44 protein-coding genes, 1 other RNA gene and 1 pseudogene are annotated in these 50,098 nt (G+C 63.9%); 13 read left to right on the top strand and 33 right to left on the bottom strand.

The genetic code is table 11. From position 1 onward, the window contains the following. Nucleotides 1-228 precede the first annotated feature (228 nt). The 12 genes from A6V37_RS28705 to A6V37_RS28650 all read right to left on the bottom strand — a co-directional run bounded on the left by A6V37_RS28705 (nucleotide 229) and on the right by A6V37_RS28650 (nucleotide 14,926). Nucleotides 229-1,413, bottom strand: coding sequence for a cystathionine beta-lyase (locus A6V37_RS28705; protein WP_064269943.1), 1,185 nt, complete (start codon nucleotides 1,411-1,413; stop codon nucleotides 229-231). Between the two features lie 142 nt (nucleotides 1,414-1,555). After that, nucleotides 1,556-2,185 carry a hypothetical protein gene (locus A6V37_RS28700; RefSeq protein ID WP_064269942.1) on the bottom strand — a complete coding sequence of 210 codons (630 nt, stop codon included), beginning with the start codon at nucleotides 2,183-2,185 and terminating at the stop codon, nucleotides 1,556-1,558. A 50-nt stretch (nucleotides 2,186-2,235) separates the two neighbouring features. Then, nucleotides 2,236-3,420 (bottom strand): beta-ketothiolase BktB, encoded by a 1,185-nt coding sequence (gene bktB / locus A6V37_RS28695; protein WP_064269941.1) that lies wholly within the window; start codon nucleotides 3,418-3,420, stop codon nucleotides 2,236-2,238. A 68-nt stretch (nucleotides 3,421-3,488) separates the two neighbouring features. Beyond that, nucleotides 3,489-4,430 carry a sugar kinase gene (locus tag A6V37_RS28690; RefSeq protein WP_064269940.1) on the bottom strand — a complete coding sequence of 314 codons (942 nt, stop codon included), beginning with the start codon at nucleotides 4,428-4,430 and terminating at the stop codon, nucleotides 3,489-3,491. A gap of 3 nt (nucleotides 4,431-4,433) precedes the next feature. Then, on the bottom strand, nucleotides 4,434-5,819 hold the full coding sequence (rimO, locus tag A6V37_RS28685; protein WP_064269975.1) for a 30S ribosomal protein S12 methylthiotransferase RimO: 1,386 nt from the start codon (nucleotides 5,817-5,819) through the stop codon (nucleotides 4,434-4,436). A gap of 81 nt (nucleotides 5,820-5,900) precedes the next feature. Next, the gene (locus A6V37_RS28680; protein ID WP_064269939.1) at nucleotides 5,901-6,923 is read right to left on the bottom strand and encodes a tRNA dihydrouridine synthase; all 1,023 of its coding nucleotides are present in this window, start codon (nucleotides 6,921-6,923) and stop codon (nucleotides 5,901-5,903) included. Nucleotides 6,924-7,338: 415 nt separating this feature from the next. Next, entirely contained in the window at nucleotides 7,339-7,956 is a 618-nt protein-coding gene (gene phaR, locus A6V37_RS28675) for a polyhydroxyalkanoate synthesis repressor PhaR (protein ID WP_064269938.1), read from the bottom strand. Between the two features lie 134 nt (nucleotides 7,957-8,090). Beyond that, the gene (locus tag A6V37_RS28670; RefSeq protein ID WP_064269937.1) at nucleotides 8,091-8,831 is read right to left on the bottom strand and encodes a 3-ketoacyl-ACP reductase; all 741 of its coding nucleotides are present in this window, start codon (nucleotides 8,829-8,831) and stop codon (nucleotides 8,091-8,093) included. Between the two features lie 198 nt (nucleotides 8,832-9,029). Then, complete coding sequence (locus A6V37_RS28665) at nucleotides 9,030-10,211, bottom strand: acetyl-CoA C-acetyltransferase (protein ID WP_064269974.1); 1,182 nt, start codon at nucleotides 10,209-10,211, stop codon at nucleotides 9,030-9,032. A 123-nt stretch (nucleotides 10,212-10,334) separates the two neighbouring features. Continuing rightward, a complete protein-coding gene (gene phaC / locus A6V37_RS28660; RefSeq protein ID WP_064269936.1) occupies nucleotides 10,335-12,143 on the bottom strand; it encodes a class I poly(R)-hydroxyalkanoic acid synthase in 1,809 nt (602 codons plus the stop codon). 636 nt (nucleotides 12,144-12,779) lie between these two features. Further along, nucleotides 12,780-13,637, bottom strand: a complete 858-nt coding sequence (gene pgeF, locus A6V37_RS28655) for a peptidoglycan editing factor PgeF (RefSeq protein ID WP_064286560.1) — start codon at nucleotides 13,635-13,637, stop codon at nucleotides 12,780-12,782. Continuing rightward, a complete protein-coding gene (locus A6V37_RS28650; protein WP_064269934.1) occupies nucleotides 13,634-14,926 on the bottom strand; it encodes an RluA family pseudouridine synthase in 1,293 nt (430 codons plus the stop codon). The genes pgeF and A6V37_RS28650 overlap by 4 nt, the downstream gene beginning before the upstream one ends. A 38-nt stretch (nucleotides 14,927-14,964) precedes the next feature. On the opposite strand from A6V37_RS28650, the gene A6V37_RS28645 reads away from it, so the two are divergent. Next, entirely contained in the window at nucleotides 14,965-15,840 is an 876-nt protein-coding gene (locus A6V37_RS28645) for an outer membrane protein assembly factor BamD (RefSeq protein ID WP_064269933.1), read from the top strand. Nucleotides 15,841-15,961: 121 nt separating this feature from the next. On the opposite strand, the gene rlmD is transcribed toward A6V37_RS28645, so the two are convergent. The 6 genes from rlmD to surE all read right to left on the bottom strand — a co-directional run bounded on the left by rlmD (nucleotide 15,962) and on the right by surE (nucleotide 22,200). After that, entirely contained in the window at nucleotides 15,962-17,380 is a 1,419-nt protein-coding gene (gene rlmD, locus A6V37_RS28640; RefSeq protein ID WP_100249417.1) for a 23S rRNA (uracil(1939)-C(5))-methyltransferase RlmD, read from the bottom strand. 148 nt (nucleotides 17,381-17,528) lie between these two features. Continuing rightward, complete coding sequence (locus tag A6V37_RS28635) at nucleotides 17,529-18,305, bottom strand: 3'-5' exonuclease (protein ID WP_064269931.1); 777 nt, start codon at nucleotides 18,303-18,305, stop codon at nucleotides 17,529-17,531. A 4-nt stretch (nucleotides 18,306-18,309) separates the two neighbouring features. Next, a complete protein-coding gene (rpoS, locus tag A6V37_RS28630; protein WP_064269930.1) occupies nucleotides 18,310-19,377 on the bottom strand; it encodes an RNA polymerase sigma factor RpoS in 1,068 nt (355 codons plus the stop codon). 11 nt (nucleotides 19,378-19,388) lie between these two features. Beyond that, complete coding sequence (locus tag A6V37_RS28625; protein ID WP_064269929.1) at nucleotides 19,389-20,324, bottom strand: peptidoglycan DD-metalloendopeptidase family protein; 936 nt, start codon at nucleotides 20,322-20,324, stop codon at nucleotides 19,389-19,391. A gap of 5 nt (nucleotides 20,325-20,329) precedes the next feature. Further along, nucleotides 20,330-21,445: a protein-L-isoaspartate(D-aspartate) O-methyltransferase gene (locus tag A6V37_RS28620; protein WP_064269928.1), complete on the bottom strand. Its 1,116-nt coding sequence runs from the start codon at nucleotides 21,443-21,445 to the stop codon at nucleotides 20,330-20,332. Beyond that, nucleotides 21,442-22,200 (bottom strand): 5'/3'-nucleotidase SurE, encoded by a 759-nt coding sequence (gene surE / locus A6V37_RS28615; protein ID WP_064269973.1) that lies wholly within the window; start codon nucleotides 22,198-22,200, stop codon nucleotides 21,442-21,444. Before surE ends, A6V37_RS28620 begins: the two co-directional genes overlap by 4 nt. Nucleotides 22,201-22,461: 261 nt before the next feature. On the opposite strand from surE, the gene A6V37_RS28610 reads away from it, so the two are divergent. Further along, a complete protein-coding gene (locus A6V37_RS28610; RefSeq protein ID WP_064286559.1) occupies nucleotides 22,462-23,436 on the top strand; it encodes an NADPH:quinone oxidoreductase family protein in 975 nt (324 codons plus the stop codon). 58 nt (nucleotides 23,437-23,494) lie between these two features. On the opposite strand, the gene A6V37_RS28605 is transcribed toward A6V37_RS28610, so the two are convergent. From A6V37_RS28605 to ffs, 8 genes are all read right to left on the bottom strand, one after another. Continuing rightward, nucleotides 23,495-24,319, bottom strand: coding sequence for an ABC transporter permease (locus A6V37_RS28605; RefSeq protein WP_064269926.1), 825 nt, complete (start codon nucleotides 24,317-24,319; stop codon nucleotides 23,495-23,497). 61 nt (nucleotides 24,320-24,380) lie between these two features. Further along, nucleotides 24,381-25,193 (bottom strand): ABC transporter ATP-binding protein, encoded by an 813-nt coding sequence (locus A6V37_RS28600; RefSeq protein WP_064269925.1) that lies wholly within the window; start codon nucleotides 25,191-25,193, stop codon nucleotides 24,381-24,383. 31 nt (nucleotides 25,194-25,224) lie between these two features. Then, the gene (locus A6V37_RS28595; RefSeq protein WP_064269924.1) at nucleotides 25,225-26,262 is read right to left on the bottom strand and encodes an ABC transporter substrate-binding protein; all 1,038 of its coding nucleotides are present in this window, start codon (nucleotides 26,260-26,262) and stop codon (nucleotides 25,225-25,227) included. Between the two features lie 106 nt (nucleotides 26,263-26,368). Next, nucleotides 26,369-27,601 (bottom strand): CaiB/BaiF CoA transferase family protein, encoded by a 1,233-nt coding sequence (locus A6V37_RS28590; protein ID WP_064269923.1) that lies wholly within the window; start codon nucleotides 27,599-27,601, stop codon nucleotides 26,369-26,371. 41 nt (nucleotides 27,602-27,642) lie between these two features. Beyond that, a complete protein-coding gene (recR, locus tag A6V37_RS28585) occupies nucleotides 27,643-28,239 on the bottom strand; it encodes a recombination mediator RecR (protein ID WP_064269922.1) in 597 nt (198 codons plus the stop codon). Nucleotides 28,240-28,493: 254 nt separating this feature from the next. Next, nucleotides 28,494-28,820: a YbaB/EbfC family nucleoid-associated protein gene (locus tag A6V37_RS28580; RefSeq protein WP_007182071.1), complete on the bottom strand. Its 327-nt coding sequence runs from the start codon at nucleotides 28,818-28,820 to the stop codon at nucleotides 28,494-28,496. 68 nt (nucleotides 28,821-28,888) lie between these two features. Beyond that, nucleotides 28,889-31,354: a DNA polymerase III subunit gamma/tau gene (locus tag A6V37_RS28575; RefSeq protein ID WP_064286556.1), complete on the bottom strand. Its 2,466-nt coding sequence runs from the start codon at nucleotides 31,352-31,354 to the stop codon at nucleotides 28,889-28,891. Between the two features lie 258 nt (nucleotides 31,355-31,612). Then, nucleotides 31,613-31,711: signal recognition particle sRNA small type (ffs, locus tag A6V37_RS28570), an RNA gene on the bottom strand. Between the two features lie 464 nt (nucleotides 31,712-32,175). On the opposite strand from ffs, the gene trxA reads away from it, so the two are divergent. The 8 genes from trxA to A6V37_RS28530 all read left to right on the top strand — a co-directional run bounded on the left by trxA (nucleotide 32,176) and on the right by A6V37_RS28530 (nucleotide 41,167). Continuing rightward, nucleotides 32,176-32,502 (top strand): thioredoxin TrxA, encoded by a 327-nt coding sequence (gene trxA / locus A6V37_RS28565; protein WP_006048864.1) that lies wholly within the window; start codon nucleotides 32,176-32,178, stop codon nucleotides 32,500-32,502. A 237-nt stretch (nucleotides 32,503-32,739) separates the two neighbouring features. Beyond that, on the top strand, nucleotides 32,740-34,008 hold the full coding sequence (rho, locus tag A6V37_RS28560; protein ID WP_006048863.1) for a transcription termination factor Rho: 1,269 nt from the start codon (nucleotides 32,740-32,742) through the stop codon (nucleotides 34,006-34,008). 214 nt (nucleotides 34,009-34,222) lie between these two features. Continuing rightward, nucleotides 34,223-34,786, top strand: coding sequence for a MerR family transcriptional regulator (locus tag A6V37_RS28555; protein ID WP_064286554.1), 564 nt, complete (start codon nucleotides 34,223-34,225; stop codon nucleotides 34,784-34,786). Beyond that, nucleotides 34,783-36,339, top strand: coding sequence for an MFS transporter (locus tag A6V37_RS28550; RefSeq protein ID WP_064286552.1), 1,557 nt, complete (start codon nucleotides 34,783-34,785; stop codon nucleotides 36,337-36,339). The genes A6V37_RS28555 and A6V37_RS28550 overlap by 4 nt, the downstream gene beginning before the upstream one ends. 15 nt (nucleotides 36,340-36,354) lie before the next feature. Next, a complete protein-coding gene (locus A6V37_RS28545; protein ID WP_064269918.1) occupies nucleotides 36,355-37,188 on the top strand; it encodes a M90 family metallopeptidase in 834 nt (277 codons plus the stop codon). A 275-nt stretch (nucleotides 37,189-37,463) separates the two neighbouring features. Next, nucleotides 37,464-37,730 (top strand): type B 50S ribosomal protein L31, encoded by a 267-nt coding sequence (locus tag A6V37_RS28540; RefSeq protein WP_064269917.1) that lies wholly within the window; start codon nucleotides 37,464-37,466, stop codon nucleotides 37,728-37,730. Between the two features lie 297 nt (nucleotides 37,731-38,027). After that, the gene (locus tag A6V37_RS28535) at nucleotides 38,028-39,785 is read left to right on the top strand and encodes an ArnT family glycosyltransferase (protein ID WP_064269916.1); all 1,758 of its coding nucleotides are present in this window, start codon (nucleotides 38,028-38,030) and stop codon (nucleotides 39,783-39,785) included. 2 nt (nucleotides 39,786-39,787) lie between these two features. Then, nucleotides 39,788-41,167 (top strand): MATE family efflux transporter, encoded by a 1,380-nt coding sequence (locus tag A6V37_RS28530; protein WP_064269915.1) that lies wholly within the window; start codon nucleotides 39,788-39,790, stop codon nucleotides 41,165-41,167. A gap of 202 nt (nucleotides 41,168-41,369) precedes the next feature. On the opposite strand, the gene A6V37_RS28525 is transcribed toward A6V37_RS28530, so the two are convergent. Together A6V37_RS28525 and A6V37_RS28520 are read right to left on the bottom strand one after the other, a co-directional pair. Beyond that, entirely contained in the window at nucleotides 41,370-41,813 is a 444-nt protein-coding gene (locus A6V37_RS28525) for a carboxymuconolactone decarboxylase family protein (protein ID WP_064269914.1), read from the bottom strand. Beyond that, the gene (locus A6V37_RS28520) at nucleotides 41,765-42,274 is read right to left on the bottom strand and encodes a MerR family transcriptional regulator (RefSeq protein WP_064269913.1); all 510 of its coding nucleotides are present in this window, start codon (nucleotides 42,272-42,274) and stop codon (nucleotides 41,765-41,767) included. Before A6V37_RS28520 ends, A6V37_RS28525 begins: the two co-directional genes overlap by 49 nt. Before the next feature lie 308 nt (nucleotides 42,275-42,582). Here A6V37_RS28520 and A6V37_RS28515 point away from each other — a divergent pair, with 308 nt between their 5' ends. Continuing rightward, a complete protein-coding gene (locus A6V37_RS28515; RefSeq protein WP_064269912.1) occupies nucleotides 42,583-43,227 on the top strand; it encodes a ComEA family DNA-binding protein in 645 nt (214 codons plus the stop codon). A gap of 181 nt (nucleotides 43,228-43,408) precedes the next feature. Then, a pseudogene (locus tag A6V37_RS28510) lies at nucleotides 43,409-43,867 on the top strand (YidB family protein); the annotation flags it as partial. A gap of 141 nt (nucleotides 43,868-44,008) precedes the next feature. Here the strand turns inward: A6V37_RS28510 and clpB are convergent. Beyond that, complete coding sequence (gene clpB, locus A6V37_RS28505) at nucleotides 44,009-46,606, bottom strand: ATP-dependent chaperone ClpB (RefSeq protein WP_064286551.1); 2,598 nt, start codon at nucleotides 46,604-46,606, stop codon at nucleotides 44,009-44,011. 117 nt (nucleotides 46,607-46,723) lie between these two features. Beyond that, nucleotides 46,724-47,233, bottom strand: coding sequence for an Rrf2 family transcriptional regulator (locus A6V37_RS28500; protein ID WP_064286550.1), 510 nt, complete (start codon nucleotides 47,231-47,233; stop codon nucleotides 46,724-46,726). 305 nt (nucleotides 47,234-47,538) lie between these two features. Between A6V37_RS28500 and A6V37_RS28495 the strand changes: the two genes are divergently transcribed. Further along, nucleotides 47,539-48,108, top strand: coding sequence for a group III truncated hemoglobin (locus tag A6V37_RS28495; protein ID WP_064269908.1), 570 nt, complete (start codon nucleotides 47,539-47,541; stop codon nucleotides 48,106-48,108). A 10-nt stretch (nucleotides 48,109-48,118) separates the two neighbouring features. On the opposite strand, the gene A6V37_RS28490 is transcribed toward A6V37_RS28495, so the two are convergent. The 3 genes from A6V37_RS28490 to A6V37_RS28480 form a co-directional block, all read right to left on the bottom strand. Next, a complete protein-coding gene (locus tag A6V37_RS28490) occupies nucleotides 48,119-48,595 on the bottom strand; it encodes a molybdenum cofactor biosynthesis protein MoaE (RefSeq protein WP_064286549.1) in 477 nt (158 codons plus the stop codon). Between the two features lie 56 nt (nucleotides 48,596-48,651). Next, the gene (gene moaD / locus A6V37_RS28485) at nucleotides 48,652-48,909 is read right to left on the bottom strand and encodes a molybdopterin converting factor subunit 1 (RefSeq protein WP_064269906.1); all 258 of its coding nucleotides are present in this window, start codon (nucleotides 48,907-48,909) and stop codon (nucleotides 48,652-48,654) included. 31 nt (nucleotides 48,910-48,940) lie between these two features. Beyond that, a partial coding sequence (locus tag A6V37_RS28480) for a molybdopterin molybdotransferase MoeA (protein WP_064286548.1) occupies nucleotides 48,941-50,098 on the bottom strand: 1,158 nt, incomplete at its 5' end.

Raw genomic sequence — 50,098 nt, 5'->3', positions numbered from 1 at the left:
TGGAAGTAATGCTTGCCCAGGTCAACGCCGATCAACGACACCGCATCCATGATGGTCCCCAAAAAGAACAATCCCCACTCAGCGTAGTCCGCTGTGTGGGGATCGGGCTGACCATCTCATTAAAGCCCGCCGGCAACCTGTGCCGACGGGCTCGCTTGTCCTACTAAATTCCTACTGAAGTCCTACCGAAATCCCACTGAAGCTGCGCCAAACACAACAATCACGCATTCAACCCAGCGCCGCCAGGCAGTGCTCCATATCCGCGCGCAAATCCGCTTCTGCTTCCAGGCCGATATAGAACCGCACCAGCGTGCCGCGATGCGGCCACTGCGCCGCGGAGCGCATCGACGCAACGTCGTACGGCATGACGAGACTGTGCGCGCCGCCCCAGCTCCAGCCGATCGAAAAGAGCTCGAGCGACTCGCAGAACGTATCGATCTGCGCCGGGCTATAACGCCCGTCGAACACCACGGAAAACAGCCCGCCCGCGCCCGTGAAGTCGCGTTTGTAAAACTCATGGCCCGGACAGTCCGGCAGCGCAGGATGCAACACCGCGGCGATTTCCGGACGCGTCTTCAGCCAGTTGGCCAGTCCGAGCGCCGCGCGATCATGCTGTGCGAAACGCAGTTGCATGCTCGGCAGGCTGCGCAGAATCAGCGAGCAGTCGTCCGCCGAAACGCCGATGCCCATGCGCATGCGCGCCGCCTTCAGCTTCAGATGCAGTTCGCGATCCACCGTGATCGTCGCGCCCATCAGCACGTCGCCGCCGCCCGACTGATATTTGGTGAGCGCCTGCACCGAGATGTCGACGCCATGATCGAACGGCCGGAAACCGAGTCCCGCCGACCATGTATTGTCGATGGCCGTAACAACGTTGCGCGCGCGCGCCACCGCCGTAATCGCCGGTACATCGGCCACTTCCATCGTCACCGAGCCCGGCGCTTCCAGCCAGATCAGGCGCGTGTTCGGCTGAATCAGATCGGCAATGCCCGCGCCGATCATCGGATCGTAGTAACGCACCGTGATGCCGAAATCGCGCGCCAGCCAGTCGCCGTGATCGCGGTTCGGCGAGTAGGCGTTGTCGGGAATCAGAACGTCGTCGCCAGACTTGACGAGGCCGAAGTACACATTCGAAATCGACGACAGCCCCGAGGGCTGCAACAACGCGTGATTGCCACCTTCGATCGTCGCAAGGCGTTGCGCGAGCGTGAGCGAGGTCGGCGTGGCGTGCAGGCCGTAGCGCCACTGCGCGTCGTTCTTCCAGTCGAGCGCGCGCATGGTCGCGAGATCGGGGAACACGACCGTCGACGCTCGCATGACCGGCGTGGAGAACGACTCGAAGCCCGGCGTCAGCTGGTCTTCGGCACGCACGATACGGGTTTGCAGGCCGCGCTTGAGTTTGGATTGGGTCATGGTGAGATTCGTTGAAAAGCAGACGGAGATGGCTAGCCTCCTGGCGTCAGGAGACAGGCCATACACGCAAGATTAGACGAACAGGCGGAATTTCGCCCGACGGATAGCTCGCGCGAGCCGGTGGACTCGCGCGAACGCCGGTTCACTCGCCGGTTTGCAGGTTGCTGACGCCACCCACGGCGTGCGCGCCTGCGGCGGCTGCCGAAGCGGGCGCCGTGGCCGTGCCGGCAGCAGGCCGCGCCGCGGCGGTTGCCGGTGCGCCGGGCGGCGGCACCGCCTGCCCCGCCGCCAGCGGTTTCAGATCGAACGGTTGGGGATCGGAGTCGTCGACGTTCATGCGGTCGCCCGCCACCGAGCCGTCAGCGGCAAACTTGCCGACCCAGTTGCCGGTGATATGCGTGCCGTCGTTCGACTCCTCGACTTCAAGCGTGTCGCCGTCGCGGTCACCCGCGATCAGGATCACTTCGCCCGTATCGATGAACTGATACTCGCCGTGCACGCCGGACGGATCGTCGGTTTTCGGGCCGAGCTTCAGCACGATCTGACGCGAGCCCAGCATGCCGGCGTAGCGCGGGAATCTGGCGAATTCGGGGCTCGGCTTGAGCGGCAACTGGATCGGCGGCGGCGCCGCCAGTTCCTTCACCGCGTCGCTTTCCGCCCATGCCGGCGCGGGCATCAAGGCCCACGCGCCGGCACACAGCAACGCGGCCACGCTCACTCCTGTCCATCCGCGCCGACGCATTGCTCCCTTCTTCGCTTTCAATTCCCGCATCCGTTCCTTCCTTGTTGCCTGATACTGCGTGATACCTGGGTACGGCGCCCTCAGATCCGTTCGAAGATCGCCGCGATACCCTGCCCACCGCCGATACACATCGTCACCAGCGCGTAGCGGCCACCAATCCGCTGCAGTTCGTACAGCGCCTTGACGGTGATGAGCGCGCCGGTCGCGCCGATCGGGTGGCCGAGCGAAATGCCCGAACCATTCGGATTGACCTTGGCCGGATCGAAGCCGAGCTCCTTGCTGACCGCGCAAGCCTGGGCGGCGAACGCCTCGTTGGCCTCGATCACGTCGAGGTCCGCGACCGTCAGCCCGGCGCGCTCGAGCGCCTTGCGGCTGGCCGGCACCGGGCCGATGCCCATGTACGCAGGATCCACGCCGGCATGCGCATAAGACACCAGCCGCGCCAGCGGCTTGATGCCGCGCTGTTCGGCGACAGTGCGCTCCATCAGCACGACCGCGGCGGCAGCGTCGTTGATGCCCGACGCGTTACCAGCCGTGACCGTGCCGTTTTCCTTCACGAACACCGGCTTCAGCTTGGAGAAGTCTTCAGCCGTCGCGTTCATGCGCGCGTGTTCGTCCGTGTCGAATACGACATCGCCCTTCTTCGACGCGAGCGTGATCGGCAGGATCTGGTCCTTGAAGTAGCCGTTCGTGATCGCATTGGCCGCGCGGCGGTGCGACTCGAGGGCGAGCGCGTCCTGCGCTTCACGCGAAATGTCGTACTTGCGCGCGACATTCTCGGCGGTCACGCCCATATGGATCGACTGGAACGGGTCGTTCAGCGCGCCGACCATCATGTCGACGAGACGCGCGTCGCCCATGCGCTGACCGAAGCGCGCGGCGGGCATGGAGTAAGGCGCGCGGCTCATGTTCTCCGCGCCGCCGCCGATCGCGATGTCGGCGTCACCAAGCAGCACGCTTTGAGCCGCCGAGACGATTGCCTGCAGACCCGAGCCACACAGACGGTTCACGGTCAGCGCGGGCGCGTGCTGCGCCACGCCGCCGTTGATCGCGGCCACGCGCGCCAGATACATGTCTTTCGGTTCGGTATGCACGACGTTGCCGAGCACCACGTGCCCCACCTCGTCGCCCGACACGTTGGCGCGCGCCAGCGCTTCACGCACGACACGCGCGCCCAGATCGGTCGGCGAAAAATCTTTCAGACTGCCGCCGAAACCGCCGATTGCCGTCCGCACACCGCTTACCACTACTACGTCTCGTTGCATCGCTCGCTCCTCCGTTAGTCATTCAGGATAAACCGGGCTCGGCCGGCCGCGCGTTGCAGCGCGCGGGCTCAGGCTGCCAGTACTTGTTCGACTGTCGCGCGCGAAGGAATCGGCGCCACGGCGCCGTAACCTTGCGTGGACAGCGCAGCGGCGACGTTCGCATAGTGCGCTGCCGCAAATGGATCGTCGCCCTCGACGATGCGCGCGATAAACGCCCCGCCGTAGCAGTCGCCCGCGCCGGTAGCATCGACGGCATTGACGGCGTGGCCGGGCACGACGCGCCGCTCGTTGGGCGTCGCAACGTACGAGCCCTCCTTGCCGAGCTTGAGCGCGACCACACTCGGACCGCGCGCGAGCAGGAAATCGACGATTTCATCGCGGCCCGTCAGGCCGGTGAGTTCGGTGACGTCGTCCCAGCTCGGCAGGCAGATGTCGGTGTGGCGGATCGCCTCCAGCATCACTGCGCGCGCCCGCGCGAGCGGCCACAGTTTCAGCCGCAGATTAGTGTCGAAGCTCACGCGCACGCCGTTGGCGCGCGCATGGGCAATCGCTTCGAGCGCGGCGTCGCAGGCGCTCAGGCTGATTGCGAGGCTAATGCCGGAAAGATGAACGACCTTGGCCGCGGCGATTGCCTCGAGCGGCAGATCCTGCGGGGCATAGCGGCTCGCGGCCGAGCCGGCGCGCAGATAGTCGAATGCGTGGCCATTCGGACCGTGCGAGACGAAATACACGCCGGTGGGCGCATGCGGATCGACGCGCACGAGCGACGTGTCCACCAGCTCGCGCTGCCACAGGTCGATCAGCAGACGCCCGAAATGATCCGCGCCGACCGCGGACACGAAACCGGTTTTCGCGCCCTGCCGTGCCGCCGCGATGCAGAAATTCGACGTATCGCCGCCGAAACCCTGCAGGTAGTTCGGCTGAGCCTTCTCCGACTGGTTGAACTCGATCATCGCCTCGCCGAGCGCGAGAATCTGAGGGCGCCGGGCTTCGGGCATGCTCGCTGCCATCGTTTAAACCTCACCCCACAGATCGTGGCCGTCGGCACCGGTGATCTTCACCGACACGAAGTCGCCGACCTTGTAGCGTTTGGACGCCTTGGTGGCGGGCGCGATATACACTACGCCGTCGATCTCCGGCGCGTCCGCCGCGGTGCGGCCAATGCCGCCGTCGGCGTTGATCTCGTCGACCAGCACCTTCAACGTCTTGCCGACCTTCTTCGCGATACGGCGCGCCGAGACTTCCTCGGCCACTTCCATGAAGCGCGCGCGGCGCCCTTCACGCACCTCGTCGGGCAGCGCACCGTCGAGCTCGTTGGCCGTCGCGCCTTCGACCGGCGAATACGCAAAGCAGCCAACCCGATCCAGCTCCGCCTCGCGGATGAAATCGAGCAGCGTCTCGAACTGCTCCTCGGTCTCACCCGGGAAACCGGCGATGAACGTGCTGCGAATGGTCAGATCCGGGCACATCTCGCGCCATTTCTTCACCCGCTCCATCACCTTCTCGGCGTTGGCCGGGCGCTTCATGCGCTTGAGCACTTCCGGATGCGCGTGCTGGAACGGCACGTCGAGGTACGGCAGCACGTGACCCTTGTACGGGCCTTCGGCCATCATCGGAATCACTTCGTCGACGCTCGGATACGGATACACGTAATGCAGGCGTACCCACGCGCCGTATTGCGCGGCCAGTTCGCCCAGTGCGCCGACCAGATCGGTCATGCGCGTCTTGATCGGCTTGCCGTTCCAGAAGCCCGTGCGGTACTTGACGTCGACGCCGTACGCGCTGGTGTCCTGCGAAATCACCAGCAGCTCCTTCACGCCCGACTTGAACAGGTTCTCCGCTTCGAGCATCACCTCGGCCACGGGGCGCGACACGAGGTCGCCGCGCATGGACGGGATGATGCAGAACGTGCAGCGATGGTTGCAGCCTTCGGAAATTTTCAGGTACGCGTAGTGGCGCGGCGTGAGCTTCACGCCCGCCGGCGGCACCAGATCGACGAACGGATCGTGCGGCTTCGGCAAATGGGAATGCACGTGCTGCATCACTTCGCCCACCGCATGCGGACCGGTCACGGCCAGCACCTTGGGATGCACTTCTTCGATCAGACCCGAGCCGCTTGCGCTCTTCTTCGCGCCGAGACAGCCGGTGACGATCACCTTGCCATTCTCGTTGAGCGCCTCGCCGATCGCGTCGAGGCTTTCCTGCACCGCTTCGTCGATGAAGCCGCAGGTGTTGACGACCACGAGGTCCGCGCCGTTGTACGTGCCGGAAATCTCGTAGCCTTCGGCGCGCAGCTGCGTGATGATCTGCTCGGAATCGACGAGCGCTTTAGGGCAGCCGAGCGAGACGAAGCCGACTTTCGGTGCGGCGCTAGGAGCAATCGGGGGAGTGGCAGACATGGCGAACCGCTTGAAGACGTTAAACCCTGAATTGTAGCGGTTCGCCATGGCCACCGCTCGTAAGTCTTTGAATTTTCGTCCTCAAGCGGCCGCGGCGGCGGTCGGTTCGAGGCAGCCTGAGGGCGCGGATCGAGGCGCCAGCATTCGTGTGTGGAATGCCAGCGCACGTTCGATTATCGCGAGAATCTCATGGGAATCGTGCAGCCTCCGGATCGCGGCATGCAGTTCGGCCGCCTGTGGCCAGGTCCGTTGCAGATAGCTGAGCCACTTCTTGACGCGGCCGTGCTCGTGAAGATACGTGCCACGCGTCTGCAGGGTCTTCAGATACCCCGCGATCTGCTCCAGCACAACCGGCCATTCCTCGCCGGATGGGGTCGGGTCCATCAGTCCCCGTATTCTCAGCGCCAGAAAGGGGTCCGATACGGCCCCTCGCCCGATCATCACGTCGGCACAGCCGCTGACCGCGCGGCAGCGCTCCCAGTCGGCGACGGTCCAGACTTCCCCGTTCGCGACGACCGGCACGTCGACCGCCGCAGCGACCCGTGCGATCCACTCCCAGTGAGCCGGCGGCCGGTAGCCTTGATCGCGCGTTCTGGCATGCACGACGAGCGAGCCCGCGCCACCTTCGGCGAGCGCCACGGCGCATTCGATCGCCAGCGAGGTGTCCGACACGCCAAGCCGCATTTTGGCTGTCACCGCGATTCCAGCCGGCACCGCCAGGCGAACCGCGGAGACGATCCGGTTCAGCTGGTCGGGGTCAGACAGCAGCATGGCCCCGCCGCCGTGCTGATTGACGACCTTGGCGGGACATCCGAAGTTCAGATCGATGCCGAACGGCGACAGCGTCGCCGCACGCGCGGCATTCAGGGCCATCCATTCAGGATCGCTGCCGAGCAGCTGGATCACCATCGGTGTGCCGCCGGGTGTGCGGGCCCCGTGGAGAACCTCGGGTGCCTCCCGCTCGTAGACGCGATCAGGCAGCGCGGAACCCGTCACCCGGATGAACTCGGACACACATCCGTCAAATCCGCCGGTGCTGGTCAGCACGTCGCGCAGCAGATAGTCGGCCAGCCCTTCCATCGGCGCAAGAAACAGGCGGCTCATGCGGCCATCTCTTCGCAAGAGCGCGCACTCACGCCAGCTTGACCGGGTCGGCGTGGCGAGCCAAAGGCGGCGGCGCAGCAAGAAAAAGAGTCTGCGGCGTTGGGTGGGGTTCGGCGTGAAGCAGTGACGATGACCAAGGAAGCAACGGAGGTGACAATTGGGAGAGCGCGGCGAAAGCGCACGGACCGTGCGGCGGGCATGACAGGGCTAAATGGCCTCGAAGGCCCCTTCAGCCAATAGTGCTTCGGCGCGCGGTCCGCCATTGTAACGTGCCGACAGCCGGCGGCTTTTGCGCCACGCCCGGCCACCGGCAAGGAGCCCGAGAGGCCGCACCTCCCTTACGCCTCGCCTGCCAGCCCTGTCGCAGTTGTGCCCGCAACCTTCGCGGCGCCGGCACAACCGGCTGGCGGGACCGTTATTTCTTCTCCGGCTCCGGATTGCCTTGCGGATTGGCCGGTGCGGTGCCGGTGCTGCCGGCATTGACCGGGCCACCCGGTGTGAACGGGAAGGTGGCGAACATCGACTTCGCCTGGTTCTGCATCTGCTCCTGCATTTGCACGAACATGTTCTTCGACTGCTCGATGTAGCTGGTCATCATGCCCTGCATCATTGGCGCCTGCATGTTCATGAACTGCGACCAGACTTCAGGGTTCATTGCCTTGCCTTCGTACAGATTCTTCGACTGGTCGGCGAGTTTCGCCTGAATGTCGATGAAGGCCTGGATGTTCTTTTCCAGATACGTGCCCATCATGCCCTGCATGGCATGGCCGTAGAAACGGATGATCTGCGACAGCATCGACGACGAAAACATCGGCAAGCCACCGCTCTCTTCTTCGAGAATGATCTGCAACAGGATGGCGCGCGTCAGATCCTCGTTGCTCTTCGCATCGATGACCTTGAAATCCTCCTGATCCAACACGAGCTGCTTCACATCCGTCAGCGTGATGTACGTGCTTGTCTCGGTATCGTAGAGCCGACGATTCGGATATTTCTTGATAAGTCGTTCGGCTGTTTTCTTTGTAGTAGTAGTCATGTAACGCCTTTGAGCGCGAATTGAGCGCGGAAACGGCGTCATGCCGGCTGCGCAGTCGGGCCTTTGCGCAGTCGGGACGCCGCCGGAACCATCTGAGTCGAAGCGCGCTGCCTTGTGAGCGGCGCACCTGTCACTCAGCCCATATGCAAACCACCGTTCAGCGAAAAATCAGCGCCCGTGGAGAAACCGGATTCTTCCGAGGCAAGCCACGCAACGATCGAGCCGATTTCGTCCGGCTGGCCGAGACGGCGTACCGGAATCGTCGCAACGATTTTCTCCAGCACGTCGGGGCGGATCGACTTGACCATATCGGTGCCGATGTAGCCCGGCGACACGGTGTTGACCGTCACGCCCTTGGTGGCCACTTCCTGCGCCAGCGACATCGTGAAGCCGTGAATGCCGGCCTTCGCGGTCGCATAGTTGGCCTGGCCGAACTGCCCCTTCTGCCCGTTCACCGACGAAATGTTGATGATGCGGCCAAAGCCACGCTCGACCATGCCGTCGATCACCTGCTTCGTGACGTTGAACAGGCTGGTCAGGTTGGTGTCGATCACCGCTGTCCAGTCTTCGTGCGTCATCTTGCGAAACACGACGTCGCGCGTAATGCCGGCGTTATTCACCAGCACGTCGATCTCGCCAACTTCGGCTTTGACCTTGTCGAACGCGTTCTTGGTCGATTCCCAATCGCCGACATTGCCTTCCGACGCGACGAAGTCGAACCCGAGCGCCTTCTGCTCCTCGAGCCACTTCACGCGGCGCGGCGAGTTCGGGCCACAGCCTGCGATTACCTTGAAGCCCTCTTTGTGCAGCCGCTGGCAAATGCTCGTGCCGATGCCACCCATCCCGCCCGTTACGTACGCAATTCGCTGTGTCATAAACTACACTCCGTTTTCGTTTTTCGAGGCGCCGACCGGCCACCTCTTCCCTCGCCTCTCGCTTCATCTCCGTTGCCGACGGGCTACCGGCCGACGAGGCCACCACTGACCGCGCGCCGCATGCTGCCATGCGCCGCGCGGCCAAGCTTTAATTGACGCGTGGCGACGCCTGCCGGCGTCTCATCCACGCGCCGGTGCTCAGGCGCGCTCGAGTGCCAGCGCCACACCCATGCCGCCGCCGATACACAGCGACGCCAGACCCTTCTTCGCGTCGCGCTTCTGCATTTCGTACAGCAGCGTGACGAGAATCCGGCAGCCGGACGCGCCGATCGGGTGACCGATCGCGATCGCGCCGCCGTTCACGTTGATCTTCGACGTATCCCAGCCCATTTGCTGATTCACGGCGCACGCCTGCGCGGCAAACGCTTCGTTGATTTCCATCAGATCCAGATCGGCCGGCGTCCAGCCCGCACGCTCGAGACAGCGGCGCGAAGCCGGCACCGGGCCCATGCCCATCACCTTCGGATCCAGACCCGAGGTGGCGTAAGCCTTGATGCGCGCGAGGGGCTTGAGGCCAAGCGCTTCGGCTTTCTTTGCCGACATCACCAGCACGGCCGCCGCGCCGTCGTTCAGGCCCGACGCATTGGCCGCCGTCACCGAACCTTCCTTCGAGAACGCCGGCTTCAGGCCCGCCAGCGATTCAGCCGTCACGCCATGACGCACAAACTCGTCCGTGGCAAAACGCAGCGGCTCACCCTTGCGCTGGGGAATCTCGACCGGCACGATTTCGTCGTCGAAACGGCCGGACTTTTGTGCGGCTTCCGCCTTGTTCTGCGACAGCGCCGCGAACGCGTCCTGCTGCTCGCGCGTGATGCCGTATTCCTTGGCGACGTTTTCCGCCGTCACGCCCATGTGGTACTGGTTGTAGACGTCCCACAGGCCGTCGACGATCATCGAGTCGATCAGCTTCGCGTCACCCATGCGGAAACCGTCGCGCGAGCCCGGCAGCACGTGCGGCGCCGCGCTCATGTTTTCCTGCCCGCCGGCCACCACGATATCCGCGTCACCGGCAATGATGGCGTTGGCTGCCAGCATCACCGACTTCAGGCCTGAGCCGCACACCACGTTGATCGTCATGGCTGGCACGGCGTTGGGCAAGCCGGCCTTGATCAGCGACTGACGCGCCGGATTCTGGCCCGACCCTGCCGTCAGCACCTGACCCAGGATCACTTCGCTCACCTGCTCCGGCTTCAGACCGGCCCGCTCGAGGACGGCGCGAATTACCGTGGCGCCCAGTTCGGGGGCGGCGATCTTCGCCAGCGACCCACCGAATTTGCCTACTGCCGTACGGGCGGCCGATACGATCACAACATCAGTCATTTCCATATCCTCCGGGCAGTCGGCCGAATGCACCGCAACCCGTTAAGTTAAAAAATCTCGCTGCTCTTGCGCCCTTGTTCATTCAGACTCTCGCACACGCCGTGCAATCAAGCGCCTGCGAACCTACTCCCGTTGCTGCACATAACGTCCCGGCGCCGGCTCGATCACCGGAAACGCGTCCGAACCGGCCGTGGCGCGCGGCTTCACTTTCTTGCCGCCGTACTGGTCGAGCCACGTGGTCCATTCAGGCCACCAGCTGCCCGGCACTTCCGCCGCCTGATCGAGCCACTCATCCGGGTTCTCCGGCAGTGCCTTGACATCGCCTTCGAGCACCCAGTAATTGCGCTTTTTCTTCGCCGGCGGATTGATCACGCCAGCGATGTGGCCTGACGCCCCGAGTACGAACTTCAACGGCCCGGTTAGCAGCGAAGCCGACGCATAGGCCGTTTGCCACGGCACGATATGGTCTTCCCGTGAACCGTAGATGAAGGTGGGTACGTCGATCTTCGACAGATCGACCGGCTCGCCGCACGTGGTCAGCGCACCCGGCTCGCGCAGGCGGTTCTCGAGATACGTGTTGCGCAGATACCAGACATACATCGGGCCCGGCAGGCTGGTCGAATCGCTGTTCCAGTACAGCAGATCGAACGGTACCGGCGTACGCCCTTTAAGATAGTTGTCGACGACGTAGTTCCACACCAGATCATTCGGCCGCAGGAACGAGAACGTGTTGGCGAATTCGATGCCGCGCATCAGTCCCGGCGGCGTTCCGTTCTTCCCGCCGATGGTCTGCTCGCGCATCTGCACGTGCGCCTCGTCGACGAACACGTCGAGCACACCCGTGTCAGAGAAGTCGAGCATGGCGGTGAGCAGGGTCATGGAGGCGGCAGGATGTTCGCCGCGCGCAGCGGCCACCGACAGCGCCGTGGCGAGCATGGTGCCGCCCACGCAGAAGCCGAGCGTATTGATCTGCTCGCGGCCGCTGATCTGGCTCACCGTCTCGATGGCGGTGAGCACGCCCTCGCCGATGTAGTCGTCCCACGTCTTGTGAGCGATCGACTGATCGGCATTGCGCCACGAAATCAGGAACACCTGATGCCCTGAGTCGAGCCCATGGGCGACCAGCGAGTTCTCCGGCTGCAGATCGAGAATGTAGAACTTGTTGATGCACGGCGGCACGATCAGGAGCGGCCGCTCGCGCACGGTCGGCGTGCGCGGCTTGTACTGGATCAGCTGCATCAGGTCGTTTTCGAACACCACCGAGCCTTCGGTGTTCGCAAGATTCCCACCCACCACGAAACGCGATTCGTCGGTCTGCGAGATCTTGCCGCGCTGCATGTCGCCGAGCAGATTCATGACGCCCTGCCGCAGGCTCTCGCCCTTGCTGTCCAGCAAGGTTTTTTGCGCTTCCGGATTCAACGCGAAGAAGTTGCTCGGCGACGCCGCCGCGGTCCATTGCTGAACTGCGAAACGGATGCGCTCACGCATCTTCGGTTCCGTGTCGAGCGCGTCGACCATTTCCTGCAGATAGCGCGCGTTCAGCAGATACCAGGCAGCGGTGAACGCATACGCCGGCGTCGAACTCCACTCGTCCGAACTGAAGCGGCGGTCCTTGAGTTCAGGCGCCTTGGCCGTGGACGTGGTGGCCTGCTGGATCAGATCCATCGCTTCGCGCGAATAGTCGGACTGCAGTTTCTGCAGACGCTCGGCGGGAATCGCGGCGTTCGGTATGTTCAGGCCGGCAAGCGACGGCATGGAGGGCAATGATCCCGCGGCCAGCTTGCTGAAGTCCGGCATGCCGGGAAATACCGGCATGGACGGCATGTCTGGAATCTGCGGCATTTGAGGCATTGGGAATGGCATGCCGTTGCCGCCGGGTGGCGTGCCGAGCGAACGCCATGCGTTCATCCAGGCGTCGAGAAACTGCTGCATGCCCGCGGCCGGTGTGGCGCCGCTCGTTCCGGCCTGCTGCGTACGCTCCGTCGAGGAGTCCGTGCTTGGGGAAGCTGAGGAATGTGATGCTGCCATGCCTGCTTTTGACCGGTAAGTCCTTGCGGACGGGTTGAGAGGCAGGTTCGTGCGCACGGAGCGATTGCTCGCGCCCTCGTCACGCCCTGTCCCTTGTACGAGGAGCTGTGCGGAACATTCTTGCTCCCCATCGCAAGGCATGTCAATGCTTGTTCCCGATTTTGCCGCAGTGCGATAGTTTTTTTATTATCGTTTTCCCTGTGTAGCAGATCGCGCCCTGGCGCCCGCTTGATTCAACGCGGCCGGCCGCAACAAAAAGCACCCAAATCGCGCGTATTTACGCACGTTTTTCCGTTCGCGCACAGACACTTATCGCGCAAGATCGATGCCTGCGCGGGGAATTCCGGCAGCGCAGCAAAAGCGCGCCTGCGTCTGCGCGCAAACCCTCATACGAATGCATGCAGGCACGCGCGATGAAGCCCCCGGCAAGAGATTGAAGCCGCGGCCCGCATCGTGACGCCGCGGTCGTGAAACGTCGCGACGCGGCTCGCAAGCTCCTGAATTCGAAGCACAATTGCCGCGCGCGGCGCGCGGCGCAAGCTAGTCCGCAATCGGCTGCGCCTGGTCGTCCAGCCAGATGAGCGCGGCCATGCGGCCCGTGTCGCGGTCGCGGCGATAGGAATAGAAGCGCTCGCGCAGCGTCACCGTGCACATATCCCCGCCGACAATCCGCGTCACGCCGAGGGTCTGCAGGCGCAAACGCGCCAGCGCCGGGAGATCGGCGAGATATTTGCCCGGATTTTGCGGATGCGCGACGAAGGCGTTGGCGGTGGCGTCGCGTTGTGCGTGACCGACGCCGTTCATGAAGGCGTCACGCACGTCTGCTCCGACCTCGAAGGCGTCGGGCCCGATCGACGGTCCGAGGTAAGCGTGCAAGGCGCCCGCCTCCACACCGGCGAGTTCGGCGACGCGCTGCGCAGTCTGTTCGACGATGCCCGCCGCCAGCCCGCGCCACCCCGCATGCGCCGCGCCGACCGCGCGGCCCGCTTCGTCGCACAGCAGCACCGGCATGCAATCGGCCACCATCACGGCACACACCATACCGGGACGATCGGTCACGCTCGCATCGGCGCGCGTCGGCGCGCCGCTCGCATGCGCCTGCGCGAGGACCCCTTCCGCGCGCACGATACCTGCACCGTGAATCTGTTCGAGCCACGCCACTTCGCTCACGTCCGCCAGCTTCAGCAGGCGTGCGCGATTGGCCGTGACCGCGGCCGGATCGTCACCGGACTTCATGCCCAGATTCAGGCCACCGGGCAGGTCCACGCCGTCCTGCCAGCGGCCAAACGGCGCGTCGCTCACACCGCCGTTGCGCGTGGTGACGAGCGCCCGCACGCGCGGCGACACGTTCCATGCGGGTTGCACGACATCGGCAAAGCTCAGTTCCGGCATCGTCATGCGCGCTCGCCCTCGTCGTGGTCATCGGCGTCATGATCGTCCGCGTCGTGCTCGGCGGCGTCGTGGTCGAGTTCGCCGTCTTCGCCGGCGTCCTCGTCGAACGACTCGTCGTAGCCGCCTTCCTCATAGTACGACTCGTCAAACTCGCCCGCGTCGTCTCGGCCAAGGCCGAGCGCCGCCGACAGCGCTTCCATGTCCTCGGGTACATCGGCGCGCCATTGCATCGTGCGGCCGGACTTGGGATGAACCAGCCCCAGGCGCCAGGCATGCAGCGCCTGGCGCGCGAAACCGTCAGGCAGCGGCGTGACCGAGCGTTTGCCGCGCGCGCGCCCGTACACCGGATCGCCAAGCAACGGATGGCCGATGTGTGCGCAATGCACGCGAATCTGGTGCGTGCGGCCGGTTTCCAGATCGCAATGAATCGCGGTGACCGGCTGACGCTGCCAGATCGCCGAATCGACCCGCCGGAAATGCGTGCGCGCCGGCTTGCCCGAGGCGCCCGTGACGACCGCCATGCGCGTGCGTTCGCGCGGATCGCGGCCGATCGGCGCGTCGATCGTGCCTTCTTCAGGCATGTTGCCCCACACCAGCGCCAGATAGCGGCGCTTCACGGTGCGCGCCTGCAGCTGCCGCACCAGATCGGTCTGCGCCTCGAGCGTGCGGGCCACCACCATCAGGCCGGAGGTTTCCTTGTCGAGCCGGTGCACGATGCCCGCCCGCGGCAGCCCTGCGGCGGCGTCGCCATAGCGGTACAGCAGGCCGTTGAGCACGGTTCCGCTCCAGTTGCCGGCCGCCGGGTGCACCACCATGCCCGCGGGCTTGTTGATGACCACGAGGGTGTCGTCTTCGTAGACGATCTCGAGCGGCACCGGCTCAGGCGTGAACGCGAGCTGCTCGGGCAGCAGGTCGGGCACGAGTTCGATGGTCGCGCCAAGGGGCACCGGCTGGCGGATCTTCGCCGGCTTGCCGTCGATCTGCACGCGCCCGGATTCGATCCAGCTCTGCAGGCGGTTGCGCGAGAACTCGGGAAATACCCGGGCGAGCACCTTGTCGAGGCGGTCGCCGGCCAGTTCGTCCGGCACCACGACGCTGCGCGGCGTCTCGTCCACCGCCCGGCTCGCCACGGTGGCGACATGGCCTTGTGCAGCGGCGGCGCCCAGCGCCTCGCTGCCGAGATCGTCGTCGAGGGAATCGACGCCCAACGCGTCGGAGGGGTCAGCGCTTACGCTATAATCTTCGTTGCTATTCCCGATGCCGGTTGCGGCGCCTGGAGTATTTGAGCGGGTCATTGAGTCTGGGTCACCTGGACGTAAAGCTAGACTGGAAAATGCGAGCCTTGAACACCATCATTAAAGCGGCGATCAATTCGGCGGCAATCAATTTGGCGGCCATCAAAAAGACGGCCCGGAAAGTAGCCGGATATGCTGCGTGTGCCGCAGCCGTCGCCGTTGTTGCGGCTTGCCACGGCCTGCCGGAAAAGACCGACGAAACGGCAACGTGGAACAACAACAAATTATATACGGAGGCGAACGACGCCTTGACCGGTGGTGACTACGGCAAGTGCGCGAAGTATTTCGAAATGCTCGAGGGCCGCGATCCGTTCGGCCACTTCGCGCAGCAGGCACAGATCAACGTCGCGTACTGCAACTGGAAAGACAACGAAAACGCCGCCGCCGACCAGGCTATCGACCGCTTCATCCAGCTGCACCCGGATCATCCGGATATCGCTTACGCGTACTACCTGAAGGGCATGATCCACTTCAACGACGACCTCGGTCTGTTCGGGCGCTTCTCCGGCCAGGACATGAGCGAGCGCGATCCGAAGTCGCTGCGCGAATCGTACGACGCGTTCAAGGTCGTGGTCGACAAGTTCCCGAACAGCAAATATGCGCCGGATGCCGCGCAACGCATGCGCTATATCGTGAACGCGCTGGCGTCGCACGAAGTCCACGCGGCGGATTATTACTACCGCCGTGGCGCTTACGTGGCCGCGATCAACCGCGCACAGCTCGCGCTGACGCAATACAAGAATGCTCCGGCTATCGAAGACGCACTGCACATCATGATGCTGTCGTATGAGAAGCTGAACCAGCCGCAACTGGCCGACGACACCAAGCGCGTGCTGGCCGGCACCTTCCCCGACAGCCCGTACATCACGGGTCATGCACGGCCGGGTACCGCAAAATCGTGGTGGCAGTTTTAAGCCACGCGGCTTGCTGAAAGTCAGCGCCCAACAAAAAAACGCCACGACCGGAGTCGTGGCGTTTTTTTATGTGCTTGGGCTGGCAGGTCTGCTATATGAAGCAGACCGCCAGCAACATCCGTCAATCCCGCTCGAACAACGCAATCGATTCCACGTGCGAGGTATGCGGGAACATGTTCACCACCCCCGCGCCCACCAGCCGGTAGCCGGCCTCGTGCACGAGCAGGCCGGCATCGCGGGCAAGCGTCGCCGGCGCGCACGACACGTAGACGATGCGCTTCGGCAGCGGCCCATTGCCGCTTTGCGCAATCTCCGCCAACGCCTTGGCGACGGCGAGCGCGCCTTCGCGTGGCGGATCGACGAGGAACTTGTCGAAGTGGCCGAGCGCGCGCAGGTCATCGGCGGTGACTTCGAACAGGTTGCGGCATGCAAACGACGTATGCCCCGCCACGCCGTTCAGTTCGGCATTGGCGAGCGCGCGCGAAGTCAGCACCTCGCTGCCTTCGATGCCCACGACTTCCTTCGAGATTCGCGCAAGCGGCAGCGTGAAGTTGCCGATCCCGCAAAACAGATCGAGCACGCGGTCGGTGCGCGCCGGCGCCAGCAGGCGCAGCGCGCGGCTCACCAGCACGCGGTTGATCGCGTGATTCACCTGGGTGAAGTCGGTCGGCTTGAACGGCATGCGGATGCCGTATTCCGGCAGCGTGTAGTCGAGCTCCACGTCGAGCGGATACAGCGGCGTGACGGTCTCCGGGCCGCCCGGCTGCACCCAGAACTGCACCTTGTGCTCGTCGGCGAAATCGCGCAGCACCTGTTCGTCCGCGGCCGTGAGCGGCGCGAGATTGCGCACCACCAGCGCCGTGACCGACGAACCGACCGCCAGTTCGAGCTGCGGCATGCGGTCGTAGATCGACAGTTTGCGCACCATGAAACGCAGCGGCATCAGCATGGCCGATACATGCGGCGGCAGCACCTCGCACGTCTTCATGTCAGCGATGTAGCTGCTTTTCTTCTCGTGAAAGCCGATGCGCATGCCGCCCTTTTCCGGCAGGAACCGCACGGCCAGTCGCGCACGGTAGCGATAACCCCAGGACGGCCCATGAATCGGCCGGAACACCGTTTCCGGACGCAGCTTCGCCAGATGCTGGAGGTTGTCTTCGAGCACGCGCTGCTTGACGGCCACCTGCGCGCGGATATCCAGGTGCTGCATCGAACAGCCGCCGCAGATATCGAAGTACGCGCACTTCGGCTTGGTGCGGATCACGCTTTCGCGGAACACCTGAACGACTTCCGCCTGCTCGAATTTCGGCTTGCTGCGATGCGTCGAATAGCTGACCAGCTCGCCGGGCAGCGCGCCTTCAACGAAGATCACCTTGCCGGGCGTGCCGTCTTCGCTCACGCTGCGACCGACGCCGCGCGCTTCCATGTCGAGCGAAACGATTTCGATGACTGGCTCGTTGCCGGTGGCGACGAGCGGCTGCATGGGCGGGGGCGACTTGTGGCGCTTCGGCGAGCGGCGATGGGGGGCAGTTCGGGACACCTGCGACTTCCTGACAAACTTGGGGAAAGGCGAGATTGTAGACGAAGCGCCGCGCCTGCCAATCATTCGGCGCAGCCACCGTGTCCGCCTCAGGCCTGTGGCCTGGCGAACGCATCGTCATCCGGCCACGGACGGGCTACTGAGCGGACTACTGCTCGAACGCCGCCAGATACTCGGCCCATTGCGGCGCGGTTTCAAGCGCCAGCGCGTTTTTGACCAGGTTGATCTCGTCAGCATACTCCGCCGCCGAAAACCCGCCACGGATCAACTGGAAGCGGCAATACAACAGGTACGTATTGACGACGTCGGTCTCACAGTAGTTGCGGATTTCCTCGATGCGGCCTTCCTGGTAGGCATTCCACACCTGACTGCCGTCCATGCCCATCTTGCCGGGGAAGCCGCACATCTTCGCAAGCGCGTCGAGCGGCGCATTGGCACGCGCCTGGTACATGGCGAGCACGTCCATCAGATCCGTATGGCGCGCGTGGTAGCGGCTGATGTAATTGTTCCACTTGAACTCGCGGTCATCCTCGCCGAGATCCCAGAAACGCGAAGCAGGAATGCCGTTGACGAGCGCGCGGTAGTTCAACACCGGCAAGTCGAACCCGCCGCCGTTCCACGACACGAGTTGCGGCGTGTACTTCTCGATCACCCGATAAAACGACTGCACCAGCGCCGCCTCGCCGTCTTCCGGCGTGCCGAGCGAGCGCACCCGGAATCCGTTGTTGTCGCGGAATACGCAGGAGATCGCCGCGATTCGTTGCAGGTGGTGCGGCAGAAAATCGCTGCCGGTCTTTTCGCGGCGCGCGGCGAACGCGTGCTCGGCCACTTCGGCGTCGCTCAGGGTAGCGGGCAAATCGTCGAGGCGGCGAATGCCGGCGACATCGGGAATCGTCTCGATGTCGAATACAAGAATCGGTGTCATCAGGTTATAGAACGGCGTCCTTCCGAACACCGTTGGAGGCGAAGAAGCGCTTCAATCGCACGAGCGCTTCCTGTTGGATCTGGCGCACACGCTCGCGCGTGAGGCCCATTTCGTCCGCCAGCTCTTCGAGCGTGGCGGGCTCGATGTGATTCAGGCCGAAGCGGCGCTCTATCACATGGCGATGCTTGTCCGACAGGCGCGCGAGCCACGCGCGTGTAAGCGTTTCCAGTTCGCGGTGCTGTACCTCGGCGTCCGGTGACTGGCTCTGGTCGTCCGACAGTAGATCGAGCAGGCTGCTGGCCGGATCGAGATCCAGCGGCGCGTCCAGCGATGCGGTGTGCTCGTTCAGCGCGAGAATGTCGGTGACTTCGTCGGTGGTCTTGCCGGTCAGATAGGCAATGTCGTCGATGCTGGCGTCGCGGCGCTCGGCGGCCTCGCCGGAGTTCATCGAATTCTTTTCCAGATGGCGCTTTGCGCGCAGTACCTGGTTGAGCTCGCGGATCACGTGCACCGGCAAACGAACAGTGCGCGCCTGATTCATGATCGCGCGCTCGATGCTCTGGCGGATCCACCACGTGGCATAGGTAGAAAACCGGAAGCCGCGCGTCGGATCGAATTTTTCGATCGCGTGCATCAGGCCGAGATTGCCCTCTTCGATCAGATCGAGCAGCGGCACGCCGCGGTTCAGATAGCCCTTGGCGATGCTAACGACGAGCCGCAAGTTGCGCTCGATCATCACCTGCCGCGCTTCGAATTCGCCCGCCTTGGCAAGGCGCGAATACTTTTGCTCTTCCTCGACGGTGAGCAAAGGCTTGACGCTGATACGGTTCAGGTAGTGCTGAATGGTGTCGGCCGTCAGCTCGGCCTGCAACAGCGCGCGGAAATCGTCCGCGTCCGGCGCGGCTTCGCGGACGTCGCCGCTTTCGTCGGCGCCTTGACGCTCGTCGAGATCGCGCTCCTCGACGAGTTCGTCTTCCGCTTCCGAAGCGCCGTTTTCGTCCACCGAAGCGGACGTGGCTTGGCTGGTCGTTTCAGACTCGGCTTGCAGCGGGCGGCGCTTCGATTTCGGCATGGTCGTATCGCTTATTGCGGCGGCAAATACTTCAGTGGGTCGACAGGCTTACCCTGCCGGCGAACTTCGAAATGCAACATTACTCGGTCGGAATCGCTATTGCCCATCTCGGCGATCTTCTGCCCCTTCGTTACCGCATCCCCTTCTTTTACCATCAAAGCACGGTTATGTGCATACGCCGTGAGATAAGTTGCATCATGCTTGATGATAATGAGATTGCCGTAACCACGCAGCCCATTTCCAGCGTAAACCACACGTCCATCAGCCGAAGCCTTCACCGGGTCACCTGCCGCACCACCGATATTGACACCCTTGTTGGTCGAATCGTTGAACGTGCCGAGCAGCGGTCCGCGCACCGGCCACGAGAAGGCCACATTGCCGGAAGCACCCGCACTCGAATCGCTCGCGGCGCCCGCATTGGCCGGCGGTGTCAGCGAGGCGTTGTTCGCGTTCGAGCCGTAGATCGGCGGCACTGCCGCACCGGCCGCGGCACCCGCCGACGGCGGCGTGCTGCCGAGCGGCGCGCTTTGCACCGCGCCGCCGTTGCCGACCGGTGCGGTCGACACACCGGGCGTCAGCGCGGCGGTGTTCGCACCCGGCGGCACGACGCGCAGCAACTGATCCACTTCGATCTGATTCGGGTTGGTCAAATTATTCCACGCCGAAATGTCGCGGTAGTTCTGTCCGTTCTCGAGAGCAATCCGGTACAGCGTATCGCCCGGCTTCACGCGATAGTAGCCCGGCGGCGGCGGTCCGAGCGGCGCGGCCGGTTGCGCGGCCTGGGTGCTGAGCGTGCCGCCGCCGGAGCGGTCGACGACCGGCGCCTGATCGAGCCGGGAGGCGCACGCCGTCATCAGCAGGGACAACGCGAGCACGCACACGCCGCGCTGGGTGACGGTCATGGGGGCATTCAGGCTGGTTCTTTGCATCGCGCGCAACATACTCATCGGTGTCAAATCACTCCGGATTTTAAGGGTACAAAGAAAACGCGATCAAGCCGCGACTCGCGCCACTGCGCGGGTCCGAGGCGCTCGACCAGAGTCAGCACCTGGCTCTGGCCTTCCTGCGAGCCGACCGGCGCGACCAGACGGCCGCCGATCGCGAGTTGTTCAAGTAATGCATGCGGCACGTCGAGCCCCGCCGCGGCGATCACGATCGCGTCGAACGGCGCCGCCGACGGCAGGCCCAATCGCCCATCGCCATAGTGCAAGCGGATGTTCGGAATGCGCAGCGGACGCAAGTTGGTCTTCGCGCGTTCGGACAACGGCTTGATGCGTTCGATCGAATAGACCTCGCGTGCGACCTGGCTCAGCACTGCCGCCTGATAGCCGCAGCCGGTGCCGATTTCGAGCACGTTGTTCAGCGCGCGGCCGGCGGCGGCCAGTTCGATCATCCGCGCCACCACCGAGGGCTTCGAGATCGTCTGGTGATGGCCGATCGGTAATGCGGCATCTTCGTACGCCTGAGCCGCGAGGCCCGGGTCGACGAACATGTGGCGCGGCACGACCGCCATCGCGTTCAACACGCGCTGATCGGTCACGCCGTTCGCACGCAGGCGTTCGACCATGCGTTCGCGAACCCGTTCCGAAGTCAGCGCCAAAGCGCCGTTCAAAGCCACGTTCGGCGCGCCTGTGCGTTCGTTGCCGCGGGGCGCGGGTTTGGCCGGCACCGCCGATTGCGGCGTAGTGCGAGCGCCCTGGCTCTGGGAAGCGGCTTTCGCGGATGCGTTCGCCGGTGTGCTTATCGGCGCCTTGGCCGGTGCCTTCGACGGTGTGCTCATCGGCGCTTTCGCCGACGACGCGGCCGACGGCTTCGGCACAGCCCCGGCCACAGGGCCGCCTTGCGGCTTGCCCCGCGCCTGCGTCTGCGCGCCAGCGGCCTGCTTCGACTGGGATTTACCCGTGGAACCGGCGGCCGCGTTCTTCGCCTGCTGCGGCCGTGCGTTCAGCGCCGCGCTCGCGGCCAGTGCCGCCGCGCGGATTTCGCCCGGACGCCCTTCGGGACGGCGCGGTTCACGCACCAGGTCCTCGAGGCCCAGCGGAAAGCGCTTGGCGCGCTCGCTCGTCATGAAGCGCCGCTACCCGCACGCACCCAGTCGCGCGCCGCGGGCAGCATTTGCGTGTGGGTCAGATCGAGTTGCAGCGGAGTGATCGACACGTGGCCGTGGGCGACAGCGTGAAAATCGGTGCCTTCGCTCGCGTCGCGCGCGCTGCCCGCCGGCCCGATCCAGTAGATCGGCTCGCCGCGCGGATTGGTCTGGCGGATGACTGGCTGCGACGGATGCCGTTTGCCGAGACGCGTGATCTGCCAGTCCCCGATCTGCTCGTAGGGCAGGTTCGGGATATTGACGTTCAGCAACGGATGGCCGGGCAGCGGCTGCTCAATATAGTGAGCGACGATTTCCGCGGCGACGCGCACGGCGTCGTCGAGATGCACCCAGTCCTTGTCGACCAGCGAAAACGCAATGGCCGGCACGCCGAACATGATGCCTTCGGTGGCGGCGGCGACGGTGCCCGAATAGAGCGTGTCTTCGCCCATGTTCTGGCCGTTGTTGATGCCGGAGATCACCAGGTCCGGCGTATGGTCGAGCATGCCCGTCAGCGCGATGTGCACCGAGTCGGTGGGCGTGCCGTTCACATAATAGAAACCATTGGCCGAGCGCAGGACCGAGAGCGGCCGCGACAGCGTCAGGGAATTCGACGCGCCGCTGCAATTCTGTTCGGGTGCCATGACGGTGACGTCCGCGATCGGCTTGAGCGCTTCGTAAAGCGCAGCAAGGCCTGGCGCCAGATAACCGTCGTCGTTGCTGAGTAGGATTCGCATCCGGCGATTGTAACCGAGGAAAGAAGACGCGCGAACGACACCGCGGCCCGCGCGCACGCCCTATGCAACACGCACGTGCCAAGTCCGTGGCGAGCCGGTATCGGTCGGTTGCCGGTCGCGCGCAAGTGATGCATAAGTCTTTTGCGGGCCGTGCGCAGCGCAATAAAAATGCACGATCGTGCGGATTTCTTTACACTCAAAATACCGGCAAACGCCCTGAACGAAATCCCCTTGCTGGACCCTCATCGAAACGGAGACACAATGCGCGCGATTCGCTGCAATCAGTACGGGCCGCCCGAAAGCCTGGTCGTCGAGAACCTGCCGGACCTCGAGCCGCCGCCCGGCCACGTCGTGATCGACGTGAAAGCCGCAGCCGTCAATTTTCCCGACGTGCTGATCATCGAGAACAAGTACCAGTTCAAACCACCCCTGCCCTTCACGCCCGGTTCGGAAGTCGCGGGCGTCGTGCGCGCGGTCGGCGCCGACGTGACGCAGTTCAGGCCCGGCGCGCGCGTGGTCGCCTTCACCGGTTCGGGCGGCTTCGCCGAACACGCGCTGGCGCCTGCTGCCGCGTGCGTGCCGTTGGCGGACGGCGTCGAGTTTGAATTGGCCGCTGCATTCACGCTCGCGTACGGCACATCGCATCACGCGGTGGTCGATCGTGGCGCGTTGCAGGCCGGCGAGACGATGCTGGTGCTGGGCGCGGCAGGCGGCGTCGGCCTCGCGGCCGTCGAGATCGGCAAGGCGCTCGGCGCGCGCGTGATCGCTGCGGCGTCGAGCGACGAAAAGCTCGCAACCTGCGTCAAGCACGGCGCGGATGCCACCATCAACTACAGCACCGAGGATCTGCGCGAACGCATCAAGGCGCTGACCGATGGACAAGGCCCGGATGTGATCTACGATCCCGTCGGCGGCATATACGCGGAACCGGCGTTTCGCAGCATCGGCTGGCGTGGGCGTTATCTGGTGGTCGGTTTCGCGAACGGCGAGATTCCCAAGCTGCCGCTCAACCTGACGCTGCTCAAAGGCGCGAGTCTGGTCGGCGTATTCTGGGGCGACTTTGCGAAGCGCGAACCGCAACACAATCACGCGGCGTTTCAGCAGATGACCCGGTGGATTGGCGAAGGCAAGCTCAAGCCGTATGTGTCGGCACGCTATCCGCTCGAGGAGACCGGGCGCGCGCTGCGCGATATGGCGGAGCGCCGCGTAATCGGCAAGGTGGTGGTGACGCCCTGACGCTCACTTGGGTGAGCGCTGTCCGATCGGTGTGCAATCGGCATCTGATCGGACAGTCCTACAGTTTTTCGGTATCGCCCGTTTTGGGCTGCCACTTCATCAGCCGCCGCTCGCCCATGCCGACAATCGCATCGAGAACCAGTGCGAACGCGGTCAGCACCAGAATCCCCGCGAACACGGTATTGATGTCGAAGGTGCCTTCGGCTTGCAGAATCAGATAGCCGACCCCGCGCGCCGAACCCAGATACTCCCCCACCACCGAGCCGACGAAGGCCAGCCCCACCGAGGTATGCAAGCTGGAAAACACCCAGCTCATCGCGCTCGGCAAATAGACGAAGCGCAGCAACTGCTTGCCGTTCGCGCCGAGCATGCGCGCGTTGGCGAGCACGACCGGACTGACTTCCTTCACGCCCTGATAGACGTTAAAGAACACGATAAAGAACACCAGCGTGACGCCGAGCGCCACCTTTGACCAGATGCCGAGACCAAACCACACGCCGAAGATCGGCGCGAGAATCACGCGCGGCATCGAGTTGGCGGCCTTGATGTACGGATCGAACAGCGCGCTCGCGAGCGGCGACAGTGCGAGCCACAAACCCACGCCGAGTCCCAGCGCCGTGCCGAGCGCGAACGCGAGCACGGTTTCGACCAGCGTGATCCAAAGGTGCAGATAAATCTCGCCGCCCGTGAACCATTCCCAGATTCGCTGCAGCACTTTCTGCGGCTCGCCGAAGAAGAACGCCGCCTTGTTGGGGTCGTCGAAATAGAAGGCCGGCAGCAAAGTCGGGCTGGTCAACACGTACCAGAGCACGAAGCACAGCACGAGCAGCAGCCATTGCCAGATCACCAGATTCGCCCGATTCGGGCGCAATGTCTTCCACATGACTCGGTTTGCCTTGAACGGTTGGGTGTGTAACTGAGCGGCGCAAAGCGCGCCGCTGCGCCTAAACGGCGGTCAGTTGCTGCTGATAACCCTTGAGCACCTCATCGCGCAACACGCTCCAGATCTGCGCATGCAGCTCGACAAAACGCGGATGCGAGCGAATTTCCGCGACGTCGCGCGGACGCGGCAGGTCGATCGTGAATTCGCCGATTGGATGCGTGCCCGGCCCCGCCGACAGCACCACCACACGATCGGACATGGCGATCGCCTCGTCGAGATCGTGCGTAATGAAGAGCACTGCTTTGCGCTTGGCCGCCCACAGATCGAGCAGCTCGTTTTCCATCAACTGACGTGTCTGAATGTCGAGCGCGGAAAACGGCTCATCCATCAGGATGATGTCGGGGTCGAGAATCAGCGTCTGCGCCATCGCGACGCGCTTGCGCATGCCGCCCGACAATTGATGCGGATAACGATCGCCGAAACCGCCAAGACCTACGCGCTTTAACCACTCGTCGGCCAGAGCGCGGGCTTCGGCGGCCGGCACGCCGTGAAACGCCAGGCCCGCGATGACGTTGTCGATGGCGGAGCGCCACGGCATCAGCGCATCGGCTTGAAACATGTAGCCGGCGCGCCGGTTGATGCCTTTGAGCGGTTCACCAAACACGCTGATCGTCCCCGACGACGGCTCGAGCAGGCCCGCGCCGACGTTCAGCAAGGTGGATTTACCGCAGCCGGTCGGCCCAACCACCGAGACGAACTCGCCCGGCGCGATGCGCAAGGTGGTGTCCTTGACCGCCGTGTAGCGCTGCGCGCGATTGTCGCGTGCAGCGAACGTGCAGGTAATGTTGTCGAGCGCCAGGGCGGCAACGGTCATCGTTCAGCTCGCTTCGAAGTTCGGTTTCGACTTACGCCTTGATGGTGGTCAGTGCTTTCCTGACGAAATCGTTGGTCCACGTCTTCGACAGATCGATCGGCTTACCCTGCACGGCCGGGTCGAACGCCTGCAAGGTCTTCAACGAAGTCGCCGGGCCGTCCACCGGCATCAGGCCGTCGGGCGACATGGCTTCCTTCACGTGCTGCCACGCATCCAGATACACGGCACGGTCGCCGAGCAGGTAGCCTTCCGGGACCGTGTTGATCAGCTCGCTGCCAGTCGCCGTTTGCAGCCACTTGAGCGCGCGCACCATCGCGTTGGTCAGCGCCTGCGTGGTGTTCGGGTTCTTCGTGATGAAACTTTGCGATGCATACAGGCACCCAGCCGGCATGTCGCCGCCGAATACGCTGCGCGTGTCGGCCAGCGTGCGCGTGTCCGACACGACGCGTATCTCGCCGGTGCGTTCGAGCTTGGTGATCACCGGGTCGAGGTTGGCGATCGCATCGATCTGCCCTGATTGGAGAGCGGCGATGGCGCCGGCGCCCGCCCCCACGCCGATGAACGCGACGTCTTTCGGGCTCAGACCGGCTTTCGCCAGCACGAAGCTCGCCATGATGGCGGTCGACGAACCCGGCGCGGTGACGCCGATTTTCTTGCCTTTCAGATCGGCGACTGACTTGTAGTTCGGCATGGCCTTCTTCGAGACCGCGAGCACGATCTGCGGCGCGCGCCCTTGCAGCACGAACTCGCGGAACATCTGCTTCTGCGCCTGCAGCAGCAAGGTGTGCTCGAACGCGCCGGACACCACGTCCGCGCTGCCGCCGACCGCCGCCTTCAATGCCTGCGAGCCACCGGCGAAATCGGAAATTTCGACGTCGAGCCCTTCGTCCTTGAAGTAATTGCGACGCTCCGCAATGGTGAGCGGCAAGTAGTAGAACAGATTCTTCCCGCCGACGGCGATCGCCACCTTGGTGGTTTCAGGTTTGCCCTGCGCGAAGCTGAGCGGCGTGGCCGCAAGCGTGGCGCCCGCGAGCGCGGCAGTGCCGGCGAGGAAACTTCTGCGTTGCATGGTCTTGAGTCTCCGACTTTTGTTGTGCGGTATTTTCTTCTGCTACAACGTTGCGCACGCAACCTTCGTGAAGCGCGCCCGGCAGGCATTCCCGAAGCGCGCCGCTTCACACGATCTGTTGCGCGTGCAGCCTCGCAATGTGGTCTGCATCATAACCCAGCGATTGCAGGACTTCATCCGTATGTTCACCCAGTTCGGGACCCAGCCAGCGCGTCTCGCCCGGCGTCTCCGAGAGCTTCGGCGTGACCGCGGGCAGCGTAATGTCCTGGCCGTCCTGCCACTTGAAACGCTGGATCATCTGCCGCGCCATGTACTGCGGATCGGTGAACATGTCGGCCACGCTGTAGATGCGGCCCACCGGCACGTCGGCCGCGTTCAGTACGGCAAGTGCTTCGTCGATGGTGCGCGTGGCGAGCCATGCGGCGATCGCGCCGTCGATTTCCTGGGTGCGCGGCACGCGGCCGTCGTTGTGCGCGAGGCCCGGATCGTTCGCCAGATCGTTACGCTCGATCGCCACCATCAGGCGCTTGAAGATCGGATCGCTATTGCCGCCGATCACAATGCTGCCGTCGCGGCACGGATACGTATTCGACGGCACGATGCCCGGCAGCGACGCGCCGGTGCGCTCGCGGACCATGCCATACACGCCGTATTCGGGCACCACGCTTTCCATCATGTTGAAGACGGCTTCGTACAGCGCGACGTCGACGACCTGCCCTTTGCCGCCGTTCACCTGCTTGTGATGCAGTGCCATCAGCGCGCCGATCACGCCATGCAGCGCGGCAATCGAATCGCCGATCGAAATGCCGATGCGCGGTGGCGGCAAATCCGGATAGCCGGTGATATGGCGCAAGCCGCCCATCGACTCGGCAATCGCGCCGAAGCCGGGCCGGTCGCGATACGGGCCTGTCTGCCCGTAGCCAGACAGGCGCACCATCACGAGCCCGGGGTTCTCCGCGGAGAGCACGTCATAGCCGAGCCCGAGCTTTTCCAGCAAACCCGGCCGGAAATTCTCGACGACGATATCCGCTTCCTTCGCGAGGCGGCGCACGATCTCCTTGCCCTCTTCGGCCTTCAGATTGATCGTCACGGACTTCTTGTTGCGCGCCTGCACCGCCCACCAGAGCGACGTGCCGCCGACCTCGGGATAGAGCTTGCGCCATTTGCGCAGCGGATCGCCGCCTTTGGGGTCTTCGATCTTGATGACGTCGGCACCGAACTCGCCAAGAAAACGCGCGGCGAACGGGCCGGCGATCAGCGTGCCGAGTTCCAGCACCTTGACGCCGGCGAGCGGGCCTTGGGGCGCGGCGCTCGCGCCTGATTCAGGGGTGGCGCTCATGTGTCTCCTTTGTTCTGATCCTGCGAGGCAGGCGCGCTGCGCTACATCGAGCGGCGGTCGAGCATGGCGCGGGCGATCGTGCCGGCGTCGACATACTCGAGTTCGCCGCCCACCGGTACGCCGCGCGCGAGGCGCGTGACGGCAAGACCACGTGCCTTGAGCGTCTGCCCGAGGTAATGCGCGGTGGCCTCGCCTTCGTTGGTGAAATTGGTCGCCAGCACGACTTCCTTGACGACGCCATCCGACGCGCGCCGGACCAGCCGGTCGAAATGGATCTCTTTCGGGCCGATGCCGTCGAGCGGACTCAGGCGCCCCATCAGGACGAAATAGAGACCGCGGTAGGTCAGCGTCTGCTCGAGCATGATCTGGTCGGCGGGCGTCTCGACGACGCACAGCAACGTCGGGTCGCGCGTCTCATCGAGGCAGACTTCGCAGATCTGTGCTTCGGTAAATGTGTTGCACTTCTCGCAGTGCTGCAGATGCTCGGTCGCGAACAGCAGCGAGCGGCCGAGTTTTTCGGCGCCTTCGCGGTCGTGCTGCATCAGGTGGTACGCCATGCGTTGCGCCGATTTTGGCCCGACTCCGGGCAAAGCGCGCAGCGCTTCGACGAGCGCCGACAAGGCGGAAGGTTGTTTCATGCGGTTCGGCGTCGAAGTGGGTAGGCGCCCGTGCACGCGGGTCGCGATGCGGTTGATTCCATCGGTTCCATCATCCTGGCGGCGGGCCAGGCAGGCGCGCGCGATGCACGGCCTGCGCGAGCCAACGCCAGTTCAGTTCAGCCGGAACGCGCAGGCGGCACCGGGCAGCAGGTGCGCTTCACGCATTCCGTTCACGCCGCGGTTTTAGTGGCTTCAGCGGCCGCAGCGGCCACCTCGCCTCGCGGCGGCGTTCATCAGAACGGCAGCTTGAAGCCCGGCGGCAGCGGCAGGCCCGAGGTCATGCCACCCATTTTTTCCTGGGCGGTGGCTTCGGCCTTGCGCACGGCGTCATTGAACGCGGCCGCGACGAGGTCTTCCAGCATGTCCTTGTCGTCGGCGAGCAGGCTCGGGTCGATCGACACGCGGCGCACGTCGTTCTTGCAGGTCATCGTCACCTTCACGAGACCCGCGCCCGACTGCCCCTCGACTTCGATCAGCGCGAGTTGCTCCTGCATCTTCTTCATGTTTTCCTGCATCTGCTGGGCTTGCTTCATCAGCCCGGCGAGTTGGCCTTTCATCATGGACATGCTCCTTCTTGATAGCGTGAAATTCGGAAATTGGACGCGCCATGCTGTGCTGGCGCGGCGAATCAGTGGATGGACGGCGCGCCGTTCGAGCCGGCGTCCGGCGCAATGGGGCGGATCGAGCCGGGCACGATGCTCGCGCCGAACTCGCGGATCAGCGACTGCACGAACGGATCGGCGCCGATCTCGCGCTCCGCTTCCTGCTGACGCTGGGCGCGCATGGCGGCGTCGTGTGCCGCGGCGGTGCGGCGCGCCGGACCGACCTCGACCAGCAGATCGATGTTCTGGCCTAGCCTTTCCGCGAGCGCGGCTTTCAGTTTAGCGACCTGCGACGCTTCCGCGTATTGCGGCACCGGCACATTCAGTTTGAGCGTGTTGCCTTCCAGGGCCATAAGCTCGCTGTTGAACGCGAGCTGATACGAAATGCCCTTGAGCGGCAGATCGACGGCGAGCGCCGGCCAATCGCCCTTGAATCCAAGCGGATCCATCGGCACGGCGGGCGGCAGCGGCCGTTGATCGACCACCGGCGCCGGGGTCGACACAGCAGCTGCGCTCACGCGGACATCATCCGGGCCGCTGTCGAACACGGGGACGTAGTTGTCGTCCGGCAGACCGTAGTAGCCCTCGTCCGCTGCCGTGAGCGGCATGTATTCGTCGGGGGGCATGTCGTCCCACGGAGGCACCGGGGAGCCGCTTTGTTCAGCGCCGCTGCGTTGTGCCGGGGATGAAGGTGCCGATGCGCGTGCGGCAGGCTCTGCCGGCGCCGCTTCTTGCTGCGGCGCGCGGCGCGCTGCGCCAGGCGTCGGCACCGGAACGACGACGCGAGGTGCGGCGGGTTTCGGAACAGCGGGCGCAGCGGCTGCCGCAGTGGCGCGGCCACGGTCCGAGGACACTTTCAGACCGGCACTGCGCAGCACGTCGAGCGCGGCACTGGCACCGCTCCCACGACGCGGCGCGGTTTCGGCGGCAGGCGCGGGTTCGTGTGAAGGTGTCGTCGCGGCCTGCGCGGTGCGTGCGAGCGGGTCGGCAACCGGTAGGTCTCGCGATAAGGCAGGCGCTGCGGCGCTCGACTCCGGCACCGCGGCGATTTCGCTTGCTGGCTGCTCGGCCGGGGCGGCGTCCCAGGGAGCGACGGCCCTTGTTGCGGGCGCGGCGGCAGCAACTGGCGCAGCCTCAGCCGTTGCGGGCGCCGACGCCGCGACGGCCGCAGGCCGCGCCTCCTCGGCCGCAGATTGTGGCCCGGCGACGCGGACGGTTTCCCCAGCAGGCAATGTCAATGCCGCATCCGATCCCGGAGCGGACGCCGCGGAAGCCACAGGCGCCGATTGCACGGCACGATTCGCAGGCTGCGCCGCCACGGCAGTCGCGCCGGCGCTTCTCGCTCCGCCCGCTCCCGCCGGGCCACGCGCGCGCCCCGCCCCAGCCGCACCGCCGCCACCACCGGTGGGTGCCGGTTCGAAGGCCAGCATGCGCAGCAACGTCATCGTGAAGCCCGCGTATTCGTCCGGTGCGAGACCCAGTTCGTTGCGCCCAATCGTGGCGATCTGATAGAACAGTTGCACCTGGTCGGCGCTCAATGCGTCGGCAAAGCGGCGCAAGTCGCCCGCCTCCGGCCACTCGTCCAGCACCGACGATGGTGCGAATTGCGCCCACGCGATTCTGTGCAGCAGACTCGCCAGATCCTGCAACGCGGTCGAAAACGACAGGCTGCGCAACGCCATTTCGTCGGCGACCGCGAGCACCGCCGCGCCATCGCCGTCGGCGAGCGCGTCGAGCAGACGGATCAGATAACTCTGGTCAAGCGCGCCGAGCATGCCGCGCACGGCTTCCTCATTGACCTGATTGGCCGAGTAGGCAATCGCCTGATCGGTCAGCGGCAGCGCGTCGCGCATCGAGCCGTCAGCGGCACGCGCCAGCAGGCGCAGCGCCTGAGCGTCGTACGGCACCTGCTCCTGGCCGAGAATGTTTTCGAGGTGCGACACGATATGGCCGGCCGGCATCTGCTTCAGATTGAATTGCAGACAGCGCGACAGGACCGTGACCGGAATCTTCTGCGGATCGGTCGTGGCAAGAATGAACTTAACGTGCGAAGGCGGCTCTTCCAGCGTCTTCAACATCGCGTTGAAGGCGTGGTTGGTGAGCATGTGCACTTCGTCGATCATGTAGACCTTGAAGCGCGCGTCGACCGGCGCATAGACCGCGCGCTCCAGCAGCGCCGCCATTTCGTCGACGCCGCGGTTACTCGCCGCGTCCATCTCCACATAGTCGACGAAGCGCCCCTCGTCGATCTCGCGACACGCGCGACACACGCCGCACGGCGTGGAGGTCACACCGGTTTCGCAATTCAGCGCCTTGGCGAAGATGCGCGACAGCGTGGTTTTGCCGACGCCGCGGGTGCCGGTGAACAGATAGGCATGGTGCAGACGGCCGCCGTCGAGCGCGTGCGTGAGCGCGCGCACCACGTGCTCCTGTCCGACGAGCGACGCGAAATCCTTCGGCCGCCATTTGCGTGCGAGAACTTGATAGGTCATGCGGAAATTGTATCAGTAACAACGGCGCGCAAAACCGATTCGAGACGGCGCGCGAACGCAGCTCGCCACGTCATTGAAACTGGCTAACGAATCGATAGAAAAAAATAGATGAGGCGCTTGATGCGCGACTGATGTGCGACAAACGCGTGACCGCATGCGACTGGACAGCACCGCTCAGGGTAAAACTGGAGAGAGAAAGTTTTGCGGACGAACCCGCGGAGAACAAACTGAAGGACGACAGACAATACAGAAAAGGAAGGTGACGAGCCCGACCCTCGGCACTGGTGGAAAACGGCTGTGGCTGCTTCGTTCCCGACCTGACCAGGTTGACCATCCCTCCATGCGAGGAGGCCCGTCACGAAACATTCTATCATCGCTTGCCCGGTTGCGCGACTGTTAATGCGCACAAAGCGCGGCCAACGCACGATCAAAGACGAGCCAACGCATCAGCGACGCGGCGGATCGCCGCCCGCACACGAGTTAGGCAATGTCGTTCAAGGCACTTGAGTTTGGGCTGCCAGGCCACCAGATAGGTGGCGTCGCAGTTGTTGAAACACGGTGGCACGTCACCGGCAGCCGTTGGCCCCACTGCCCCTGATGAGTACTATCGCCCCCGGCAACGCATAGCGAATTAAGCTAAGATGGCGTACGGATGACCCGCAAGTGTGGGCCTTGCGTATATTCCGGAGCAGATTTTCAACTGTTCCGGCGTATGCGGCCAAGGCTCCGGTTGCGGCAAAGCGAACGGAAGTTTCCTTAGATTTTGACGTATCGTGGCGAGCAATTCAGGCGGGCCTCGAACCGATAGAGGTATTCATACAATGAGCGAACAAATCAAGCATATTAGCGACGCATCGTTCGAACAGGACGTCGTGAAATCCGATAAACCCGTGCTGCTCGATTTCTGGGCCGAATGGTGCGGTCCGTGCAAGATGATCGCGCCGATCCTCGACGAAGTCGCGAAGGATTACGCCGATCGCCTGCAAATCGCCAAGATCAACGTCGACGAACATCAATCGACCCCGGTCAAGTTCGGCGTGCGCGGCATCCCCACGCTGATCCTGTTTAAGAACGGCGCTGTCGCCGCGCAGAAAGTCGGCGCACTGTCGAAGTCGCAGCTCACCGCGTTCCTCGACGGCAACCTGTAAAGCGGTCGCACCGGCGCTGCCAGGGTTTCACGAAACCCGCGGGCGCGCCCTGTTGGGCGTGTTGTCAACCGGCAACACGCCCAACAAGAAAGATGCCATGCCGCCGCACTGGCGGAAATTGGCGTGTGCTATGCTAGAATCCGCAAAACGTCGAAAAGACGTGTAAGTCCTTGAGCGGTTCCGCTCACTCTCCTCCCAGATTTCATTTCGTCGCACCTTCTCCTGCGGGTTCTCCGTATGCATTTATCCGAGCTTAAGACTCTGCACGTGTCCGAATTGATCGAGATGGCCAATGGCCTCGAGATCGAAAGCGCGAACCGCCTGCGTAAGCAGGAATTGATGTTCGCCATTCTAAAAAAACGAGCCAAAACGGGCGACACGATCTTCGGCGACGGCACGCTCGAAGTGCTGCCGGACGGCTTCGGCTTCCTGCGTTCGCCGGAAACCTCGTACCTCGCCAGCACGGATGATATTTACATCAGCCCGTCGCAAATCCGCCGCTTCAACCTGCATACGGGCGACACGATCGAAGGCGAAGTCCGCACGCCGAAAGACGGCGAACGCTACTTCGCGCTGGTGAAGGTGGACAAGGTCAACGGCCAGCCGCCGGAAGCCTCGAAGCACAAGATCATGTTCGAAAACCTGACGCCGCTGCACCCGAACAAGGTGCTGCTGCTCGAGCGCGAAATGCGCGGCGAGGAAAACGTCACAGGCCGCATCATCGACATGATCGCGCCGATCGGCAAAGGCCAGCGCGGCCTGCTGGTGGCGTCGCCGAAGTCGGGCAAGACCGTGATGCTTCAGCACATTGCACACGCGATCAAGCAGAACCATCCTGACGTCGTGCTGTTCGTGCTGCTGATCGACGAACGCCCTGAAGAAGTGACGGAAATGCAGCGCTCGGTGGCCGGCGAAGTGATCGCCTCCACGTTCGACGAACCGGCGGCGCGCCACGTGCAAGTCGCCGAAATGGTGATCGAAAAAGCCAAGCGCCTCGTCGAAATGAAGAACGACGTGGTGATTCTGCTCGACTCGATCACGCGTCTCGCGCGTGCGTACAACACGGTCGTGCCGGCCTCGGGCAAGGTGCTGACGGGTGGTGTCGACGCGAACGCGCTGCAACGCCCGAAACGCTTCTTCGGCGCCGCGCGCAATATCGAAGAAGGCGGATCGCTCACCATCATCGGCACGGCGCTGATCGAAACCGGCAGCCGCATGGACGACGTGATCTACGAAGAATTCAAGGGCACCGGCAACATGGAAGTGCACCTGGAGCGCCGTCTTGCTGAAAAGCGCGTCTACCCGTCGATCAATCTGAACAAGTCTGGCACGCGCCGCGAAGAACTGCTGATCAAGCCGGAAGTGCTGCAGAAAATCTGGGTGCTGCGCAAGTTCATTCACGACATGGACGAAGTCGAGTCGATGGAATTCCTGCTCGACAAGATCCGCCAGACGAAGAGCAACTCCGAGTTCTTCGACATGATGCGCCGGGGTGGCGGCAGCTAAGGCCCTGGGCCGTTGCAGTCTTAACAGCCGCATCGCGTGAAAAAGCCGCTCGCTATAAACGAGCGGTTTTTTTTCGCCCGCTTTTCAATTCTCACGCCGCGCAGGTCAAGTTCATCCCTCGGTTTTCGCCTGACCACCTTTCCCGCCGCACCAACATGTACGTGAACGTACACGTTTAGATATAATGCAGTCTTTCCGTCAGGACTCCCCCCCTATGTCGAAGGACTCGCCCGCCCTGCTGACGGTGCGCGACGCCGCCGAACGCCTCGGCGTCACGCCGCGCACCTTGAAGTACTACGAGGAACGCGGCCTTGTCTCGCCCGCCCGCAGCGAAGGCCGCTACCGGCTCTACGACGAGGAAGACCTGAACCGCTTCGGCCGTATTTTGCGCTTGCGCTCGCTGGGGTTCTCGCTGCACGGCATCACCGAAATGCTCAAGCGGCCGCTCGAATCGGTCAACGGCAGCCATCGCTACTCGACTGATTCGCTGCAGCAGATTCACGACGCCATCGCGCAACAGGTCGAAGCACTCGACGCCCGCATAGAAAGCATGCGCCGCGAACTCAAGGAAGCGCAGAAACTGCGCGCCGAACTGAGTCCTGACCTCGACTATCTCCAGCGGCGCCTCGCCGGCGAAAACGCCGAGGCCCTGCTCGAGCAACGCCGCAACGCCCGCGCCAATGCAAGCGCCAGCGCAGGCAACCAGCCGACTGCGAAACGCGTCAAAAAACCGGGCGAGTCCACGCCGGGCGAATCCACGCCGGGCGAATCGTCATGAGCGCTGCGTCGCCTCGCGTACCGTTGTTCAGCGTCGACAAACTGCGCGGCGATTTTTTCCCCTGGGTGCTGGCCGTCGTCACCGGCCTCGACTATTTCGACAATTCGATCTTCTCGTTTTTCACGAGCTACATTGCCGGCGGCGTCAACGCGTCACCTGATGAACTGGTGTGGGCCTCGAGCGCCTACGCGATAGCCGCGGTGCTGGGCATCCTGCAGCAGCAGTGGTGGGTCGAGCGCTTCGGCTACCGGCGCTATGTGGCCGGCTGCATGCTGCTCTATGCCGCCGGCGCCGCGGCCGCCGCACTGTGTGAATCGTCGATCGAGCTCGCTTTCGCACGCGGCTTTCAAGGCTACTTTATCGGCCCGATGATGGGCACGTGCCGCATCCTGATCCAGATGAGTTTCACCCCGCAGCAGCGGCCGGCGGCCACTCGCGCATTCCTGGTGCTGATCCTCCTTGGCAGCGCGCTCGCGCCACTCATCGGCGGCCAGTTGGTCGCGCATTTCGACTGGCGCGCCCTGTTCGCCTGCACGGCGCCCGTGGGCGTTTTGTTCGCCGTGCTGGCGCTGCTCGCATTGCCCAACACCGGCAACCGCCTGCCCGAAGAACGCGGCTCCGCGCATTTCTGGCCGTACCTCATCTTCGCGTTCGCGCAAGGCGCGCTGCAAATCGTGATGCAACAGGTGCGCTTCCAGTTGTTCAGCACGTCGCCCGAACTCATTCTGCTCACCGCCGCCGGCATCGTCGCGCTCGGCTGGTTCGTCTATCACCAGTGGCATCATCCCGCGCCGCTCGTGCGCCTGCATGCGCTGCGCGAAAAGGTCTTCCAGTCCGGGCTCGTGTTGTACATGTTCTATTACTACATCTCGACCGCGTTCAGTTATCTGATCTCCCGCCTTCTCGAAGGCGGCCTCGGTTATCCGGTCGAAAACACGGGACGGCTGGTCGGCGTAACGTCGCTGATTTCCGCCAGCGCGCTGTTCATCTATCTGCGTTACGCGAAGCTGCTGCCGCGCAAGAAGTGGGTCATCGTGCCGGGATTCGCGGTGGCCGCCTTCGCGGCGATGTGGATGACGCGCATGCCGCCGAACGTCAGCGAAGCGGCGCTGATCACGCCGCTGCTGCTGCGCGGCCTGCTGTTGCTGTTCATCGTGCTGCCGGTGGCGAATCTGACGTTCAGAATCTTCGCCATCGAAGAATTCACGCACGGCTACCGGCTGAAAAATATCGTGCGGCAACTCACGATCTCCTTCGCGACGGCTTCGGTGATCATCGTCGAACAGCATCGGCAGGCGCTGCATGAAACTCGCCTCGCGGAGTTCGTGAATCCGTACAATCCGTTATTTCAGAACTCGCTCGCCACGCTGACGCGAGGCTTTGCCGCCGCCGGCCGCTCAGCGGCTGAAGCGCATTCGCTTGCGATCGTGGAAATCAGCCGGACGGTGGCGCAGCAGGCCAGCTTTCTGGCCTCGCTGGACGGCTTCTACTTTCTGGCCGGCGTGGCGATATGCGGCGGCGTGTTCGCCGCGTGGCAGAAACAGATCGACTAGGGGTTTCATCAGGTCATGCTTTCGAAACTCACTCAATGGCTGGGCACGCGCCGCCGCGACCGCGCGCTGCGCGACTACGCTATCGACGACGCCCTTTGGCAAGCCACGCTCGACGGCCTGCCGTTCCTCGCCCATCTCGAAGCGGCGGATCTCGTGCGCTTGCGCGAGCTTACGAGCCTGTTCATCGCGCAAAAAGAATTCTCGACCGCACACGAGCTCGAGCTGACCGATGCGATGACCGTGGCGATCGCTGCCCAGGCGTGCCTCCCGGTGCTGAACCTGAGCCTCGACCTGTATCGCGGATGGGTCGGGGTGATCGTCTATCCGGGCGAATTCGTGATCCGCAAAACCGTCGAGGACGAGGACGGCGTGGTGCACGAGGTCGAACAGGACGCGAGCGGCGAAGCGTGGGAAGGCGGGCCCGTGGTGTTGTCGTGGGAAGACGCCCAGATGACAGACGGCACGGATGCCTACAACGTCGTGATTCACGAATTCGCGCACAAAATCGACATGCAAAATGGCGATGCCGACGGCCACCCGCCGCTGATGCGCCGCTGGCACGCGCCGCTCGATTCGCAGGCGTGGGCGGACGTGTTCGACCATGCCTACGACCACTTCTGCGCCAAAGTCGACGCGGTGCCGGAGCGCCGCTGGGCGCGATTCGAGCGCGACTCGCTGATCGACCCTTACGCGGCGGACCATCCATCGGAATTTTTTGCCGTTTGCAGCGAGGCGCTGTTCGTCAAACCGCATGAGTTCGAAGCGGAGTATCCGGAGCTGTACCGGCTGCTGGCGCGCTATTACCGGCAGGATCCGGCGCGAGTCGGCGTGCAGTTCACGCCGGATTAATGCCTGGATAAATGCCCGGACTGACGCGTGGGTTGAAGCTCAATGCCCACTGGACAAGGGTTTCCTCCAGCCGGCCGGCAATCCGCGCGGCGACGCGCAAACCGCCTGAACACCGCGCTCCGCCAGCAAAAAGCCCGCAGAATAGTCGTCAAGCGACTGATTTTCTGGCATAATCGCCGTTTTTCGACCCTAGGCAAGTGGCTCGCGCCAAGATGCGGTCCGCGCTCAAAAGCGGCTGCACGCGGGTTGGCTACCGCCAGATTAAAGGAAAGACCATGAAAGAAGGCATTCACCCGGATTACCGCGAAGTTCTGTTCATCGACGTGTCGAACGACTTCAAGTTTGTGACGCGCTCGACCATCCAGACGCGTGAAACCGCCGAATTCAACGGCAAGACCTACCCGCTCGCCAAGATCGAAGTGTCGTCGGAATCGCATCCGTTCTACACCGGCCAGCAAAAGATCATGGACACGGCAGGCCGCGTCGAGAAGTTCCGCAACAAGTTCGGCTCGCGCGCTACCGGCAAGGCAGCAGCGAAGTAATACCCGCCTCGTTGCCGGCCGGTGCCCGCAACGAAGCCGCAGTGAAAAAGGGCAGCGCGAGCTGCCCTTTTTTGTCGCCTCGCTGATTGGCGTCATGCGCCGGAAAGACATAAGCTCCCGGGCGCACTGCCTTTTCGCGACAAGTGTTACCGCTTCATCTACGACGTTGCAAGCCATTACCGGCCGTGACGCGCATCGCACGGCACGACTACAATGCCGGATGCTCCTGCCTGGCCATTCCAGCCGGACAGGCCGCCCGGCCCAGGTTGCATCGCTTATCCAATATCCACACACCGCATGAGACCTGCCGTTCGCCTCACTGCTTCCGCGACCAGTGCGCTACCGCGCTGGCTGCTGCTGACTATCTGTATCGTCTACGCGTCGTTCGGGCTATTCGGCCGCGATCCGTGGAAGAACGAGGACGCGGCCGGCTTTGGCGTCATGTGGACCATGGCGAACGGCGGCGCCCACGACTGGCTTCTGCCGAATCTGGTCGGCAAATACCTCACCGAAGACGGCCCGCTCGGCTACTGGTTCGGCGCCAGCGCAATCCGCGTACTCGCGCCGTGGGTCGATGCGAGCAACGCCTCTCGCGTCTTCACTGGCCTGCTGTTTTGCGCGGGCTGCGCCTTCGTCTGGTATGCCGCCTACCTGCTCGGCCGCCGCGCCGAGGTCCAACCGTTCAAATACGCTTTCGGCGGCGAGCCGGAACCGCGCGACTACGGCCGCACGCTCGCCGACGGCGCGCTGCTGATCCTGCTCGCCTGCTTCGGCCTGGCTGAACGGGGCCACGAAACCACTCCACAGCTGGCGCAGTTCTTCGGCATCGCCATGCTCGTGTATGGTCTCGTGCGCATGATCGACAAACCGATTCAAGGCGCGTTGATCTGGGGGTGCGCCATCGGACTCGTCACCCTGGCGAGCAGCCCCGTGCTGGTCGGCGCGCTACTGCTCGGCACCCTGGCGATGACGCTGATCGTGCGCGAGACGCGCTGCCGCTGGCTGCTGCTGGCGGGCCTGCCGGTCGCGCTCACGCTGGCGGTGGCGTGGCCGGTCGCCGCGCTCGCCACCTATCCCGACGACGCCGTCTGGTACCTGAATCAATGGTTGCACGTCAGCCTGAGTTCGTTCGCCGGACCGCCCGGCTCGGTGGCCGCCTACGCGCTGAAAAACCTGCCGCTCTTCACGTGGCCGGCCTGGCCACTGGCACTCTGGGCCTGGTTTAGCTGGTCGGGTCTGCGGCGCGCGCCACACGTGGCGATTCCGCTGTCGGTGATCGGGCCGTTGCTGGTGCTGGTCATCCTGCAAAGCCATCAGTCGAACCGGCTTTACATGCTGCTGCTGCCGCCGCTCGCGGTGCTGGCCACGTTTGCGCTGCCCACCCTCAAGCGCGGCGCGATCAACGCGATCGACTGGTTCGCGCTCCTGAGCTTCACGATTCTCGGCAGCTTCGTCTGGCTGGTATACGTTGCCGGCCTGACCGGCTTCCCGCATCCGCTGGCACGCAACCTCGCGCGTCTCGCGCCGGGGTTCGCGCCGCAGTTCAAGATCCTGTCGTTCGTGTGCGCGGTCGCCGTCACGGTCTGCTGGTTCGTGCTGGTGCAGTGGCGTCTCGCACGCCATCCGAAAGTCCTGTGGCGCAGCGTGGTGCTCTCGAGCGCCGGCACCACCCTGATGTGGGTGCTGCTGATGACGCTGTGGCTGCCGGTCGTCAACTACAGCCGGACTTACAAGGACGTCGCCGAAAAGATCGCGGCCCATCTGCCGGACGACTACACCTGCATTGCGCCGGTGCGCCTCGGCAACGCGCAGATCGCGACCTTCGCGTATTTCGGCGACATGCACTTCGCGTTCGACCAGGACTGCGACGTGATTCTGCGTCAGGACACGCAAGACTACGGCGATCCGAGCTCGATGCCCGACTACGCCTGGAAGCTCGTGTGGGAAGGCCGCCGCGTGGCCGACCGGGACGAGCGATTCCGCCTTTACGTGCGCATCGACCGTCCGAAGCCGCCGGTGGTTAAACGCCGCGGCTGGTACAAGCAGTCCAATTGACCATGTTCACCGACGTCCGGAAAATCGCCGGCCTCGCCTGGCCGGTATTGATCGGTCAGCTGGCGATCATCGCCTTCGGCGTGATCGACACGGCCATGGTCGGGCGCTATTCGGCCGTCGACCTGGCCGCGCTCGGCCTTGGCTCGTCGATCTATATCTCCGTCTACATCGGTCTGACCGGCATTCTGACCGCGCTGCAACCGATTACCGCGCAGCTCTACGGCGCGCGCCGCTACCGCGAGATCGGCGAGGAAGTGCGCCAGTCCTTGTGGCTCGCGCTGGCGCTGACCGTGATCGGCTTCCTGATTCTGTTTTTCCCGGGCCACTTGCTGCAACTGGCGCGGGTGCCCGACGCGCTGCATGAGCGCACGGTGTCCTATCTGCGGATTCTGGCCTTTGGCCTGCCTGCCGGCCTCACCTTCCGCATCTATAGTTCGATTGCCAATGCAGTCGGCAAACCGCGACTCGTGATGTTCCTGCAGGTCGGCGCGCTGCTCCTCAAGATGCCGCTCAATACGTGGTTCATCTTCGGCGGATTCGGCGTGCCGGCGCTCGGCGGTCCTGGCTGTGCACTCGCCAGCACCCTGATCAACTGGGGGCTCGCGGTCGTCGGCATGCTGCTGCTCACACGCATCGACCTGTTCAAGCCCTTCGCCATCTTCGAGCACTTCTGCTGGCCGGTCTGGCGGCGTCAGGCGGCACAGTTGCGCCTGGGTATTCCGATGGGCCTGTCGTATCTGATCGAAGTCACGTCGTACACGTTCATGGCGCTCTTCATCTCGCGCTTCGGCACCACTTCGCTCGCGGGTCATCAGATCGCTGGCAACATCGGCGCGGTGCTGTATATGACGCCGTTGTCGATCGGCATCGCCTCGTCGACGCTGGTCGCGCAGGCGCTCGGCGCGCATCGTCCGGAAGCGGCGCGCACGCTGTCACGTCACGGCATCATGATGGCCGTGGCGATCGCCTGCTGTTATGGCGCGATCGTGCTGGTGCTGCGGCCGCTCATCATCGAAGGCTATACGCCGGATGCGCAAGTGGCGGCGGCGGCGCTGCCGCTGGCGTTGATCGTCGCCTGCTATCACGTGTTCGACGCCCTGCAGATCACCACCGCGTTCGTGCTGCGCGCCTACAAGGTGGCGGTGGTGCCGACCGTCATTTACGCGATCGCGCTGTGGGGCGTGGGACTCGGCGGCGGCTATGTGCTCGGCTTCAATGTGACCGGCTTGACGCCGGCGTGGCTGGTCGGCGCGCGCGGCTTCTGGGTCGCGAATACAGTCAGTCTGGCGTTTGCTGGCATTGGCTTGCTGATGTACTGGCGGGGGATTAGCCGGCGGTATTTGCATGCCGATGCCGCGCTTCAGGTGGATTCGGCGGTTTGACTGGAGGGGCGGTGACGCCACATGACGATTGGAAAGTCGCCCCTCTCGCTGCGAAACCACACCTCTTAATGCAAGACCACCCACGCGAGATCGCCGTCGCGGCCCATATTTGACCGTTAGTTGCATTGCACCTTTCGCAAAAGCGGCTGCGAAATGCAGCCGCGTAGCTAGCCCTACCCCGCCTTAGCCTGCCGCACGGATATCAAGCCGCGTGCGCCTCCGCTTCCAGTTCGCGCGCCGCCAATAGCGCTTGCCTCGACGCCTCGTCATGACGTTCGAAAATCTCGCGTGCCGCGAACAGCGCGTTCAACGCCGCTGGAAAGCCTGCATAGAGGGCCATCTGCATGAATACCTCGACGATCTCCTCGCGCGTGCAACCGACGTTCAGCGCCGCCTCGATATGCACCTTCAATTGCGGCTGAGCGCAGCCAAGCGTCGCGAGCGAAGCAATCGTCGCGATTTCACGCGCGCGCAGATCGAGTTGCGGCCGGCTATAAATGTCGCCGAAGCCAAACTCGATCAGCAGACGGCCGAAATCCGGCGCGATCGGCGCAAGCGCGGCGATCACCTGTTCACCGACGGCGCCGTCGATTTCCTTCAGCTTGTTCCAGCCCCGGGTGTAGCGGTGGTCTTGTGCGTGGTCCATGGTGAGTCCTTTTCCGAATGTGAATGTGGCTGGGTTTCGTCGATCTGTCGTGCCGGCGTCTCCACAGCGGGCTCCTGCGCGGCGGCCTGATCCACGGCCGCTTCGTAGAACGCGATCTTGTCGACAATGGCGCCGAGATTGACCTGCAACTCGGCGATCCGTGCCAACACCGCATCCCGATGCGCCGCCAGCAGGTCGCGGCGCGCACTCAACGTCGGCTCGCCTTGCGCACGCAGCGCCGCGAACGCCTGCATGCCGGCGATCGGCATGCCGGTCGCCTTCAGCCGCATCAAGAACCGCAGCCAGTCGAGGTCCGCCGGCGAATACAGGCGATGCCCTGCCCGCGTGCGTCCGACCGCGCGGATCAGCCCGGCCTGCTCGTAGAAGCGCAGCGTGTGCGTCGAGACGCCGATCGTCTCGGCAACCTGCCCGATGGTGAGTGTTCTGGAGATATTCGACATGACGAAACACAGGTTAGGACTTAGAGTGCACTCTAAGTCAAGCGCGTTACGCTGTCATTTGTGTGCGCTATTTTTTATCTCGCACGGTATGGGTCGATAAACACATAACCGGCTAATCACCAGGCAAAAGGTTTAAATATTGTCCATACCGATTTACTTGTCATGAATCGATCGGTATAAATCGTCCGCGTTCACAAATAAGGGCGCGCAATTTGTTCTATCCTTAAGCGCAGCGCCTGCTGACAGAACGCGCCGTCCGAATTTTCCCTTTGCGGCTAACTTTTTTCGCCCTCAATGGAGTGCTTGCCATGCTGAAGAAGCTTTTGATGCTTTGCGTTGCTTTGGCTTTGTCGCTGTCGGCCGGATTTGCAGCGGCCGTCGAAGTGAATTCCGCCGATCAGGCTGCGCTCGAATCGGTCAAGGGTATCGGGCCGGTCCATGCGAAAGCAATCATCGACGAACGCACCAAGAATGGCCCGTTCAAGGATGCTGACGATCTCGCCACGCGCGTCAAGGGTCTCGGCACCAAATCGGTCGCCAACCTCGAAGCTGCTGGCCTGACAGTTAACGGGTCGTCCACGGCGCCGACCGGCGCCAAAGCCGCCGCCAAGACAGCTACCACGGCAGGCAGCACCGCAACCACCAAGGCCGCACCGGCAACCGCGCCCGCCGCCGCCACTGCGGCGCCGGCCACCGCCACGGCCATGACGCCGGCGGCCCCGGCTGACGCATCCGGTGCGAAGGCGTCGAAGTCGAAGAAGAAGAGCAAGGCTGCGGCGTCCGAAGCGGCAGCGGCTTCCATGCCGGCCACTGCGGCCACTGCGGCCACGGCAGCCACGGCAGCCACCACCGCCATGGCAAGCGCACCGGCCGGTGCGTCCGGCAGCAAGGCATCGAAGAAAGCGAAGAAGAGCAAGGCCGCCTCGGCGGCAGCAGCTTCCGGCGGCGCTTGAGCAGCCGAACCACGCATACGAATGGAGTACGAAACGAAAGGGCGAGCGCAAGCAATGTGACGCACCCATGATGCACGCGTGAACCCCACGGCGAACGCATCAGCCTCACCCCGCTTCCGCCTGCCCTCCTTCCACAGCGCCGCGCAACCGCGCGGCGTTTTCACCCGCCGACCCGTCAAGCACGCGTCGGCATTCAAGAGAGACCGTCATGAGCCTACTCGACACTATCGGTTCCCTGCTTGGCAATTCGCCTGAAGGCGGCGGCGGCCAGCAAGCCCTGGTCGCAGCCGCACTCGAATTCGTCAATAACCAGCCTGGCGGCCTGAACGGGCTGATCGACCAATTCAAGCAAAAGGGCCTCGGCGACGTCGTGTCGTCGTGGGTCGGCAACGGCGAAAATCAGGCGATTTCCCCCGACGCCCTGCACAGCGTGCTCGGCTCGGACGCCGTGAGCAGCCTCGCCGCCAAAGCCGGCGTGCAACCGGATCAGGTCACCGGCCTGCTCTCACAGATTCTGCCGCATGTCGTCAACGCGGCAACGCCCAATGGTGAAGTGCCGGCCGAAGGTCAATTGAACGCCTCGAGCGTACTGGGTGCGCTTGGTGGCCTGTCCGCCCTGTTCGGCAAGGGCAACGCGTAACACCGCGGGCGGCTTCGTCTGCCAGCCTGATTAGAGAACGGGCAAAAAAAGCGGCAACGAAGTAACCTTCGTTGCCGCTTTTTCACATCGGCCGGAACGGCTCGACCACCGCCGTTCCGTGCCTGGCCGAACACGTTTTGCTTAGTGCACGACGCGTTCGAACACCAGCTTGCCTTCTTCCACTTCGACCGGAATCACGTCCTTCGGGCCGAACTTGCCGGCCAGAATCAGCTTGGCGACCGGGTTCTCGATCTCCTGCTGGATTGCGCGCTTCAACGGCCGCGCCCCGAACAGCGGATCGTAACCAACTTTGCCGACGTGTTCGAGCGCCGCGTCCGACACCACCAGTTGCATGTCGAGGCGGGCCAGCCGTTCGTGCAGACGCTGCAACTGGATCCGCGCGATCGACTGGATGTTCGAGCGGTCGAGCGCATGGAACACCACCACGTCGTCGATCCGGTTCAGGAACTCGGGCCGGAAGTGCAGCTTGACCTCTTCCCAGACCGCGTCCTTCACCGCTTCCTGTGGCTCGCCAACCATCGACTGGATCACCTGCGAACCGAGGTTCGAGGTCATCACGATCACCGTGTTCTTGAAGTCCACGGTACGGCCCTGGCCATCGGTCATGCGGCCGTCGTCGAGCACCTGCAGCAGCACGTTGAACACGTCCGGATGTGCCTTCTCGATTTCGTCGAGCAGGATCACGCTGTACGGCTTGCGGCGCACGGCTTCGGTCAGATAACCGCCCTCTTCGTAACCGACGTATCCCGGTGGCGCGCCGATCAAACGCGCCACGCTGTGCTTCTCCATGAATTCGCTCATGTCGATACGGATCAGATGATCTTCCGAATCGAACAGGAACGACGCCAGGGCCTTGCACAGTTCGGTCTTGCCCACACCGGTCGGGCCGAGGAACAGGAACGAACCATACGGCCGGTTTGGATCCGACAGGCCCGCGCGCGAGCGGCGGATCGCATCGGCCACCGCGCTGATCGCCTCGTCCTGACCGACCACGCGCTCGTGCAGCTTCTCTTCGATCTGCAGAAGCTTTTCGCGCTCGCCTTGCATCATGCGCGAGACCGGAATGCCGGTGGAACGCGACACGACCTCAGCGATTTCCTCGGCGCCCACCTGCGTGCGCAACAAGCGCGGACGCGTCGGGTTGTTCTGCTCGTTCGCTTCAGCTTTCGTGACTTCCTTCAGTTGCGCTTCGAGCCCCGGCAGCTTGCCATACTGCAACTCGGCGACCTTCTCCAGCTTGCCTTCACGCTGCAGACGCGTGATTTCCGCACGCGTTTTCTCGATCTCTTCCTTCAGTTGCGCACTGCCCTGCACCGCCGCCTTTTCCGCGGTCCAGATTTCCTCGAGGTCCGAATACTCGCGATCCAGCCGCTCGATTTCTTCTTCGATCAATTGCAGACGCTTTTGCGAGGCCTCGTCCTTTTCCTTCTTGACGGCTTCACGCTCGATCTTCAGCTGGATCAGACGACGGTCGAGCCGGTCCATCTCCTCCGGCTTCGAGTCGATTTCCATCTTGATCTTCGAAGCAGCTTCGTCGATCAGGTCGATGGCCTTATCCGGCAAGAAACGATCGGTAATGTAGCGATGCGACAGTTCAGCCGCCGCGACGATCGCCGGGTCGGTGATATCCACGCCGTGATGCAGCTCGTACTTTTCCTGCAGACCGCGCAGGATCGCGATGGTCGCTTCCACCGTCGGCTCGTCGACCAGCACTTTCTGGAAGCGGCGTTCGAGCGCGGCATCCTTTTCGATGTACTTGCGGTACTCGTCGAGCGTGGTCGCGCCGACGCAATGCAGCTCGCCGCGCGAGAGCGCCGGCTTGAGCATGTTGCCCGCGTCCATCGCGCCTTCGGCCTTGCCCGCGCCGACCATGGTGTGAATTTCGTCGATGAAGACGATAGTCTGGCCTTCGTCCTTGGCAATGTCGTTCAAGACGGCCTTCAGACGCTCTTCGAACTCGCCGCGATACTTCGCGCCAGCGAGCAGCGCCGCCATGTCGAGCGACAGCACGCGCTTGCCCTTGAGCGTTTCCGGCACCTCGCCGTTGACGATGCGCTGCGCGAGCCCTTCGACGATCGCGGTCTTGCCCACACCCGGCTCGCCGATCAGCACCGGATTGTTCTTGGTGCGGCGCTGGAGGATCTGGATCGAGCGACGGATTTCGTCGTCGCGGCCGATCACCGGATCGAGCTTGCCGGCACGCGCGCGCTCGGTCAGATCGACCGTGTACTTCTTCAGCGCTTCACGCTGGCTCTCGGCGTCCTGGCTGTGCACTTTCGAGCCGCCACGCACCGCGGCAATCGCGCTTTCCAGCGACTTGCGCGACAGACCGTGCTGACGCGCGAGACGCCCGGCTTCGCCTTTGTCGTCCGCCACGGCGAGCAGGAACATCTCGCTTGCGATGAACGTGTCGTTGAGTTTTTGCGCTTCCTTGTCCGCCTGGTTCAGCAGGCCGGTCAGATCGCGGCCGATCTGCACGTTGCCGTCGGTGCCTTGCACTTGCGGCAGACGCGTCATGGCCTCGCCGAGCGCCGTTTGCAACGCCTGGACGTGCACGCCGGCACGCGAGAGCAGCGAGCGCGCCGATCCGTCCTGCTGGGCCACAAGCGCCGAGAGGACATGAACCGGTTCGATGTATTGGTTGTCATGGCCGACGGCCAGACTCTGGGCGTCCGCCAGTGCTTCCTGGAATTTAGTAGTAAGTTTGTCGATTCTCATCAAGAGACCTCCAATTTCAATTACTACCAAAATGAGGCATTTTCTCCAGGTTTCAAGCGTTTTTTTGCGTCAGCTGCGACTATTTGACATTTGATGCGATAGAACCGCCCTGGCGTATCAGGAGACCGGCGCGGCGCTGCCGACACCCAGCGCATCCGGCTCGGCTGGCACGATCGGAATCACATTGCCCAAGCCCAGCAGCGCAGCCAACTGGCTCCGCGGCGTGGCCACCTCGCCAATCGTGTAGCGACCGCGTTCGACAAGGCAGGCGTCGCGCGCCGCTTCGAGCGCGCCACGCAGACGGCACTGCGGTGTAATGACACCAGGGCGGCGCTCGCCTTGCTGGTTCGGCAAACAGGACACGAGAGCAAAGTCGCTTTCCGTCGCCCGCACGACCTCGCCGACGGTCAGCGCTCTGGTATGTTCGGCAAGTTGCAGACCGCCGTTGCGGCCACGGATGGTCTTGACCCAGCCCAGCTCGCCAAGCTGCTGCACCACTTTCATCAGATGATTCCGGGAAATGCCGTACGCCTCTGAGATCTCCTGGATCGTCGATAATCCATCGCCCCGAACGGCGAGGTATAGCAGGACCCGTAGCGAGTAATCCGTATAGTCGGTGAGTCTCATAAGTGCAGGTGTCACGAAAAGCGCAAGCCGCGATCCGCAAGATAACCGCGTCGATGCAAGGGTTGCCGTGAACCGTCTCTTCGCCCTAAGATGCGGGCGCCACGCATATTTTCTAGTTTTGCGCAGACAGGCGGTGGTTGTCTTTCGGTAGCCATGGTAGCGCTTCCTTGCCCGTCCATTTATGCGAAAAGCAGGGTATTCGCGGCCTACTTCCTTCTATTTGTTCAGGCAATAAGGCTATTTCTGACGCTCTATGGCGCCATGTGGCGATGCGCGATGAATAGCCGCATTTTTCCGGAATTGGCATGATCCCCTCCTTCCCCGCTGCGCCGGCTGTCGAACGCGCCGCCGAACCCACCGAAGAAAATATTCGCGCGCTGGTCTACGGCTTCTACGACCGTGTGCGTACCGATGCGCTGCTCGGCCCGGTTTTCGAGGCAACGCTGGCGGGCCGTTGGGATGATCATCTGCCGAAGATGTGCACGTTCTGGGGCAGTCTCGTGCTGGGCGCGAAGCAATACCGCGGCAACGTGCAGCAGGCTCACCAGCCGCTCGAAGGAATCGAGCCGCAGCACTTCAGCCGCTGGCTGTACCTGTTTCTGGACACCGTCGAGTCCCGCTATCAGCCCGCCGCGGCGGTCCGCTTCATGGAACCGGCGCTGCGTATCGCCCAGAGCCTGCAACTGAGCCGCTACGGCTGGGACTACAAGATTCCGGCGGAACAACAGGCGCTGCTCGAGCGCGTTGCACCGAAACGTCGTCCGCGCGACGGTGGCGAAGGTGGCGAAGGGGGCGACGAGGAACCCGGCCTCGCGGCCCGCCCGAACGGCGAGCCCTTCCCTACGCGGATTATCGGCAAGTCACGCGACGATTGACCCGGCGCGCTTAGTCCACGGTCCGATTGCCCGACGCGATGCCCCAGCGGGCGAGCGCGGCGTCGACCGTGACACGGGCGTCGACCCAGCGCTCTCCGGCCTCGGTCTTCTCTTTCTTCCAGAACGGCGCTTCGCTCTTCAGATAGTCCATCACGAATTCGCACGACGCGAAGGCGTCCCCACGATGCGCGGCCGTCGTCGCCACCAACACGATCTGATCGAGCGGATACAGCTTGCCGACCCGATGGATGATCAGCACCTCGATGCCCGCCCAGCGCTCGCGCGCCGTCGCAATGATCGCTTCGAGCGACTTCTCGGTCATGCCGGGGTAGTGCTCGAGCTCCATCGTCTCGACCGCGCTGCCGTCGTTCAGATCGCGCACGGTGCCGACAAAGCAGGCCACTGCGCCGATCTTCGGATTGCGCGCGCGCAACGCGGCGACCTCCGCGGTGAGGTCGAAGTCTTCGGTCTGGACGCGAACGGGCATCAGTAACTCCTGTGCGGTTAAGCGGTGCTGTGGAGGCGCTGCGGAGGCGCTGTGGCTCAGCCGCCGGTGACGGGCGGAAAGAAAGCGACTTCACAGCCCTCGGTGACCCGGGTGCCGGCGCCAGTCATCACGTGGTTGCAGGCCATTCGCAGCGCGCGGCCTTCGGCCAGCGTCTCGGCCCAGATCCCGCCGCGCACGCGCAGCCAGGCGCGCACGTCGCCCACGGTCGCGACGCCGTCGGGCAGCTCGACCGTTTCGTCGGCCAGATCGAGCGCTTCACGCACGCTCGCAAAATATCGGAGTTGAATCTTCATCGGAATACCGGAGCCGTTGCCGGCTTCTGCCTCAGTTCAGCAATTCGGAAAAAGGGATGAAACGCACGGTCTCACCCGCCTGGATCGCGTGGTTGGGCGGATTGTCGATCAGGCCGTCGCCCCATACGGTCGAGGTCAGCACGGCCGAGCTCTGATTCGGAAACAGATCGAGGCCGCCCGCCGGATTGATCCGCGCCCGCAGAAACTCATTGCGGCGGTCCGCCTTGCTCTGGGTGAAATCCGCCCGCAGCGACAACGCCCGCGGCGCGACCGTCTGCACGCCGGCAAGGCGCAGGACGAACGGACGCACGAACAGCAGGAAGGTTGCGAAGCTGGAGACCGGATTGCCCGGCAGGCCGATGAAAAAGGTTTCCGCCGCTTCCGGCGCCAACGCTGCCGCGCTGTCCTCACCCGCCGCGGCACGGCGTACCACGCCGAAGGCAAGCGGCTTGCCTGGCTTCATCGCGATCTGCCACATCGCAAGGCGCCCTTCGGCCTCCACGGCCGGCTTCACGTGATCCTCCTCGCCCACCGACACGCCGCCGCAGGTCAGGATCAGGTCGTGCGCCGCGGCGGCCTCGCGCAGCGTCGCACGGGTCGCGTCGAGCTTGTCGGAAACGATGCCGTAGTCGGTGACTTCGCAGCCGAGCTTTTCCAGCAGCCCGCGCAAGGTGAAGCGGTTCGAGTTGTAGATCGCACCCGGCTTCAGCGGCTCGCCTGGCATGGTCAGCTCGTCGCCGGTGAAGAACACGGCGACCTTGACGCGCCGCCGCACCTCGAGCTCGGCGCAGCCGACCGAGGCCGCGAGTCCCAATGCCTGGGGCGTGAGCCGCGTGCCGGCCGGAAGAATGACCGAGCCGTTGCGGATGTCCGCGCCCTGAGCCGTGATCCACTCGCCGGCCTGCGGGTTGTGCAGGATCGTGACCTCGTCGCCCGCGGCTTCGGCTTGCTCTTGCATCACGATGGCGTCGGCGCCGGGCGGCACGGTGGCGCCGGTGAAAATGCGTGCCGCAGTGCCGGGCTTCAACGGCTCGGGCGCGTGGCCGGCCGGAATGCGCTGTGAGATCGGCAGAGTACTCGCGCGTAGCGCCGTCAGGTCCGCCGTGCGGATCGCGTAGCCGTCCATTGTACTGGTGTTCATCGGCGCGACGTCGCGCGGCGAAGTGACCGCGCCCGAGCGCGTGCGGGT

It is taken from the genome of Paraburkholderia ginsengiterrae, assembly GCF_001645125.1.
Classification (GTDB): domain Bacteria; phylum Pseudomonadota; class Gammaproteobacteria; order Burkholderiales; family Burkholderiaceae; genus Paraburkholderia; species Paraburkholderia ginsengiterrae.
Note: the sequence above shows the minus strand (reverse complement) of the source record. Positions and strands in the feature narration are given on the sequence as shown.

What these genes read in the sequence shown, in the direction of transcription:
- trxA (WP_006048864.1), top strand. Translation starts at nt 32,176, where the DNA reads ATGAGCGAACAAATCAAGCATATTAGCGACGCATCGTTCGAACAGGAC.
- A6V37_RS28540 (WP_064269917.1), top strand. Translation starts at nt 37,464, where the DNA reads ATGAAAGAAGGCATTCACCCGGATTACCGCGAAGTTCTGTTCATCGAC.
- A6V37_RS28680 (WP_064269939.1), bottom strand. Translation starts at nt 6,923, where the DNA reads ATGAGCCGCCTGTTTCTTGCGCCGATGGAAGGGCTGGCCGACTATCTG.
- A6V37_RS28605 (WP_064269926.1), bottom strand. Translation starts at nt 24,319, where the DNA reads ATGTGGAAGACATTGCGCCCGAATCGGGCGAATCTGGTGATCTGGCAA.
- A6V37_RS28610 (WP_064286559.1), top strand. Translation starts at nt 22,462, where the DNA reads ATGCGCGCGATTCGCTGCAATCAGTACGGGCCGCCCGAAAGCCTGGTC.
- A6V37_RS28500 (WP_064286550.1), bottom strand. Translation starts at nt 47,233, where the DNA reads ATGAGACTCACCGACTATACGGATTACTCGCTACGGGTCCTGCTATAC.
- A6V37_RS28550 (WP_064286552.1), top strand. Translation starts at nt 34,783, where the DNA reads ATGAGCGCTGCGTCGCCTCGCGTACCGTTGTTCAGCGTCGACAAACTG.
- pgeF (WP_064286560.1), bottom strand. Translation starts at nt 13,637, where the DNA reads ATGACGATGCCGGAACTGAGCTTTGCCGATGTCGTGCAACCCGCATGG.
- rimO (WP_064269975.1), bottom strand. Translation starts at nt 5,819, where the DNA reads ATGTCTGCCACTCCCCCGATTGCTCCTAGCGCCGCACCGAAAGTCGGC.
- A6V37_RS28575 (WP_064286556.1), bottom strand. Translation starts at nt 31,354, where the DNA reads ATGACCTATCAAGTTCTCGCACGCAAATGGCGGCCGAAGGATTTCGCG.
- A6V37_RS28530 (WP_064269915.1), top strand. Translation starts at nt 39,788, where the DNA reads ATGTTCACCGACGTCCGGAAAATCGCCGGCCTCGCCTGGCCGGTATTG.
- A6V37_RS28515 (WP_064269912.1), top strand. Translation starts at nt 42,583, where the DNA reads ATGCTGAAGAAGCTTTTGATGCTTTGCGTTGCTTTGGCTTTGTCGCTG.
- phaC (WP_064269936.1), bottom strand. Translation starts at nt 12,143, where the DNA reads ATGCAGCAGTTTCTCGACGCCTGGATGAACGCATGGCGTTCGCTCGGC.
- recR (WP_064269922.1), bottom strand. Translation starts at nt 28,239, where the DNA reads ATGAAACAACCTTCCGCCTTGTCGGCGCTCGTCGAAGCGCTGCGCGCT.
- phaR (WP_064269938.1), bottom strand. Translation starts at nt 7,956, where the DNA reads ATGACTACTACTACAAAGAAAACAGCCGAACGACTTATCAAGAAATAT.
- moaD (WP_064269906.1), bottom strand. Translation starts at nt 48,909, where the DNA reads ATGAAGATTCAACTCCGATATTTTGCGAGCGTGCGTGAAGCGCTCGAT.
- A6V37_RS28645 (WP_064269933.1), top strand. Translation starts at nt 14,965, where the DNA reads ATGCGAGCCTTGAACACCATCATTAAAGCGGCGATCAATTCGGCGGCA.
- A6V37_RS28670 (WP_064269937.1), bottom strand. Translation starts at nt 8,831, where the DNA reads ATGACACAGCGAATTGCGTACGTAACGGGCGGGATGGGTGGCATCGGC.
- A6V37_RS28600 (WP_064269925.1), bottom strand. Translation starts at nt 25,193, where the DNA reads ATGACCGTTGCCGCCCTGGCGCTCGACAACATTACCTGCACGTTCGCT.
- A6V37_RS28535 (WP_064269916.1), top strand. Translation starts at nt 38,028, where the DNA reads ATGAGACCTGCCGTTCGCCTCACTGCTTCCGCGACCAGTGCGCTACCG.
- rpoS (WP_064269930.1), bottom strand. Translation starts at nt 19,377, where the DNA reads ATGCCGAAATCGAAGCGCCGCCCGCTGCAAGCCGAGTCTGAAACGACC.
- A6V37_RS28525 (WP_064269914.1), bottom strand. Translation starts at nt 41,813, where the DNA reads ATGGACCACGCACAAGACCACCGCTACACCCGGGGCTGGAACAAGCTG.
- A6V37_RS28490 (WP_064286549.1), bottom strand. Translation starts at nt 48,595, where the DNA reads ATGCCCGTTCGCGTCCAGACCGAAGACTTCGACCTCACCGCGGAGGTC.
- A6V37_RS28520 (WP_064269913.1), bottom strand. Translation starts at nt 42,274, where the DNA reads ATGTCGAATATCTCCAGAACACTCACCATCGGGCAGGTTGCCGAGACG.
- A6V37_RS28650 (WP_064269934.1), bottom strand. Translation starts at nt 14,926, where the DNA reads ATGACCCGCTCAAATACTCCAGGCGCCGCAACCGGCATCGGGAATAGC.
- rho (WP_006048863.1), top strand. Translation starts at nt 32,740, where the DNA reads ATGCATTTATCCGAGCTTAAGACTCTGCACGTGTCCGAATTGATCGAG.
- A6V37_RS28620 (WP_064269928.1), bottom strand. Translation starts at nt 21,445, where the DNA reads ATGACGAGCGAGCGCGCCAAGCGCTTTCCGCTGGGCCTCGAGGACCTG.
- A6V37_RS28545 (WP_064269918.1), top strand. Translation starts at nt 36,355, where the DNA reads ATGCTTTCGAAACTCACTCAATGGCTGGGCACGCGCCGCCGCGACCGC.
- surE (WP_064269973.1), bottom strand. Translation starts at nt 22,200, where the DNA reads ATGCGAATCCTACTCAGCAACGACGACGGTTATCTGGCGCCAGGCCTT.
- A6V37_RS28665 (WP_064269974.1), bottom strand. Translation starts at nt 10,211, where the DNA reads ATGACTGATGTTGTGATCGTATCGGCCGCCCGTACGGCAGTAGGCAAA.
- A6V37_RS28625 (WP_064269929.1), bottom strand. Translation starts at nt 20,324, where the DNA reads ATGAGTATGTTGCGCGCGATGCAAAGAACCAGCCTGAATGCCCCCATG.
- A6V37_RS28690 (WP_064269940.1), bottom strand. Translation starts at nt 4,430, where the DNA reads ATGGCAGCGAGCATGCCCGAAGCCCGGCGCCCTCAGATTCTCGCGCTC.
- bktB (WP_064269941.1), bottom strand. Translation starts at nt 3,420, where the DNA reads ATGCAACGAGACGTAGTAGTGGTAAGCGGTGTGCGGACGGCAATCGGC.
- A6V37_RS28700 (WP_064269942.1), bottom strand. Translation starts at nt 2,185, where the DNA reads ATGCGGGAATTGAAAGCGAAGAAGGGAGCAATGCGTCGGCGCGGATGG.
- A6V37_RS28580 (WP_007182071.1), bottom strand. Translation starts at nt 28,820, where the DNA reads ATGATGAAAGGCCAACTCGCCGGGCTGATGAAGCAAGCCCAGCAGATG.
- A6V37_RS28595 (WP_064269924.1), bottom strand. Translation starts at nt 26,262, where the DNA reads ATGCAACGCAGAAGTTTCCTCGCCGGCACTGCCGCGCTCGCGGGCGCC.
- A6V37_RS28635 (WP_064269931.1), bottom strand. Translation starts at nt 18,305, where the DNA reads ATGACACCGATTCTTGTATTCGACATCGAGACGATTCCCGATGTCGCC.
- A6V37_RS28705 (WP_064269943.1), bottom strand. Translation starts at nt 1,413, where the DNA reads ATGACCCAATCCAAACTCAAGCGCGGCCTGCAAACCCGTATCGTGCGT.
- A6V37_RS28590 (WP_064269923.1), bottom strand. Translation starts at nt 27,601, where the DNA reads ATGAGCGCCACCCCTGAATCAGGCGCGAGCGCCGCGCCCCAAGGCCCG.
- A6V37_RS28495 (WP_064269908.1), top strand. Translation starts at nt 47,539, where the DNA reads ATGATCCCCTCCTTCCCCGCTGCGCCGGCTGTCGAACGCGCCGCCGAA.
- clpB (WP_064286551.1), bottom strand. Translation starts at nt 46,606, where the DNA reads ATGAGAATCGACAAACTTACTACTAAATTCCAGGAAGCACTGGCGGAC.
- A6V37_RS28555 (WP_064286554.1), top strand. Translation starts at nt 34,223, where the DNA reads ATGTCGAAGGACTCGCCCGCCCTGCTGACGGTGCGCGACGCCGCCGAA.